This window comes from Acinetobacter sp. AB03 (assembly GCF_058107045.1).
Window position 1 is genome coordinate 1,471,525 of the sequence record NZ_JBUEBA010000002.1, and the last position, 57,671, is coordinate 1,529,195.

Consider the following 57,671-nt stretch of genomic DNA (forward strand, 5'->3'; position numbering starts at 1 on the left):
GCTTAAACTTTTTTGGCTTTAAACTTAAAGATAAGCATAACTGCAAAACCAAAGAGTAGTCCCCAAAAGGCAGAACCAATGCCAAAGAACTGTACCCCAGATGCGCTGAATAAGAACGTCATGAGGGCTGCCTCACGGTCTGATACCGCTTCAAATGCAATCGCGATGTTATGACTAATCGTGCCAAACAAAGCAATACCAGCCAATGCTGTAATAAAAATCGCAGGGAAAGACAGCAAAAGACTGGTCAGGGTGGCTGCGAATAGTCCCATTAAGATGTAGAAGAAACCACAACTCATCCCAGCAATATAGCGTTTTGATGGATCAGGGTGAACTTGTTCATCTAAACTGACAGCTGCACTAATTGCTGCGGTATTGACACTATAACAGCCAAAGGGTGCGAGTAAGGCTTGAGCGGTGCCCGTCCATCCAATCAGTTGATTGACGTGGGGGTTATAGCCATAGCTTTTAATCATGGCAATACCCGGTAAGTACTGCGATGCCATATTGATCACAAATAAAGGCAGCGCTAAACCTAAAATAGCAGACATACTGAACTCAGGTGCCATCCAAACAGGTTGCGCTAGGCTCCATGTGATTTGAGGAGTATGGAAGTCTAAGAACAATGGGCAGAGTAACAAGCCTGCAATCACTGTAATGACAATGCAATAACGTGGGGTAAGTCGCTTAGAAACAATATAAGCCGCCAGCATGGATAAAATAAAACCCCAATGGTCTTGCATACTGGCGAACAATGAAATACCAAACTTCAATAACACACCTGCCAGCATGGCACTGGTTAGGCTTTGCGGGATATACGTCAGTACTTTTTCAAAGATACCGAAAAAGCCCAAAATGGCAGTAACTAAACCACAGACCAAAAATGCGCCAATCGCTTCATGCAAACTATAACCACTACCTGTCGCAATAATTAAGGCCAGTGCTGCCGTAGACCATGAGGTCGATACAGGATATTTAAGTTTCCAAGATAAAAGCAGGCCACTCAAACCAATACCCAGACCTAAAGCCCAGAACCATGAGTTGATTTGCGCGGTATTTGCACCTAAGACTTGGGCGGATTGAATGACCAAGACTGAAGACACACTAATGCCAATGAGGAAGGTGATAAAACCTGCGAATACTGCTGGAACTGAGAAATCTTGAAATAATTTTTGCATGAAGATCAAAACATAATTTGAATGAGTGAAAATTACTATTGTTCATGGATCATACGCTGGTTCTTGAAAAAGAAAACAGCACATGATGGATTTTTTATCGAAAATAATGAGATTATTCACGAAAATTACAGTGTGGAAAGTGCCAGTTTTAAGCCGAAGCCACAAAACAGCAGACCGACGGTCGCCACTGCGACAGCGGCAACTTTGAACTGTCGGTTGAAATAGCTCGCCAGCTTAATACCTGAAAAAATCAGGATACTGAGATAAGCCATACTGATGATTTGTAGAATAATGGAAAGTAAGGCAAAGCTTAGTGCTGGGTAGGCATAATTTGGGTCGACAAACTGCACAAAAAAAGACAGATAAAACAAAATAGCTTTTGGGTTTAAAAGGCTAATGGTCAGCGCTGAGCGAAAAGGATGCAAGGTTTGTAAAGTGCTCTGATCTGTACTTGCTGCAAGCTGTTGTGGGCTAGAGCTCCAGGTTTTGACTCCTGCAATCAAGAGTTTTATACCTAGGTATGACAGATAGAGTGCACCTACAATTTTTAATAAAATAAATAGCCAAGGAAAAGCATGTAAAAGAGATGCTGCACCCAGCACGGTACATAGAATGAGGATCAAATCGCCTGTGAAAACACCTAATGCACCCCAGTAACCCGTTTTAATACCAAATCGTGAGGCAATAGACATCACATAAAGAGAATTTGGGCCTGGCAAAATCACAATTAGAATTGTACCGATGATATAAGTACCGATGTCGATAATACCAAACACAACGTATTCTCAATAAAAAAGCCGATGTTGCATGATAACAAAATCGGCTTTTAAAAGAAGAAAAATCAAGTTAAGCTGAAATTTCTTCATCTAAACCAAAAGACTGACGTAACAGTGTGTTCAGCTGTTGACGAGCTTTAATAAATCCATCAATCCCCCCTTGGAGCAGTTGCGTTGCCATGAGGTCATGTTCAATTTGATCTCTAAACTCAGTTTCACCGAGTGCGTTAAGTGCAGTTGTCGCTGGTGCAATATCACATGCTGACAGTTGTGCTTTGACTTCACGCGTGTCTTGTTCAAGTGCAGCCAATAAATTAGGTGCAACAGTCAGCAGGTCACAGCCAGCTAGTCCCAACACTTGGTCAATACTACGGAAGCTTGCGCCCATAATTTCTGTTTTGACCCCATGTGCTTTATAGAACTGGTAAATTTGCTTCACAGAGAGTACGCCAGGGTCTTTTTCAACGGGATAGCTGTCCACGCCTTCGGCCTTTTTGTACCAATCTAAAATACGCCCAACAAAAGGTGAAATTAAAGTGACATTCGCCTCCGCACAAGCATGTGCTTGATGCACACCAAACAAAAGCGTTAAGTTGGTATGGATACCTTCAGCTTCTAGCACTTTCGCTGCTTGAATGCCTGCCCATGTCGAAGCAATTTTAATTAAAATACGATCTTGATCTACGCCATAGTTTTTATATAACGTCAGCAGCTCTTTGGCTTTTTCAATGGTGGCATTGGTATCATAAGACAGCGCTGCATCTACTTCTGTGGAAACACGACCTTCGATCAACTTGAGAATTTCAACACCAAATTTGACGGTAAGAATGTCGATTGTGCGTTCAATAAGTAAGTCATCTTCGAAGCCTTCCGCTTTGGCTTGGGCGAAAGCATCTTCAATCAACTCTTTATTTTCAGGTTGACTTGCAGCGGCTGTAATTAGAGATGGATTGGTGGTTGCATCGAGCGGACGAAATTGGTTAATCGCCGCTAAATCGCTACTGTCGGCAACAATGGCGGTTAAGTTTTTTAATTGGTTTAATGCTGTTTGTGTCATTGATCGTTAGTTCTTAAAGTTATTACCCGTAAATTATTTATAACACAAACTGCTTTTAACCCAAGTAGATTCGGACGTTTTAACAGCAGTTATTATACTTTTTTACGCTGATTTCGGATGTGTTGGATTAAAAAACGTGCAGCCGCGCCCAATTCACTTTCACGACTCCAGACCAAGTCTACAAAATATTCAAACTTGGGGGTGAAATCTAGCAGATCTAATATTTTGAGCTGAGTTTTGAGCTGAGGGTTTTCATTCAACATTTCTAAGGGCAAAACACCCCAACCAAAGTTTTGCATGATTAAGGCGCAAGCAGAGTGATGGTTGTCTGTCCGCCAATACTGTTTGGAATATAGCAATTCTGGCTTAATGCTTTTATCGCGACTGGCAACCACGATTTGACGGCTATGTTGAATTTGTTCAAAGCTGACTTGTGGAAATTGTGCCAGAGTAAAGTCCTTATTGGCAACGGGAACTAAAGTCTCGAGTTTTAATTCTACAAACTGTTCACTGCTTTCCAGTTGCTCACGTTCGAACATCAGCGCCAGTTGTGCTGTGCCGTTGAGTAACATTTTCTGTGCATCTTCTTGAGGTGCAGAAAAAATATTAATTTGTAGACTGGGAAATTCGGCTTCTAATATTGCGATGTAGTCAATCCATTGCATATGCAGCAATTCAGATACCACTACGATATTCAGCGATGACTCCAAACCATGGCTTAGGGCATAGGCATGCTGTTTCCATTGATTCATTTCGGTCAGCAGTTGCTCGGTTTTTTCATACAAGGTCAGGGCTTGCGCAGTTGCTGTGGGCTCACGTCCTTCGCGTAAGAAGAGCTGTAGGTTTAAGTCTATTTCCAAGTTAGCAATTGACATACTCACGGCCGATGGCACTTTGCCTAACTTGCGTGCAGCAGCTGAAAATGAGCCTGACTCAATCACGGTTTTAAAAATAATCAGTTGTTCTTGATTGATATTCATAATTTTCCATCTTTCAATTTTATTGAAAGAACCTAACTCGATTAATCAATATTATAAAAATAAAATAGCCAACATCCAATCATGAAAGAGTAATTAAAAATGTTGATTTCCAAAAGAAGGATTATTCATGCGCTCAGCTATGAAATCATCCTATTGGTGATCATTGCTGTTGCCTTAAGTTTCATATTCCATATGCCTTTAGAAGTCACAGGTGTTCTTGGTATCGCCATGGCAGTCACTTCGGTCATATGGAATATGGTGTTTAACCATTTTTTTGAAAAGTTTGAAGCGAAAAGAAAGCTAAAAAGAACCATCGGCGTACGTGTCCTTCACGCGATTGGTTTTGAAGGTGGTTTGATGCTTGCAACCATCCCAATGGTCGCATATGCAATGCAAATGAGTATTTGGCAAGCCATCGTACTCGACTTTAGTTTAACCATGTGTATTTTGGTTTATACCTTTATTTTCCAGTGGTGTTATGACATGCTGGAAGCGAAATTGGGTATCCAACCTGAAGCGCAATATTCAAATTAAAAAAAAAGCCACGCAATGTCGTGGCTTTTTTAATGTGCAGTGATTCTTATGTGAATTTTCTAACATTGAAAATATAAGGGATCATCAAGGCAAAAAGAACCGTGAGGGCATAGTGTAAGCTATTCACTACAGCGCTAATATACGGATGAGCAAAGCCTTTTAGATAGACCATGGTTGCGCCTTTCTTTGTAGTGGAATTTGTGTATGGGATTTCATTACTGATCAAAAACTAGCTTAAGCAGAAAAAGAGCAACATAAAAATAAAAAACAATAAGCCTAGCGGGCTAAACATTGAACGTTGTTGTGTATTCAGTTTTGCGTAGTGTTGTTGAATGTGTTGGACTTGTTGTCTATTGAGCTGTACGCGAAAATAATTGATAAAAATAACGACAATACATATGAATGTACATATACTAAAAAAGTCATTGAGAAATTTATGTGGACTGGATAAGTTGGATGCGATGGTACTTGGAAACACGCCTTGAAAGTGAACATCAAAACTGACCATAAGGAGTGCTAGTCCTAAGGGAATGAGGTAAAAATAATAATAGCGAATGGGTGTATTGAGATAAGCCAACAATGGGAATGAATTTCGCATAGTTTTGTATTTGGTTATTTTACTTTTATCTATAGAGCAAATTGATGGTTTTGACCAGTTAAAAAGCACCTCAAAAGAGGTGCTTTTTAATAGCGAAGGCGAAATTATTTTTCAATAATTGCCGTTACACCTTGGCCACCAGCAGCACAAATTGAAACCAGTACGCGACCTGAACCTTTTTGGTTAATCAACTTCGCAGCAGTAGCAATGATACGACCACCCGTAGCAGCAAATGGGTGACCTGCTGCAAGTGAAGAACCTTTGACGTTGAGTTTAGTGCGGTCAATTGAACCGAGTGGAGCATCTAAACCTAAGCGGTCTTTACAGAATTTTGGATCTTCCCAAGCTTTCAAAGTTGAAAGAACTTGCGATGCAAATGCTTCATGAATTTCGTAGTAGTCGAAGTCTTGAAGTTTAATGCCAGCACGCTCAAGCATACGTGGAACTGCATAAGCAGGTGCCATCAATAAGCCTTCTTTTTTCTCAACGAAATCAACTGCAGCTGTTTCTTGGAAGGTTAAGTAAGCAAGTACTTCGTGACCGTTTGCTTTTGCCCACTCTTCAGATGCTAAAAGAACACAAGACGCACCATCCGTAAGTGGTGTTGAGTTACCTGCGGTCATGGTACGCGCATCGCCTTTACCAAAAGCTGGTTTGAGCTTAGCAAGTTTTTCAACCGTAGAGTCAGCACGTAAGTTGTTGTCACGCTCTAAACCTAAGAATGGTGTGATCAGGTCATCGAAGAAACCTTCTTCGTAAGCTGCAGCCATTTTTTGATGTGAAGATGCAGCAAGTTCGTCTTGTGCTTCACGTGCAATACCCCATTCAAGCGCAGTAATAGCTTGGTGATCACCCATAGAAAGACCTGTGCGTGGCTCACCATTTTTTGGCGCATCCATCAAGTCTTTTAGGTTGATTTTAGTTAAAGCTTTTAAACGGTCTTTACCCGTTTTTGCAATGTTGAGTTCAAGCAATGCTTTACGTAAACCATCACCAAACGCAATTGGTGCATCAGAAGTTGTATCTACACCACCAGCAACACCCACTTCAATTTGGCCCAGTGCGATTTTGTTGGCAACTAAGAAGGCAGCTTGTAAGCCAGTACCACATGCTTGCTGAATATCGTAAGCAGGTGTTTCTGGTGCAAGTGCAGTGTTTAGTACACATTCACGGGTCATGTTAAAGTCACGGCTGTGCTTAAGAACAGCACCAGCAACCACTTCACCAAGACGTTGACCTTGAAGGTTAAAACGTTCAACAAGACCGTTTAGCGCTGCTGTGAACATATCTGTATTCGAAGCGGTGAAATATGCGCCATTTGAGCGAGCGAAAGGAATACGGTTACCACCGATAATAGCCACGCGGCGAACAGTGTTTTGACTCATGGTTTGATCCTGTTGAACAGCAGTTTGAGTTTTTGGTTTTAAAGCATTTGTAGAAGAAGCGGGGCTTTTACTACGAGTTGACGCAGCACGGGTGCGAGTCGGCTTAGTCGTGTTATTTACTGATTGGGTTGTTGTGCCAGTACTTTTAGTTCTACGAGATGTACTTTTTGATGTATTTGACACAGTTTCCGTAGCAGAATTTTCCACTGCTGGATTTTCTTGAGTTGTTTTGCTCATAAGGCTTTTCCAAGCATGTTAATCTATTCTTAGGGTGTACATTAGCATATTATAAAAAGGGCTGAATTGACTAGAATGACATTGCAACAGGCTTTCAGGTCAAGACATATCATCTATAACTCAAGTATGATTCTATAGAAACCGATGGAACTATTGAAATATAAGACTCTAGACATCACTTTGAAGTTAAAAGGATATCTTTGAATCCATCAACAATTAATTTGTATGAGAGATAAAAAACATGACTGATCAATACCAAACTTTTGCAAAATCTCCGATTGGTAAATTTGTCATTAAAAATTTGGGTTTACCTGCACCAACTTTTTTAGACCGTTTTGAGTCAGCAACGCCTGTGATTAAAGGTGCTGTTTTACTGGGTGCAGCAACAAACAGTTCATTGTCTGGTGTAATTGCACAAATTTTAGCCAATGTCCATGCCAATAGCTATGCGGGTAACAATGCACAGTTACAACAAGCTGCGGCTAAAGTGGGCTTAAACTTAAGTGCATTTAATGCAGGCGACAAAGAGTCTAAATTCAAAGTTGTTATTTTTGATGCATCAGGCATTGAGTCATCAGAGCAACTCAATGAGTTATATAACTTCTTTAATCCTATCGCACGCCAAGTGGCTGCTTCTGGTCGTGTGATTGTGGTAGGCACTACCCCTGAAACTGCGGGTAGTGTGAAAAAAGCGATTGCACAACGCGCGCTTGAAGGCTTCGTGAAGTCTGTTGGCAAAGAATTTAAAAAGGGTATTGCAGCACATTTGATTTATGTGGATGCAGGTGCAGAAGAAAATCTTGAGTCAACTTTACGTTTTGCAGCATCGCCACGTTCTGCTTATGTTTCTGGTCAAGTGATTCGCGTTTCTAAAGCTGCTGTTGTAGATGTAGATTGGGCTAAACCATTGGCAGGTAAAACTGCTGTAGTGACAGGTGCGAGCCGTGGTATTGGTGAAGCGATTGCACATGTCTTGGCACGTGATGGTGCGCATGTGATTTGTTTAGATGTACCACAGCAACAAGCAGATCTTGACCGTGTTGCAGGTGAGATTGGTGGTTCAACACTGGCGATTGATATCACTGCAAATGATGCTGGTGAGAAAATTAAAGCTGCGGCAGCTGCTCAAGGTGGTTTAGACATTATCGTGCATAACGCAGGCATTACTCGTGACAAAACTTTGGCAAATATGAAGCCTGAGCTTTGGGACTTGGTGATTAATATTAACTTGTCTGCGATTGAACGTGTAAATGATTATTTACTTGCGAACGACGGTTTAAATGCCAATGGTCGTATTGTATGTGTATCATCGATTTCAGGTATTGCAGGTAACTTAGGTCAAACCAACTATGCTGTGTCGAAAGCAGGTGTCATTGGTGTAGTTAAATTTACAGCTCCAACTTTGACGAATGGCATTACCATCAATGCGGTTGCACCAGGTTTCATTGAAACCCAAATGACTGCTGCGATTCCATTTGCAATCCGTGAAGCGGGTCGCCGTATGAACTCGATGAGCCAAGGTGGTTTACCTGTAGATGTTGCTGAAACCATTGCTTTATTTGCAGCGACAGCATCGACTGGTTTAAACGGTAACGTGGTACGCGTTTGTGGTCAAAGCTTGTTGGGTGCTTAATTTAAAAGCTTGAATTTATCTCTCCTTTAGGGAGGGATAAATTCTTTATATTATAAAAGGGAGGGAGTTTTCCCTCATCCCAACCTTCTCCCTGAGGGAGAAGGAGCTTTCAAAAATATTGAAATAAAAACTTCTCAAAGGTTCAGTATGAAGACTCGCCATTTTAGTCAACTTCCAAAACCATATATGGCTTATCCGAAAGTCATTCAAGGTTTGATCTTTAAAAAACCAAAAGGTGAAAAAGTCTTACCGCAGGTTGAGTATGTGGTGGATTCTTTTAACGTCGATCAAAAGCATTTGAAAGCTTATAACCAAGTGTGTGGCTTTAGAAATAATGGTTATATTCCTGCGATTTATCTGGCCGTATTATCGCAAAGCCTACAAATGCACATGATGGGGCAAGAGCCGTTTCCATTTCCTGTGCTAGGTTTGGTACATATTCGCAATCAAGTCAAACAAATGCGTAAAGTTGGTGTCAATGAAACCCTCACTTTATCATGTAAATATGGCGCCCTTGAGCCACATGATAAAGGTGTTCAGTTCGATTTTATTACCACGGTGAAAGTTGGTAATGAAGTGGTGGTTGAAGCATTGACCACGTATTTAGCACGTCAAAAGACCGATGGTAAAACAGCACCAAAATTAGTTGAAGCAACGACTCCAGATTATCAGCCGAATGCAGTCTGGGAAGTCTCTGAAAACACAGGACGTCGTTATGCAATGACCTCGGGCGACTTCAACCTCATCCACATTCATGCGGTGACAGCAAAAGCTTTTGGTTTCAAACAGGCCATTGCGCACGGCATGTGGAGTAAGGCCCGAGCGTTGGCTTCGATTACATTGCCTGATGCTTATGAAGCAGATGTTTGGTTTAAACTGCCGATGTATTTACCGTCAACAGTCGATTTTATGACCGCGACAGAAGGTGTAAATACAGCTTTCTTAATTCGAAATGGTAAGAATCAAAAACCGCATGTGACGGGACAGGTCAAAGCACTATAATTTTAAAAAGCCCAGTTTAGATTACACTGGGCTTTTTTATGTCCGCTTAAAAATACAAGGATGTGTAAATGAAAATTTTAAAACAATATTTACAAGCGAATCCGAACCATTATCAAGGCTATGTTGACCCACGTTTTCAAAGTGTTGCCCATCTCTTTAGCCGCTTACAGGATGCTCGTTCAGCATATGGCGGTGCAGCTTGTGTTTTATATTTTCAAGGTGAAAAAGTTGTCGATATCTATACTGGTTTAGCAGTGGTAGATTCTCCTTGGCAGGCCAATACCATGTCGGTGTGTTATTCGACAGGCAAAGGCGTGCTTGCAACCTTGGCGCATATTTTAGTCAGTCAAGGTGTACTGAGCTACGATCAACCGATTGCGGATTATTGGCCTGAATTTGCCCAAAATGGCAAAGGGAAGATGACGCTAAGACACGTGCTGAGTCATCAAAGCGGATTATTTGATATCCGTAATAACATTGCTGATGCGACAGAAATGTTGGACTGGACGCATATGTTAGACGTATTTGAAAAAGCGCAACCACGTTTTGCAATTGGTCAAGATGCTGCCTATCAACCTTTGTCATTTGGTTGGATTGTCGGTGGTGCTTTGGAAAAAGCAACGGGGAAACGTTTAACTGAACTCTTCCAAACCTATTTAGTTGAGCCACTTGAGCTAGATGGGGCTTACTTTGGTGCACCCAGTGCTGAATTAAAACGTATCGCGAGACCTATTACTCGTCCTGTACCTGTCCAACCAAATCAGAAAAGTCCAACGAAGGTGCGTAAAGTTTCATTGCTGGATAAAGCGATGCAGTGGTCAGGGCAAGATCCACAAGACTTTCAAGATGGCATGATACCCAAAGGCATGAAAAAGGTCAGTTTTTATCATGATGATGCGATTCAGGCGATCATTCCTGCTGCAAATGGTGTATTTACAGCCAATAGTTTAGCCAAAGTGTATGCGATGCTATCTCAAAAAGGGATTTGGGAAGGTCAGCAGCTGATTTGCCCTGATGTGTTTTCTGAATTGAGTCGAGTGCAATATACCTATCGAGATCGCGTGATGCCGATACCTATGCATTGGCGCTTGGGATATCACCGTATATTAACTTTAGGAAAAACCGCAGAGCAGGGTTTTGGTCATATGGGCTTTAATGGTTCAGGGGCTTGGGGCGATAGTGAGCGAGGCTTAAGTTTTGCCTATACACATAACTTTGCTACAGGTTCTTTAACTGGGGATTATCGACTTTGGGCTTTAAGCCAAGAAAGTTTACGCTGCGCAGATGCGGTCTTAACAGGCAAAAAAGGCTGGTTTTGATGGGGCTGAGATTTAGTCAGCGTCTAAAATATGTTATGTTCGTCGCGGTTTAGGTTTTGAATATTTGTGACATGAAGACTGCCATTTTTATCCCGCTGGTTGCTACAGGACTATTGTTAGGCTGTTCCGAGGCAAATCAAACGCAACATGATCAGTCTAAACTTCAAGTGGCAGAACAAAAGCAGATTATTCCTGCGTGGGTTGGGAGTTATCAGGGTACAACGCCGTGTATGGGGTGTTTGTCCCGTTGTGAAGACTGTCCAGGTATGGCAGTAGCACTAGAGCTGCATGAAAACATGACCTACACCCTAAAACGAGAAAGTTTGAGTGGCCATAATGAAATCGAAACTTTGACTGGATCACTTCGTTTTAATGCTCAAGATCAGCACAAGGTAGAGTTAGTGAACGTGACAACGCGAAACTTGCTTTATGTCGATTTAGAAGATCGTGTTTTAGAAATACGTGAAGATGTGACTGGAAAAAAATATCAAATGCAGAGTGATTTTGTTTTATCAATGATAAGTTGATTTTCTAAGCGTTAATTTTTAGTTTACTTAGGGTGTGTTGACACTTTTAGCTTAAAAAATAGCGAAGTAGTAAAATATAAAAATAAGAAGTCTTATATTCGTGGGTTTACAGTCTTTTCAATCTTATTGTTGATGATAATATTTTGTGGGTTATCCAAACTTGGCATCTCTGTTACCAATTCTATTATTTATTGGACATATTTCATTTTAGGTTTAAGTTTAGCTCTTTTAACAAATAAAAGCTTAGATCTAGTAACAAGACGACTTACATTGATTCTTATTGTTATAAGTGTAACTGCATTGAATGCTGAAATAAAAATATCAAGGTTAAAAAATGCACCCGTTGTGTTTGTTAAGGAGAGTAATTCAAAAGTTGTTAGAGCAACTTTAGTTGAAGCTTATCAAGATAAAATTATTGTTGCTAATTCAAAAGATTTAAATGGAGGCTTGAAAATTTTAAAACTTGATCAAGTGGAAAAAATTGTTCCAATTGATTCTATGAACTAATAGACTTTCCATTCACTCTTTGGCAAAAAAACAGTATGCTTAGGCCTATAAAAAGGAGCATACATGTATCAAGTACTTGCACGGAAATATCGTCCTCGCAATTTTAATGAGCTAGTGGGTCAAAACCACGTTTCTCGAGCACTAACCAGTGCTTTAGAGCGCGGGCGTTTGCACCATGCTTATTTATTTACAGGAACGCGTGGGGTCGGAAAAACCACCATTGCCCGTATTTTGGCGAAGTGCTTGAACTGTGAAACAGGTGTGACTTCGACACCATGTGAAGTTTGCCCAACCTGTACCGCCGTGAATGAAGGCCGTTTTATTGACTTGATTGAAATCGATGCGGCATCACGGACTAAAGTTGAAGATACGCGAGAGCTTTTAGACAATGTGCCTTATGCGCCGACGCAAGGTCGTTTTAAGGTCTATTTGATCGATGAAGTACATATGCTGTCTACGCATTCTTTTAATGCTTTACTCAAAACATTGGAAGAACCACCTGAACATGTAAAATTCCTTTTTGCAACGACAGATCCGCAAAAGCTCCCAATTACTGTGATCTCGCGCTGTTTGCAATTTACATTACGCCCTTTGGCTGTAGATGAAATTACTGAGCATCTGGGGAATATTTTAAATAAAGAAAACATCCAAGCCGAACAAGATGCGATTTGGCAAATTGCAGAGTCTGCCCAAGGCTCATTACGTGATGCACTTTCTTTGACAGATCAGGCAATTGCTTACGGTCAGGGCGCTATCCAGCACCAAGATGTCAAAGAAATGTTGGGTTTAATCGACCGTACCATTATTTATGATCTGATCCTGGCGATACATCAAAACCAAAAACAACGGGTGAGTGAGTTGCTGATGCAATTCCGCCAGCAAGCACTGGATGTATCTTTAGTTTTGGATCAACTGATTTCGACTTTACATGAATTGGCATTACTACAATATTTGCCAGAACTAAGTCTCAAATATAGTGCTGAAATTAATAAAAAAATCATGCAATTGTCTCAGCAAATTGCTGCGCAAGACTTGCAACTTTATTACCAAATTGCATGTAAAGGGCGTGCTGAATTACAGCTGGCAGTCACGCAAGAGCAAGGCTTTGAAATGTCGGTGCTGCGCATGTTGGCGTTCCGTCCATTACAACCAAATGAAGTGTTGGTGGCTCAGACGAATAGCGCTGTAGTTGAACCTGTACAACAAGCGGCAATACTGAGTTCTGATCCAGAAACGGCTTTGCAGCAAGATGCTGAAGGTACAGTTGTTGATGTGGCATCTGAAGACGCTGCAATAACTCAGGATGCAGAGCCTGAGTTTAAGCCTGAACTTGATGATGTCGACCTTTCAGAAAGCGTTGAAGATAATAAACCACCAGTGGACTCATCTCAGCAATCTGATCAAATCGTTTTCGATCCTTCCAGTGATGAAGTGCTATTCGATTTAGATGAAGCAGACGAATTTAATGCTCGAAGCAATGACGATGAGCCAAATAGTGATGATTTCTTATTTGATGAAATTGTACCGCTAGACCTAGAAAGTCAAAATGATGCTTCCCTTGAAGATGTCGTAGCAATAGCTGAACCTGCTGTGCAAGCGAAGTCGTTTGATTTAGCAAATGAAGTGCTGTCTGCTGATAGTGTACAGGATAACCAAGTTGTAGAAAATCAAAGCCAGCAAACAGTTGCTACTATTGTAGAGTCTGCTCAACTTGAACAGGTTTCATCTGCATCAGCCGATTTAATGCCACAAGATATTTTACAACTACAACCGCAGCAGTTAGTCGGTGAGTGGACGGTGGAGAAGTGGGAATACTGGTTCAGAAGCAGTGGCTTATCACCCGCGGTACAAGAATTAGCTCAGCAAGGTTTAATGGCTGGGAAAATTAATGCCGAGTCTGTGTTTATGATTCCGCAGCGTTATGAGCAACTCCTCACCCAATTACGTCATGTTTTGGAAGATGCGCTCAAAGCTGAATGGCCTCAGACGCGTTTTGATGTGAAATATGCAGAAGTTGAGACGATTACGCCGTACACCATGCAGGCGCAGCGCAAGCAAAAAGCATTTCAACGTGCGCATGAGTTACTGCAAAATGAAGACACGGTCAAAGGCCTTGTACAAACTTTTGATGGTGAATTACATAATATCCAACTTAAGTAATGTCATGGCTTAAGTAGTGGCGCAAAGCACTCCGCATTTCAGATGGGATCGGGGTGCTTTTTCGTGTTTCACGGTCTACAAAAACATGAATAAAATGTCCTTGAGCTGAAGCAGTTTCTTGACCAAATTTGAAAATGGCAAGTTCGTAAGTGAGTGAAGAGTTCCCTATTTTGGAAATTGTCACACCAACATCAATAATCTCAGGATAAGACAACTCATGTAAGAAACTACATGCTGAGTCGACCACTAAACCAATAATAGGTGATTGGTGGATATCAAAATTTGCTTTTTCAATCAGTAAGGCATTTGCGGCAGTATCAAAATAACTATAGTAGGTGACGTTGTTGACATGGCCATAGAGGTCATTGTCCGACCAACGTGTTTGAATCGGTAGAAAATAATGAAATTGGTCACGTGTCTTTGCAGCTTGTCTCATCGTTATTATCCTTAAAAATCATCTTATAAGTAGCCTAAGTTAATTATATGGCTTAGCTGTAAATGGCTTGATAAATTTCGCGTGCCTGTTGCCACTCTAGTTCTCTTGGGTTGTTTTGTAGTAGGCGTGTTTGCAACATGGCATCGGTTGCAAGCTGGTCTAGACTGTGTTCAGAAATATTCAACGCTTTGAGTTTTAATGTTAAGCCACTGCGGTCTAAATGGTTTTGCATATGATCGACGAAAAGATCAGAAAGACCATCGGTACAGCCTGTACTTTTTGGGTCGAGCCAGCAGATCAGTTCCGCATAATGTTGCTTAGCTTGGGGGAGGTTAAACTTTAAAACCTCTGTCAGCACTAAGGCATTACTGTGTCCATGAGAAATGTGAAAATGCCCACCCAATGGATAAGCAAGCGCATGAACAGCACCGACAGGGGCATTGGCAAAGGCTTGTCCTGCCAACATTGAACCGACCAACATATTTTGTCGAGCTTCTAAATTTCGACCATCTTCTAGCACCAAACTGAGGTTTTGATTCAGCAGTTTTAAAGCCTGTTTCGCCAACATGTCAGCATAGGGGTTTTTCTTGATTTTAGAGGTATAGGCTTCAATCGCATGTACCATCGCGTCAATGCCTGTAGCAGCGCTAATATGACACGGCAGGTTTTCAGTAAATGTCGCATCCAAAATCGCTACATCGGCAAAAAGAACGGGTGCTACGATGCCAGTCTTTGTCGTTTCACCGGTGGTGACAATCGAAATCGGTGTGACTTCAGAGCCTGTCCCTGCAGTGGTAGGGACTAAAATTAAGGGTAGACGAGGTGCTTGGGCATTATTCACCCCATAAAGATCTGATAACTTTTGCTGCTGTGCGGGATGGCTGAGTATGGCAATAATTTTTGCAACATCCATAGAGCTGCCGCCACCAAAACCTAAAATGATATCTACTTTTTGCTGTTTGGCATAATCAACCGCATTTAAAACAATTTGCTCACTTGGATCTGCTTCAACCTCACTGTAAATACTATAAGTGAGCGAGAGATCTTCTAAAATTTCCAAGATGGGAAGGTGAAGCTGATGCTTTAACATGCCTGCATCTGTAACCAATAACAGATGTTGATAAGGGCGTACTGTTAAAATGTCTCTGAGTTGCTGAATGCTGCCTAAGCCTGAAATAATATTCGGCACAGTTTGAAATTGAAATTGGTTCATAACAGCATCCTTTTTTATATCTTATCCAACAATATTGTTTTGTACTTCTATAGGATTCATCCTCTAAATAACTTAACATAAGACACTTGAAAATAAAGCTGTTTCGAGGTGGTTATGTCATTCACAGCGCCCTATAAGGTGTTATGTGTCTGTTTAGGAAATATTTGTCGTTCTCCCACGGCAGAAGTGGTTCTCAGACATTTTTGTGATGCACATCAGCTCAATATCGAAATCGATTCGGCGGGAACCAGTAACTACCATCCCAACAAAGCACCTGACTTACGTAGTCAAGAACATGCTTTAAAACGGGGCTATGATTTATCCAGCTTACGCGCACGACAGTTACAGACCCATGATTTTGTTCATTTCGATTTAATTTTGGCGATGGATCATCTTAATTTTGATGATATTCAAGCCTTGTATCAAACAGCGCAAACTGAATTTGGTACTCAGCCTCTCCGCGCTAAAATTGCACTGATGTCTGAACATGACGCGCAGTATCCGCAGCAAGCATTACCTGATCCTTACTATGGTGGCTCTGATGGTTTTGAACGTGTTCTTGACCAATGTGAGTCGAGCAGCCAAGCGTGGGTCAGTATTTTTAAACAACAATTTGAACAGTAATTAAGGTTCGTGCATGCAAATCGAAACACAAAAACAGCTTAAACCTTTTAATACGTTAAGCTTAAATGCGATAGCCTCTCATTATGTTCAAATTCACAGTCCAGATGAGCTTGTAGAAGCATTGGACTATGCACAGCAACACGCTTTGAATGTCATGATTTTATCTGGTGGAAGTAATATGCTGCTTCCTGCACAAATTGATGCTCTAGTTGTGCATATGAACATTCTAGGCGTAGAAAACCTGTCTGAAGATGTGAATACCAAAACTATACGAGTCGGCGCGGGACAAGTTTGGCATGACTTTGTGCTTTGGACGACAGAACATCATTTATTTGGCTTGCAGAATTTGGCGTTGATTCCGGGCCTCGTGGGCGCATCTCCTGTACAAAATATTGGCGCTTATGGTGTAGAGGCCGGCGAGTTCATTGAAAGTGTACAAGTCTATGACCGACAGTTGAAAACGTTTAGCGATATTCAAGCCAAAGACTGTGCATTTAGTTATCGTCATAGTATTTTTAAAGATGATCCAACTCGCTATGTGATTACACATGTGACTTTCAAGTTGTTGAAAAAAGAAGATTTGAAAATTAGCTATGGTGACTTAAAACAAGCCGTGGGTGATGAGCTCACTGCTTTTAATTTACAACAACAAGTGATTCAGATTCGTCAAAGTAAATTGCCTGATCCGAAAGAATTTCCAAATGTAGGCAGTTTTTTTAAGAATCCAATAATGAGTCAGCAAGCTTATGACCTTTTAGCCCAACAATTTGAAAAATTGCCACATTATCCGCAGTTGAATGGTGATGTTAAAATTGCAGCAGGTTGGTTGATAGATCAATCGGGCTGGAAAGGTAAGCAGCTTGGTGTGGTCGGGATGTTTGCCAAACAAGCCTTGGTTTTAGTGAATTATGCCAATGCAGATTTGAACGATGTACAGAGCACATACCGTGCAGTACAGCAGGATGTGTATAATAAATTTAAAGTTTTGTTGGAACCTGAGCCTGTGCTATTTAATTCCTCGGGTCTCATCCAATCTCATCAGGATCGTTAAAAGTATGAGTAAAACCCATAAAATGGTGCGTTTAATGCAAATCACTTCGGTGCTGTTTGCATTTTTCGGCTGTTTAATGATTTTTATTTATACACCTTTTTATTCTAAGCTGATTGTGGCGACATTGAATGCCTTTGTCCCTGTAGATGTCAATGAAGTTGCAGCACAAAGTCAAAAAATGGCAGCACTCAGTGAGCAAGAAAGCTTAGAACCGGGTTCTGATTTATGGATTGCTCGTCAAGCGTACTTACAGTTGATGGAAGAGCAAATCCAAGAACATAATTCGCAAAACCTAACCACGATTCAGGCACGTTATAAAGCACTGCAACAGTTAATTATTTCTGAACAGCGTGAAGAGCAAGAAAAAGAGCAAAAGCCTCAAATTCCTTTGGTGGTTGAGACAGCAAGTTCTGAGGTTGATCCGACCGAAAATGTCAAAGAACTACTAGAGCTGAATAGCAAAGAAAATAAAGCCTTGATGGAACATTATCTCGACTTTTTAAAAACACATAAAGTTGAGACTGTAGAGGAAGAGCCGATAGATGAACAAATCTATCAGGACATCGCACAAATACATGCACAAAATGAAGAGAGAAAAGCGGCATTAAACATGCCGAATGCCATAGTTGTTTTGGGTGGTGGATTAACTTTAGACAAAAATCGTAAAGATATTGTGGTGAATGAATATACGCGATTACGTCTTGAAACCACATTGCAGGTCGAACAACAGTTCAAGCTCCCCATTGTGCTTAGCGGTGTCGAAGCCCCGTATATGCAAAAATGGTTAAAGGCACGTGGAGTCGATGCGAAATTGCTTGAAGACCGCAGTATGAATACTTGCGAAAACTCACGCTTTAGCTCTTTGCTGTTGCAGAAAAAAGGTGGTGCACCTAGAGTGATTTTGATTACAGATCAATATCATATGCCACGTACACGCCGTTTATTTGCTTTAAATGGTATCGAAACACAGCCGATTGAGGCACCTATGCCGACCCAATTAACCCAATGGCGTCCAAGTGAACAAAATTATGATCATAGTCGCCGTGCCAATTATGAAATGCTCGCAACGATACGCGATGTACTGTTGGGTTCGAGTGACTGTAGGGAGATTCCATAATGCCTGAACTTCCTTTTTTAAATCCTTCCGTACTCAAACAACTTGAACTTCCTGTGCCGAGCCGTGAGACGACACCACAGCTTTTAATGCCTTTGAATCTAAACCAGCCGTATGAAGCATCGGTGGAGATGGTGTCTTATCGTCGTTTATATGGTTTAGATGCGTTGGACTGTGATCACTGGCAAGGTTATGTTCAAATGCCTTTGTTTAAGCTGCATGTCCAAGTTTTTGCACCAAAAATTGAAAAAATCAAAGGTTCAGTCTGTCTGTTGCATGGTTATTTAGAGCATAGCGGAATTTATCAACCCATTATTAAAGAGTTGCTTGAACAAGGCTTTAGTGTACTGACCTATGATCTTCCGGGGCATGGACTCAGTGATGGATCACCTGCGAATATCCAAAATTTTGATCATTATCAAGATGTGTTACATGCTGTGGTGCGCTATGTCAAACATGCAGAACAGTTACCGCAACCGTGGCTAGGCATAGGACAGAGCACGGGTGGTGCAATTTTGATGCATCATTTGCTTGAGTTTGCCGAACGCCGTGAAAACCCTTATGTGCAACGTGTTTTGTTGTTGTCGCCACTCATTCGACCTGCAAAATCCGCTTGGTGGCATAACTCGGTTGGATTAGGCATTATTCGTCGGATTAAACGTCAAGTGCCGCGTCATTTTAGGCGGAATAATCACAACCCAGAGTTCTTACGCTTTGTTCGTTTAAAAGATCCGCTACAACCTCGCATGATGGGTATGGATTGGATTTTGGCTATGTCCAAATGGATGTTGGAAATGGAGCAGCGCCCAGCCTGCCGCATTCCTGTCTGGTTAGCCCAAGGTGCGCTGGATCAGACGGTAGACTGGCGTTATAACATTGAGTTTATTCGTGAAAAGTTCCGCTTACAAACTTTATTGATGTTGGAGGAAGGTTCACATCAATTGATCAATGAACGTTCAGATATTCGTGCGGCATTAACAGGTCTAATTCCAGCCTTTTTACATGCGCAGGGTTCATCGAGTGGTTATTACTAACATTCTGTGATTTCTGTTATCGAAAATAAAAAAAGAGGCTGATAGAGCCTCCTTTTTATTTAGAAATGTTCTAATTTGGACATATTCCACATACGGAAATAGAAGTTCTCTTCATCTTTATTTTCACAAGACAGCAGTTCACCATCTTTTAACCAAAAATGTAGCTGCGCATAGTTTCGAATTTCTCGGTCATTAATACGCTGCGCTAAATGGCGTGCTTTAATTTCTGCTGGATGTTTTAAGCCCGCTGAAGCAATCATTTCTGAAAGTGCCTTTAATGTGTTGTCATGAAAATGCAAAACGCGTTCGGCTTTTGTGGGCACATGTATTGCTTTTTGACGCTCTTTGTCTTGCGTTGCGACACCAACAGGGCATTGGTTGGTATGACAACTTTGTGCTTGAATGCAACCCACCGCAAACATAAACCCTCGTGCAGAGTTCACCCAATCTGCACCAATTGCCATGGTACTGGCAATATCAAAGGCACTCACCAATTTGCCGCTGGCACCAATTTTGATCTGATCACGTAAACCGGCACCGACCAGTGTATTGTGTACAAAAAGTAAGCCTTCACGTAGTGGTACGCCCATATTATCTATCAGCTCGATAGGCGCTGCACCAGTCCCGCCTTCTGAACCATCTACCACAATAAAATCAGGAATAATCTGAGTATGTAGCATGGCTTTGACAATACTCATAAACTGCCAAGGCTGGCCAATACAAAGCTTGAAGCCGACAGGTTTGCCTTCAGATAACTCACGCAGTTTTTGAATAAAATGCATCATCTGAATTGGAGTTTTAAAAGCAGAGTGACTTGAGGGAGAAACACAGTCATGATCGCGACTGACTCCACGTATTTCAGCAATCTCTTCAGAAATTTTATCTTTTGGTAGAATCCCGCCATGACCGGGTTTTGCTCCCTGAGAGAGCTTGATTTCGATCATTTTGACTTGAGGTCGTTTGGCTTGAACGGCAAATTTTTCAGGGTCAAATTGACCATCAAGGGTACGGCAACCAAAATAACCACTGCCTAACTCCCAAACAATATCACCTCCATATTCAAGATGGTACGGACTTAAACTGCCTTCGCCAGTATCATGGTAAAAACCACCCATTTGCGCTCCTTTGTTTAAAGCGCGAATGGCATTGGCACTCAAGCTTCCAAAACTCATGGCTGAAATATTGAAAATAGAAGCACTATAAGGTTGTGAGCATTGCGAATTGCCCACCAAAATACGGAAGGTTTTAGGGTCAGCAGGTGTACATGGGCTCAGTGAATGAGTCATGAAGCGGTAATTGTCTGCATAGACATCGATAATGGAGCCGAAGGGTTTATCTGCATTTTGGTTTTTTGCACGTTGATAGACCAAACTGCGTTGCATACGCGAAAAAGGCAGTGCGTCTTGATCGGCCTCAATAAAATATTGGCGAATTTCAGGGCGGAAATCTTCAAAAATAAAACGAAAGTGCCCCATGATCGGGTAGTTCTTTAAGATCGAATGTTTATTTTGTAAAACATCATGCAAGCCAACAAGACTCAGTAAACCTGTGATTAGCCAAATACTGTTCAGTAAAGTATCCGAAATAAAATAATTAATATAGATGGGGGTATGGCTATAATGAAAAAAAGTAATGCTTAAAAAAATAAAAATACACAATAGCCAAATGGAGTGCCGTGAAAAAAAAGTATTGAGTAATTTATGACGTATGGATTGAGCAGGGCTAGACATATGGCTGGGCATCCTTCCTGATTGTTTAGACCTAATGTGCCAAGTCTCTATTTCATCTACAAGTAATAAATTGTTGTTAAGCCCGTTATTATTTGCAGGAGGAATCCAATATTAAAATTACGGATAAATTTTATACAGATTGATATCTTTCAGAATTTAAAGTATATAAAATGAATATGAACAAGCGCTTATTGTTCAAAAGAAAAAATTATAAATTACTTACTTCTAGGGATAGGTTAGGCCAAGCTTGCATCGGTATAGTGTGGTTGAAGAATGATAAGAAAAAGGGGAAGCTTCAGTGAAAAATAAGGAAACTGTTTTGCCTGCACCTGTTTTAATCGTGGAAGATGAAGCCATGATTCGCTCGCGCCTAGATCTGATCCTGTCGGAGCTGGGCTATAGTCAAGATATGCTGATTTTTGCTAAAAATTTAGCTGAAGCCATGCAAATCATTGCATCACAACCGATTTCTTTAGCTTTAGTTGATTTAGGGTTGCCCGATGGAAATGGTATTACCTTAATTGAAAAACTTAGAGAGATAGACGAAAGCGCCTTAATTTTGGTGATTTCGGCATGGAGTACACAGCAAAGTTTATTTGCCTCGATTAAGGCTGGAGCGAATGGCTATGTATTGAAAGAACGTGATGATGCTGAAGTGCTGATGTCCATACGGAGTATTTTGCGCGGTGGTGCACCGATTGACCCCTTTATTGCTCGCGAAATTTTAAATCAAATCTCAACCTCAAATACCCCCCAAACTGAGCGTGTAGAGCAGTTATATGGTCAGGACTATGACCAACTGACCAATCGAGAAACTGAAATTCTCAACTTGGTGGCGCAAGGCCTGAGTAACCGCGAAATTGCTGAGCAATTATTTGTTTCGCGCTATACCGTTGAAAGCCATATTAAGCATATTTACCGCAAGCTTTCTGTTTCAAAAAGAACCAAAGCAGTCAGCACTGCGCGTTCTTTAGGTATTTTATGAGAAATGGCTGGCTGAGCATTTTTGTCACACTGTGTTTGTGTGTGCTTAGTTTTGCCAGTTCCGCACAAACAAACTTTGCTGTTAGTCCAACCTGTAAAGTGAATGTCGATAAAATTTCTGCGGTGAAAACAAGTTCTATCGATGTTGTTCCGAAGACGGGATGGGTAGAGGTCAAAAACCCTGACGTGTGGACAGAACGCTGGCCACATTACGATGGCGGCGTTTGGTATCATTTTAATTGGCATTGGAGTTGTAACGACAGTAATGAACTGAAGCAGCCTTTAGCATTTTCTGTTGAAGGCATGAGTAGCGCAGGCGCTGTTTTTTTTAATCGAAATTTACTTTGGAAAGATAAGCATTTAGTTGAGCCTCTATCCAAAAGTTGGAATACCCCGCGTTTTTGGATCCTTCCTGTCGAAAGCTTAAAACAAAAAAACAATGACATTTGGGTGTATGTGGTTGGTAATAGTTATGAAAGTCCGGGTTTAGGTAATCTAGAATTTTCTGATATCACAACAGCATATGATAAGCAGCAAAAACGACTTTGGAATAAAAGGGCGCTGTTTCAAGTCAACTTAGTTATTTCCACCACCTTAGGCTTGGTGTGCTTTGTCATTTGGTTTTTTAGACGCAATGAAACGACATTTCTGTGGTTTTCTGTTAGCTGTTTGTTTTGGGTATTGTTTATTTGGAATGTCATCAATCGAGAAGTGTTTCCATATCCAAACTCCTTGTGGGTCATGAAAACTAACCTGACTTTTTTTGTTTTATACAATGTTTGCTTTTGCATTTACTTGCTGCGTTTTGTGAAGACAAAGTTTGCTGAGTTAGAGAAAACCTTATTTTTAGTTGCTGCAGTGTGTATTGTCACTATCTTGTTTATCCCGAGCTTGATGGTCAATATCGTATTTGCTGTGATTTTCCTGTTATGTATTGCATTATTTATCGCATCATTCTGCTTTGTGATTTATCGTGCTTATAAGACCAAGCGCCGTGATTATATCTTGTTGGTGGTTTGTTTAAGTGTGATTCTTATCGTTATGCTTTACGATATTTCACTACTTTTTGATGGGCATATTAATGACCATCAGCCTTTGTCGCCGTATACCTCACCGGTGATCACTTTTTTCATTGTGATTATTCTTGCAACACGTTTAGATAAAAATATTAAAAAAATACAAAGATTTAATAGTGAGCTTGAGCAACGAGTGAGCTTTGTGACCAGTAATCTGTCCTCTAGTTTATATGCTCGACACCAATTAGAGCTTGAAAATGTCCGCTTACAAGAGCGTATTCATTTAGCACATGATTTGCACGATGGTTTGGGTGCATCTTTGGTTCGTTCCATGATTTTGGTGGATCAGAGCTCCAGCACCATGTCGAATCAACAATTTTTATCCATCCTCAAATTGCTTCGAGATGATTTAAGACAAATTATTGATAGTGGTTCTTTAACCAATAACAAAACGCCAGATAATCCTGTGTTATGGATTGCTCCTGTTCGGCATCGGTTTAGTCAGATCATGGATGAGCTAGATATGGAGGCGACTTGGAGCATTCCGGAGGCATGGGAAATACAACCGACGGCACTACAATGTTTGACTTTAATTCGTGTGCTTGAAGAAAGTCTGACCAATATTATGAAGCACAGCCAAGCACGGCATATTGATGTAAAAATGTATTATCCAAGTACAACTCACTTGGTCATGATTATTCAGGATGATGGCGTAGGTTTTAATGTGGAGTGTGTGCTTAACCACGGGATGGGCATTGGTATGCGCAGTATGAAAATGCGTTTAGAAAAAATTGGTGCTGAGCTCAATATCGAATCTGAAAAAGGCTGTACCAAAATTATTGCCAGTTTAAGGTTTGGTGAGGGAGAAAGTGCTGAGTAGATTAGATTCCTCAGCACTTGGTTTGCTTAAGCTTCGTCAGGTGGGAGTAGCATTAAGACGGATTCGTTCATCAGCATTGCAATGTCTTCTAGAATATCGGCATCATATAAGCTTTCATCAAGTAACAGTGCTTCACCATCTGCTAAATTCTTAAGTAATGGTGCAAATTGCTCTGAAATGCATAGCCCTTCACCGTTGGCCCAAAATAAGAATTCATCTTCATCGTGAGTATAAAGTAGGCGAGAAGCGGGTTCTAAGATCAGCTGATAGCCTTGGTCTAAAACACCTTCTAAATCTCCTGTGCCAATTTCTTCAGCTTCAGGAATATTTTCAGGGTACTTTGGCTCTGACATCAAGGTCATAATGGCATCTTCAAGCAAAGTTGAGTTTTGCAGTTGAGCCAAAATTTCTGCCTTTAAATAATCCAATTCGTTTTGTGTTAATTGACCGATCGGACTTTGTTGGTCACGGACAATATCGAGCAAAGGATTACGCAGTAGCGCGTTATCAGACAGTTTGTCGCCTACACGGTCTACCATGTCGGTGACGTTTGGCATACGGAAGCCAAAAGAGAAGGTCAGACAGTCATCTTCAGCTACACCATAATGTGATAAACCCGGTGGTACATAAAGTAGATCACCTGGCGCTAATACTTCGTCAAAATGTACGTCAATTTCAGGCAGTAATTTTAAAGGTTGGCCTGAAACAATCTCAGATTCAGCATCGCACATTTGACCCAACTGCCAACGACGATGACCATAACCTTGAACTAAAAAGACATCGTAAAAGTCAAAATGCTTTCCTACAGAGCCACCCTTAGGTGCATAAGACACCATGATGTCATCACGGCGCCACTGCGGAATAAAAGGAAATTTTTTCCACAGTGCTGCTAAGTCAAAAGAGTAGTGGTCTACGGCTTGAACCAATAAAGTCCAGAGTTTTGGCATCTTTTGGAAATCAGCTTTTAACAGCGGTGAAGATTTGACCGACCACTGATTTGGGTCACGGTCTTTTTGTTTGATGAGACGAGCTGTGACATTTTCATCTAAAGCCAGTTCCATAATATCGCTAGGTTCTAAAATATTGATAATTTCAGGCAGCGCGTTGCGGACCAATAATGGCTTTTTTTGCCAATATTCGGCAAGGAATTGTTCAGCTGTAATACCGCCAAGAACATCAAGAGATTGGGACATGGAAATAGCCTAAGCAAATTTAAAACAATATTGTGACTATTGTCTTATGATCGAAGGTCTATGTGCAAGTATCGTTAGATTTATTTAAATGCGCTTGGTTGATTTAAATAAATTGAGTTTGTCTCAGTCGCTATGATTGTAGGCATCAAAATTTTTACAGCATAATAGGTCTAAAATATAGTGAAGAAAAATAATGTTAAGTAAAGAAGATGCCGAGAAAATGGCGAATGAGATATTGCAAAAAGAAAGAGAGAAAAGTCAGTCCAAATTAGCGAAAAAATCATCCTCAATCGATAGGATATACGAAAAAAAAGATTTGGCTAAGGTGCCGCAATATCAGCTATCTTACTTTTAGACAAGCCAAAAGGCTCGCTGAAGATCATCCGCTATATAATAAAATGTGGTATGGCTATTTGGTATTGGCATTGTTATTTGTCAAATATTTCTTTAGATAGAGGGAAAGTGTGAGTAGCTTTGACCCTAATAATATTGGTCTATTTTCATTTCTTATTCTTTTTATGGTCATTGGGCTATACCGTAGTCTATTCATTCGAATGTACTTTAAACGACTCATTCAAGCTTATCTCTCAGCAAATTCGTCTAAAAGTCTTTGAGCGATTGGCTATATATTTTATTCATGCTGTTGTTACATTTAATGCTCAAAATTGAACAACAACATCTGCTGCTGTTCAATTTATTGGGGAACCAACTAAAAATACTGCTACAGAATTAAGGCACAAGCACTTTTAATTCACGCAGAATATGACACAACTGAATCATAGGCATACCCATCAACGTGGTTTGATCTTGTCCTATCATTTGTTCAAATAAGCTGATACCAAGGCTTTCACACTTGAAGCTTCCTGCACACATCAGTGGCTGTTCAATTTCAACATAACGCTGAATTTCAGGCAGTCCCAATTTACGGAACTTAACTTTATAGTGTTCAACCAGACTACGCTCAAAGCCTGTTGAATGTTGCTGCACGCTGAGTGCGGTACTGAAATAGACAATTTTGTCCGAATTGGCCTGTAGCTGTTTAATGGCTTTTTCAGTACTCAATGGCTTACCAATAAAAATATCGGGTGCACCTTCACGCCATGCCACCTGATCTGAACCAATCACGATCGCTTCAGGGTTTTGAGATGCAATGACATGCGCTTTTTCAAAAGCCAGTCGCTTGGCTAAATCATCGGCATGGCTTTCACCACGAGGTGATTCGTCTATATCAGGGACAACGCAGCGGTAGTCTAGACGTAAACGGTTCATGAGGTCTTTACGAGTTTGACTGCTTGATGCCAAGATAATTTCTGAAGTATTCATTCGACTGCATATTCCATAAGCACATTCAGCGGGACATAGGACAGTACAGCTTGATGGCAAGCTTGAACTTTAACAGGAGGCGCAAAACCGGCTTGATAAGCTTCTACCCAACGGGTCACACAGATACACCAAAAATCGCCAGGCTGTAGACCTGGAAAGTCAACTTCAGGCACAGGGGTAATGAGATCATTACCCACTCGCTGAGAAAAATTTAAAAACTCAGAGGTCATTTCGACACAGATCGTGTGTTGTCCCAAATCGGAAGGTGCTGTATGACAAAAACCATTACGGAAATAACCTGTGATCGGGGAATAACAACAGCTGGCTAAAGGTTCACCCAAAACGTTTAAACGGTTTAGATTTGGATCAGGATGAATAGACATAAATGCTAAATCTAGTGAGACTTTTCACTATGATAGCAAAACTTTGCCTTTCGTTTGCTTTTCTGCAAAAGAAGCTAACCTTTTTCTGCATAATCATTTAAAATCGACGCGATTTATATATATAGAAAGAGAGCTCTACATGAATTTTCAGCGTATGACTGACCTCGATTTAACGGGTAAACGTGTTCTTATTCGCGAAGATTTAAACGTTCCTGTTAAAAATGGTGTGATTACAAGCGATGCACGTTTACGTGCCGCTTTACCAACAATTAAAGCAGCGTTAGCACAAGGCGCAGCCCTAATGGTTTATTCTCACCTTGGTCGTCCAGTTGAAGGTGAGCCAAAACCAGAACAATCATTAGCACCTGTTGCTGCGTATTTGACTGAAGCACTGGGTCAAGACGTTCAATTAGTGACGGATTACCTTGATGGTGTTGAAGTTGCAGCAGGTCAAGTGGTACTCCTTGAAAACTGCCGTTTTAACGCAGGTGAAAAGAAAAACAACCCAGAACTTGCGGCAAAATATGCAGCCCTTTGTGATGTATTTGTGATGGATGCATTCGGTACAGCGCACCGTGCAGAAGCATCAACTGAAGGTGTGGCACGTTTAGCGAAAGTTGCGGCGGCTGGTCCTTTATTGGCGGCTGAGTTAGATGCACTTGGCCGTGCATTACAAACACCTGAAAAACCAATGGTTGCTATTGTTGCGGGTTCTAAAGTATCGACTAAGTTAGATGTGTTGACATCACTTTCTGATATTTGCGATCAATTGATCGTGGGTGGTGGTATTGCCAATACGTTCTTGGCAGCAGCAGGCTTCAATGTCGGTAAATCATTGTGTGAAAATGATTTGATCGATACAGCAAAGGCAATTGCGGCAAAAGTTTCTGTACCGCTTCCAACGGATGTTGTAGTAGCAGATGCTTCTGAAATCGATTTTGCAGACTTCTTAGGTTCATTGGCAGCAGCAAAAGCTGTCGTGAAAAAAGTTGAAGATGTGACTGACAATGACATGATTTTGGATGTAGGTCCAGAAACGGCAAAAGCATTTGCAGACATTCTAAAAACGTCGAAAACGATTCTTTGGAATGGCCCAGTGGGCGTATTTGAAGTTGATCAATTCGGCGAAGGCACAAAAACTTTATCTTTAGCGATTGCTGAATCTGCTGGCTTCTCTATTGCAGGTGGTGGTGACACTTTAGCTGCTATTGATAAGTATGAAGTTGCAGACAAAATTGGTTATATCTCAACCGGTGGTGGTGCTTTCCTTGAGTTTGTCGAAGGTAAAACACTTCCAGCAGTTGCAGCGCTGATTGAGCGTGCACAATAATTATTGTGTGCTCATGTTGTTGTAAAAAGGTTGACTTCGGTCAACCTTTTTTTATGAGCTTAACAAATCTATTCATCATTCAGTCATGAAAATGAAATAATGCTGAAATAAACTACAGGGCATTAAATCATCTGTTCTAGGAAAACATTATGAATTTAAAAATGACCCTTGCTGCACTTTTGTTAGCACCATTGGCACTGACTGCTTGTAAGAAAAATGAAGCACCAGAGCAAACCGCTGCGGCATCTGAAACAGCAGCAGTTGAAGAAGCTGTAACGGCTGAACAACAAGCGGCAATTGATGCGATTGATCAGCCAGAATTGGATGAAAAGAACAAAGACATTCCTGCTGAAGTTGCAAATGCACCTGCAGATGCTGCAACTGCGGATACTGCGGTAGAGGCTTCGGCAGCTACAGCACACTAAATACACGCGAATTTCGTAAAAAGTCCCTGCAATTGCGGGGATTTTTTTTAAATAGTGTTATTTGTTGCTGAATTGAAACCTTTGAGCATGTAGAATATGTCGCATCAACTGGGAGGACATTATGGCTCTTATTTCATTGCGCCAGCTCTTGGATCACGCCGGCGAACATGCTTACGGCGTACCAGCATTCAACGTAAACAACTTAGAACAAATGCGCGCAATCATGCTTGCAGCAGATGCGACAAATTCACCTGTTATCGTACAAGCATCAGCGGGTGCGCGTAAATATGCAGGTGCTCCATTCTTACGTCATCTTATTTTGGCTGCAATTGAAGAATGGCCACACATTCCAGTGGTAATGCATCAAGACCATGGTACAGATCCAGACGTTTGCCAACGTTCAATTCAATTGGGCTTCTCATCTGTGATGATGGATGGTTCATTGGGGGCAGACGGTAAAACACCAACAACGTATGAATACAACGTTGATGTAACACGTCGTACAGTACAAATGGCGCATGCATGCGGTGTTTCAGTTGAAGGGGAAATCGGTTGTTTAGGTAGCCTTGAAACTGGTATGGCGGGTGAAGAAGATGGCGTAGGCGCTGAAGGTGTTCTTGACCATTCTCAACTTTTAACTTCTGTTGAAGAAGCACGTCAGTTCGTTGCAGATACTAATGTAGATGCGCTTGCAATTGCAGTGGGTACTTCTCACGGTGCATACAAGTTCACGCGTCCACCTACAGGCGATATTTTGGCAATTGACCGCATTAAAGAAATTCATGCGGCGCTTCCAAATACCCACCTTGTCATGCATGGTTCAAGCTCTGTTCCTCAAGAATGGTTAGCGATCATTAACCAGTACGGCGGCGACATCAAAGAAACTTATGGTGTTCCTGTTGAGCAATTGGTTGAAGCAATTAAGCACGGTGTTCGTAAAATCAACATCGATACAGACTTGCGTTTAGCATCGACTGGTGCAATGCGTCGTATGATGGCTGAACAACCAAGCGAATTTGACCCACGTAAATTCTTCGCGAAAACTGTAGATGCAATGAAACAAATTTGTGTTGACCGTTATGAAGCATTTGGTACTGCGGGTAATGCCGATAAGATTCGTCCAATTTCTTTAGAGAAAATGGTTGATCGTTATAAATAATTCTTTTTGAATAATTTATATTGGAAAAGCCCACCCTGATGTGGGCTTTTCTATGTGTGTTTATATTCGAGGCGACAATAATAAGAGTGTACTATGGAACTGATATTTGCTGCGGCCTGTTGTAGTGTGGTGGTCTCCATTCTTTTAAAATGGGGCAAAAACAAAGGATTTGATCCGATCCAGATGATTAGCTGGAACTATGCTTCAGCCAGTTTACTGTGTTACTTCTGGTTTAAACCTGATCTAAGCCACGTTTCTATTTCAAATACTCCGTGGTGGCTGATTGTCGCGCTTGGTGTCTTGTTGCCGAGTGTATTCTTATTTTTAGCCAAGTCTTTACAATATGCAGGCATTGTCAAAACAGAAATCGCACAGCGTTTGTCGGTGATTTTATCTTTATTGGCGGCTTATTTTATTTTTCAAGAACAGTTTAGTCAGCTCAAAATTGTCGGGGTAGTCTTGGGGCTTGCCGCCGTGATGTGCATTTTATTTACCAATGCCTCTGGTGGTGGAGAAGGTCAAAAACAGGCTGTGTGGTATTTAGCACTAGTCTGGTTTGGTTATGCGCTGATTGATGTCTTACTCAAATATACAACAGGGCTGGGTGTGCAGTTTTCCGTTGCGTTAAACCTGATGTTTATTTGTGCATTTTTGCTGTCAGTTGGTTATGTTGCCGTGACTACGAAAAATATCGGCTTAACCAAGAACGTCGTGGCAGGTCTATGTCTTGGGGTGTTGAACTTTGCCAATATCGCACTTTATGTCAAAGCTCATCTGCTACTCAAGGACAGCCCAGCAGTGGTCTTTGCGGGCATGAATATTATGGTGGTGCTGTTAGGCGTATTCAGCGGACTACTTTTCTTTAAAGAGAAGCTCAAATTCCCAACAGTCATCGGATTGGTGTTGGGTATTACAAGCGTGGCTTGTTTAGCTTATGCAATGTCTGTTTAAAATAGTTCTGCACAAAGGAAAAAGGGTGCTTGAACAGATCTTCAATCACTGCAATTCCTAATAACAGCCCTGGTTGCTCACAACTGGGGCAATCGGGATATTGAGGGCGCATAATATGTTGATACTGACCTAAATAGATTTTATTACAGTGTGCACATTCAAATTTCATCCGCATATTGGGCTTAACAGACATCAGCAACCTCACTATTTTTGTTTTTGATATTGAAAATGATGAAGCAATTTTCAGGCCCAAAATATAAAAGGGACTGAAGTCCCTTTTATATACAAATAGCATTACAGCTGCGTGAAAATATCTTCTTTGCTTAAACGAGACTTTGGCAATTTTGCATTGAAGTCGGCATCACTCCGATAGCCTAGTGTGAGCAATACAGAAGGGACTAGACCTTGTTCGGTTAAACCTAGCTCTTCACTAATAATGGATTCATCAAAACCACCAATTGGCGTCGCATCAATTTTTTCAATACCTGCAGCCAATAGAATTTGACCTAAAGCAATAAAGGTTTGGTTTTCAGCCCAACGCTGTACATCACCTTTTTCATTGCGGTAATAGTTGACATAACCTGAACGACTGTCTTTTTGGCCTTGTTTAGCTGCCTCATCTTTAAAACGACCATGTAGGTCATCTTGATGCAATAAATTTTCCAAATGTTGCTCAGAAATATCGGCTTTGGTACAAAATAAAATTGTATGTGATGAATCTAGTACTTTGGGAGCATTGTATGCGTATTTACCCACCAGTGCTTTTGCAATTCGTTCTTTGGCGTTTGTGTTTTCTGCAATGAAAAAATGCCAAGGCTGGATGTTGATAGACGATGGCGTTAAGCGGAGAATTTCTAATAATCGAGTAAACTGTTCATGAGGGATCTTTCTATTTGGGTCATAAGCTTTGGTGGTATAACGACTTTTTGAAATATTTAGCAGATCCATAATCGCACTCAATTTATTATTGATGTCTCATTCTAACCGATGAAAGGAGACTTGTGATCACGCTACAACTCTAACAGACTTAGATTTTAGTTGAATATGTGTACTGGCTGAAAACGCATTTAAGCGCCTGTGAATAAAGTATTTATATGAAAAGTTTTTTATTTCAAACAGATAAAATAATAAAAAAGTGATTCTATTAAAAAATGGGCTACTTTTGCTTAAATCTTGACAACCTAGTATAATGCAGACTACGAGTAGGTATTGTTCCTACTTTTCTATGATATAGCTGATTGTGATCTATCTGAGTTCAGGCATTTGGCTTGAATATCATCGTTGTAACTACAGAATTATTATTCAAAACCCGTTTTATTAATCTCTTTGTTCCATCACAAAAAGCTCACTTAGTGAGTTAAAATTTTGACAACTTTAGATACATGGCGTGTTGCTACAGCCGTAAATGGTAGTGAAATCAATGTAAAATTGGTGCCACTTAAACGTCAACAGAATACAAATCACGGTTTAATTTGGGTTGAAGTGGGGCATATGATTCAACTTGAATCTGGAGAAACTCTTCCAATGAACTTAGATGGTTTGAGTTTTTATACCGGTGTTAATCAATTGTACCGTCTAAATGAGTTGAATTAAGGCGGGTAAGTACTTGAGTTAGCATTATGTATAATATTGATTGGTATAGTAAAAAAATGGCATTAATACTGCCATTTTTTTAATGCCAAATTTTGTAGATGACCATTCGCATTAATTTCTAAAATCTGAGCGGAATCTTCTTTCCAGTCACCGAGTACAATTCTCTTTTTCCCATCGATATCATGAATATTGGCACGATGGGTGTGTCCGTGAATCAGTAAATCCGCATTGCTTAATGCTGCTTGAACAGCATCTTGATTCACATCCATGACTTCATAGCTTTTAAACTGTTGTGCTTGACGGCTTTTTTTACGGAACCCATTGGCCAGTTTTTGTCTAAAACCAAGAGGTGTACTTTTTAAAAACTTCAGCAGAAGTGGATTGCGGATAATTTTACGAAAACGCTGATAGGATACGTCATCCGTGCAGAGCAAATCACCATGTTCAATACGAATGGTGTGATCTGAAAGTTTGAGTGTGCATACTTCGGCTAACAGTTGACCATTAAATTGGTCGAGGAACTGCTGTCCTAGGGCAAAATCACGGTTACCTGTTAAGAAATAGATGTGATTGCCTGCATTTGAAAATTGTTTTAAGGCGCGAATGATTTCATCTAGCCAAGGGGCTGTGTAGTCGTCGCCGATCCATGCATTGAACCAGTCGCCTAAAATATACAGTTGGGTATTCTGGTTTTTATAAGCATCTAATAAATCTAAAAACCCCCGAACGAGTCGAGGGTGATCTGGTGACAAGTGTAAATCAGCGATAAACAAATAGGTCACGGAAGTTTCCATTTTAATTTAATCTTCCTAAATCCCTCTTTTAAAAGAGGGATTTCCTCCCTTTATTAAAGGGAGGTTAGGAGGGATTCTTATTCAGAAATGATCTTAGCAGATTCAATCACAACGTTCTCAAGCGGAACGTCAGCGTGGTAGCCACGGTTACCAGTACGAACACCTTTAATTTCGTTTACTACGTCTAGGCCTTCAGTTACTTTACCGAAAACTGCATAACCCCAACCTTGTGCATTTTTGCCAGAGTGGTTAAGGAAAGAGTTATTACCCACGTTAATAAAGAACTGAGCAGATGCAGAGTGAGGTGCTTGTGTACGCGCCATTGCAATTGTACCAAGGTCATTGGTTAAGCCGTTATCAGCTTCGTTTTCAATTGCATCACGTGTTGCTTTTTCTTTGAAGTTTTCATCCATACCACCACCTTGGATCATGAAGCCATCGATCACGCGGTGGAAAATTACGCCGTCATAGAAACCGTCACGTACGTATTCTAAGAAGTTAGCAACAGTGATTGGTGCTTTTTCGTTGTTAAGTTCAAGAACAATACGACCTTTATTGGTGTTTAATTCGACTTGAGGAAAACTCATTGTGTAATCTCCTAATCATGGACATCAAAGCCATGGGTTTTTTGGTTGTGAGAAGCATAAGCAAACTGTAAACTACAAGGCAAGTAAAAACGTTATTTTCTTTGTAAAATAGATCAAATATCGTTTAAGGGGCTGTAAAATATTCATAAATCGACTGATAGATCAGTTAGAATTATGCTCGTATAGCAGGACCCTATTTTTCCTTAATTTTTTTCATCAAAGTGATTTTTAAACTATGAAGCCGAATGATGTTGTTTCAACACTGCCAAATAACCCGACACCAAGTAACAATGCCTCTGTCGCAGCGCAGCAAGAACAACAGCCAGGCTTAGATTTTGTTCGCCAAGTGATTACCGAAGATTTGGCTGAAGGTCGTACGCAAAAAGTAGTCACGCGTTTCCCGCCAGAGCCGAATGGTTATTTACATATTGGCCACGTGAAAGCGATTTGCTTAAACTTTGGTATTGCCAACGAGTTTGATGGTTTTTGTAACCTACGTTTTGATGACACTAACCCAGATGCAGAAGAACAAGAATATGTAGATGGGATCGCCAACGACGTTAAATGGTTAGGATTTGAGTGGAATGGCGAACCGCGCTATGCATCAAGCTATTTCGATCAACTCCATGCATGGGCGATTCAACTGATTAAACAGGGTGATGCTTATGTGGATTTGCAGTCACCTGAAGAAATTCGTTTGAACCGTGGTAACTTTATTGAGCCAGGTAAAAACTCGCCTTACCGCGATACTTCAGTTGAAGAAAACCTTGCGCGTTTTGAAAAAATGAACAATGGCGAGTTTGCAGAAGGTGAAGCTGTTCTGCGTGCCAAGATCGATATGGCATCTCCAAATGTGCATATGCGTGATCCTATTTTGTATCGTGTACTCCATTCAGAGCATCACCAAACAGGTGATAAATGGAAAATGTACCCAATGTACGATTATGCGCATCCATTATCCGATGCAATTGAAGGCATTACTCACTCATTATGTACTTTGGAATTTCAAGATCACCGTCCGTTTTATGACTGGGTGGTTGAAAAAGTTCATTCTGAAGCAGTACCACGTCAGTATGAATCTAGCCGTTTAAATATCGACTACACCATTACCTCTAAGCGTAAATTGCGTAAATTGGTTGAAGGTGGTTATGTCAATGGATGGGATGACCCACGTATGCCAACCGTTGTAGGTATGCGTCGTCGTGGTTTTACCCCTGAAGGCCTACGTGACTTCTGTAAGCGTGTTGGTGTTTCGAAGTCAGATGGTATTGTTGATGTTGCAATGCTTGAATACTGTATTCGTCAGTCTTTGGAAAATGTTGCGGCGCGTGGTATGGCGGTGTTGAACCCACTTAAAGTTACCCTCACCAACTTGCCTAACGATATGGATTTAACTCATTCACGTCATCCAAATGTAGACATGGGTGAGCGTGTGATTCCGTTAACCTCTGAAATTTACATTGACCGTAAAGACTTTGAAGAAGAACCACCAAAAGGCTTCAAGCGTTTAATTCCGGGTGGTGAAGTGCGTTTGCGTCATGCTTATGTCATTAAGTGTGATGAAGTAATTAAAGACGAAAACGGTGAAGTGGTTGAGTTGAAGTGTTCAATCGACCCTGAAACTTTGGGCAAAAATCCAGAAGGTCGTAAAGTTAAAGGGGTAATTCATTGGGTATCTGCGACCAAAGGTATTCCTGCTGAAGTGCGTATTTATGATCGCCTGTTTACAGAGTCGGACCCTGAAGTGGGTGAAGATTTCTTAGCGAACTTGAACCCTGATTCGTTGAAAATTGTACACGCGGTGATTGAGCCTGCATTGGCGCAAGCACAGCCTGAAGACCGTTTCCAATTTGAACGTGAAGGTTATTTTGTTGCAGATCAATACGACCATACAGCAGAAAAACCTGTGTTTAACCGTATTTTAGACTTAAAAGACAGCTTTAAGCCTAAATAAGCGCTGTTTACTTGATGTGGATAGATATAAGGCTCAACTTCGGTTGAGCCTTTTCGTAGCGAAACCAATAGGAATACACTGTGATCGTTCGAGATAAAACCAATAGCTTTGCATTACTTTTTGCTTGGCGCGGCACTATTTTACCGAAAGTGTTTCCGGCACTGATGGTCGGTGTTTTAATTTCCACTCTGTTGGTTTATCTAGCGACTCAACATTACGTGACTGCTCCTGCAGTGCCTGTCATTGGATTTACTGTATTTGGTGTGATTCTTTCGATTTTCTTAAGCTTTCGAAATACGGCGTGTTATTACCGCTGGTGGGAAGGGCGTAAGCTATGGGGCGCAATGATTGCCAACGCACGGCATATAATTCGTGATAGTTATGTCTTAAATGATACAGAGCGTACAGTTTTGATGTATCGCGTCATGTTATTCAGCCATTTGCTTCGAGATCGTTTACGGCAGCAAAGTCATACCTATGACCACTATCAAGCCAAAGTTCAACTGACAGCAGAGCAGTGGCAGGCATTGGCTACGCATATTAATCCACCGCAATATCTATTAGAGCTTACGCAGAAAGATCTGGCGGCGTTGTATAAGCGTGGTGAGATTAGCGATATTATTTACAGTATGTTGACCAAGCATACAGTGGCAATGGGCGATATTCACGCTGGTTGTGACCGTATTTCATCTACACCTCTGCCATTTTCTTATTCGGTTTTATTACACCGTGCCGTGTATTCTTTCTGTCTCATTTTACCTTTTAGTTTAAGTTCCAGTCTCGGTTTTTGGTCACCGGTGATCGTGGCCTTAATTGCCTATCTCTTATTGGGTTTAGATGCACTAAGTGCAGAGTTAGAAGAACCTTTCGGGCTTCAGGAAAATGACTTGCCTTTAGATGCTATTGTGCGGGGCATAGAGCGTGAAATGCTGAGTTCTTTAAATGAATCCTTGCCAGAACCAGTAAGTGCGCATAAAGCCAATTTAAGTTAAAGCCGTGAACAAATCCATAACAGAAAATGAGTGGATTGCCTGAGCCATAACAAATTTTCGATATGATTGGTTTGTTGAGATGTGCTATCACTAAGTTTAAAAGTGATAGGGGATATAACAATGACTACCGTGATCGAAACTCAGATGTTGATTCGGCGTTCTGTCAATATTGTGTTTAACGCTTTTGTTGATCCACTTATAACCACCAAGTTTTGGTTTAGTCAGTCTTCGGGCTATTTAGAAAAAGGCGCAATGGTCGATTGGACCTGGGATAAATACCAAATTACACACTCGACTCATGTCCTACAAGTCGTTGAAAATGAGTTGATCTGCATCGAATGGGGCACGCCTAAAACTAAAGTGGATTTTGTATTTGAAAAAATCGACAGCATGAATACCTATGTGATCATTCGAAATTATGACATTGAGTTACAAGGTAATGAGCTGATTCATTATGTGATGGATGCAACAGGTGGCTTTACTACAGTGCTAGATGGTGCCAAGGCATGGCTTGAATACGATATCCAGCTCAACTTGGTGGAAGATAAATTCCCGCCTTTTCAATTACGTTCACATCAGTGATCTTTTTTAGAGCGTTCTTCTTTAAACTCAAAATAGTTCCCAAGCTGTTGTTTGGCCTTATCACGTAATTTCTTTTTGATATAGAGCACCAAGGCAAAACAGGTCGTGGTCAGCGTTAATATCAGGCTGTTCATGAAACTCATCATAGAGCTGACATAACCAATGGTAGTGAGTCGGTTCATCATTTTGATGACTTGTGGGCTACTTTCAACACCCGTTATGGCCCACGTACACAAGTGTTCACAGTTATTGATAATAAGATGGTAATTGTTTTCATGCATGCGTGAGCGCATACGGCGAACTACTTTACGTCCTTTATATTTGGGGTCTTGGTACTGATTGACTGTAATTTTGCGTCCGTGGCTAAAGTTCTCGATGGAGGTGATTTCAATCGGGTGCTTTTTAAAAAGATGCGCAAAACCTGAATAATGAATCACACGTCCACGCCCCGCATATATGCCGTGATGCGTATAGCCAAAATGTTTGACTATAAGATGAGCCCCCAAGGGGTAGTGGACTTTTTGTTGTTGCATGCCTAATACGTGCTAATTCATTACAGTTGTCTTTTATCCGTATTTTAAAGCTTCTGCTGGGAATAATCGACTGTTTAGTAGGTTTCGGTTATTTGAGTTTACGATGATAGAAATAAAAGAGACCGATTGGAAAGGAGTATCTAGCTTACGTCTTTACATTAAAAAAGGATGCAAGCATCCCTTTTAAAGATAAGGCGATGTTTATTGATCCACTAGACCTAAAAGTGAGTTTTGGGTACTGCACATGCGTGTTGCTTCTTCAGTGTTCATCGCTTTCACATCTTCTTCAAATTTCTTTTTTTGTTCTTTGAGTTGTTCTTCCGGCAAACCCATCTGCTCGGCAAGTTTTTCCATTTTTTCCCAAGACTCCACACAGGCTTTTGGCATTTTGCTACATGCTGTTAAAGATAAAAGGGTAATACATGTGCTGACCATAAGTAATTTTTTCATTGCTTAAACCTCTAATTTTCAAACATTATTGATTTTTATATTGAGCCTGTAAGGTAACAAAAATTTAAGGCTTTGTATAATATTTAAACGTTCAAAGTGTACTGTGTTTCACATGCCGTGGTTTTTTTATAAGCAGAGTGACGTACAGGCATTTAAAAAAGGCACTTAGATCAATCTAAGTGCCTTTTTGATGAATATTCAGTGACTCTACTACTGTAGAGGTCGATGCTGAAGTTCATTTAACTCCTTACGGCCATAGCCACGAGAAGCTAATACTTTTTTAATCCCAACAATCACGTCTTCATCGGTCGCTGTTTTAAGCTTTTCGATGAGCTGTTCATTGGTTTTACAAGAGCAGTCATTTTCAACACAAGCAATTTGATTTTTATGCTCGTTTTGCTGTTCATTTGAAAACAGCTTTTGCCAAAAACTCATATAGACTTCATTTACAACCTAACATAGGGTGAAATATAACCAATCTGTAAAATAATGCAAGTCAGCGTGAGAGATAAAAGCAGCGATCGATGTCGAAAAATTCCGATTATAGCGCAAGGTATTAACGTTATTATGACAGTTGAAATGCTTGCATTTTATATAAGCTTATCTTTTTTCATGAAAATTAAAAAAGAAGCTCATTCAAGCTTCTTTTTTATACCGTTTAAGTTGCAACAAATTGTTTAAATTTTTTCCAGCAAAATTCCAGACTCGACATGGTGGGTATAGGGGAATTGGTCAAACAGAGCAAACTGTGAAATTTTATGGGTTTGGCTGAGTGTTTTTAAGTTGTCATGCAAGGTGTCAGGATTACATGAAATATAGATAATCCGTTCAAAACGCTGAATCAATTTTAAGGTTTCATCGTCAATACCCGCACGCGGTGGGTCAACAAACACCGTATTGAACTCATAGCTGCTCATATCGATATTTGCTTCTTGTAAGCGACGGAATTTGCGCTCGCCGTTATAGGCTTCTGTGAAGTCTTCTGCCGATAAACGCGCGACTTGAATATTATCGATGTGGTTTTGTTCGATATTCCACTGTGCTGCATACACTGAAGACTTAGCCAGTTCAGTGGCTAAAACACGGTTGAAGCGGGTGGAAAGCGGTAGGGTGAAGTTACCATTACCACAGTAAAGTTCTAACAAATCTTTATTTGATTGCTGTGCAGCATTGCAGGCCCATTCGAGCATTTTTTGGCAGACTTGCGCATTGGGCTGCGTAAAGCTGCTTTCAATTTGTTTGTACTGATATTTACGCTCAAAAACTTGAAGTTCTTCCACCACAAATTCATCGGTGAGTACCACTTTTTGACCACGGCTACGACCAATCAACTTAATATTTAATTTTTCTGAAAGTTGTTTGGCTAAAACCTGCCATTGTTCATCGAGTGGGCAGCGATAAATCAGCGAAACTAGCATTTCACCTTTTAAGGTCGCTAAGAAATGCACTTCAAATAAGCGTTTTGAGAGGAGATCATTGCTTTTTAATTCTGCCAATAAAATAGGCATGAGCTGATTAATACTGGCATCAGCGATTGGGAAGTCATCAATACGAATGACTTTTTTTTGATTGTCTTCATCGCGTTCAAACATGGCATAAAACATATCATCTTCGGTATGCCAAATACGGAATTCTGCACGCATGCGAAAGTTTTTTTCAGGAGATTGAAAAACTTCAAGCGAAGGTGGAGTGAATTCAGCAAATTGAGCTGTAATTCGTTCAATTTTGGCGTCAAGTTGTTGTTGATAAGAAGAAGTCATATGCAGTAAAAATCGCAAACATATTGAAAAAAGAGATGGTAACAAAGTTTGCCGAATTAGCCTAAAGATATTCAGCAAAAGCGTGGGGTTTATTCATGCTACAGATGGTTTGATGCTGTGCTACATCGGAAATTTTTGAGTAGATTAAGTCAAACCGAGTCGCATAAAAAATGCCAAGTAAACAGACCAGGAGATGTTGACTTGGCAATAGAGGAAACATAGTAATAAACCTGCAGTCCCGATGAGGACTACAGGTTTAAATTGGGCTTAGTTCAAAGTCATGAGACTTGCATTACCACCAGCAGCTGCAGTGTTAACACTAATAGCGCGCTCAATCACAAAACGTTCTAAAGGAATGGCTGTTTGTGATGGGCTAAGATGAGTAATACCCACAATCGCACCTTGACGCTCAGCAATCTGCTGTTGCAACGCTAAAAGCTGCGCCGTTGTACCATGGTGCAATACCGCATCAAAAACATCAGTTTTGATGTCTTTGATAACATGGAAGGCTTGAGCCAATGCTTTAGGCATACTTGGCATGTGTTTTAACACAAAGCTGTTATCTGCAAGCACTGCTGGACGGCTACCAACTGCAAAAATCGCATTCAACTGTTGTAGTTGATCCGCTTCTTGTTCTGCTAATGACAACACTGCATGACGCGGAATCACCATGTATTGGTTGCTTTCACCTGTCGGACCTTGCAGCTCGTAATGATGGCCTGAACAGAAGTTCTCAATTTTTGCCAATTTTACAGCTGGGAAGGTTTTAGCTGCCCATTCAATGAACAATGTGGAGTTGCTGAACTCAACTTGAGGGTTTAAATCAGCACCTGTTGCAAATGGCTTATTCAACTTTTTCGCAGAACAGTTTTGCATTAGGCGATATAGATAAATTGGACCACCCGCTTTAGGGCCTGTACCTGATAAACCTTCGCCACCAAAAGGTTGTACACCGACTACTGCACCCACGATGTTACGGTTGATGTAGAGGTTACCTACTTCAGCATGGGTCATTACAGTTTGAATGGTTTCATCAATACGGGTATGTAGACCCATCGTCAGGCCATAGCCTTTGCTATTGATGTGCTCAAGTAATTGTTTGAGTGAACCTTGGTTAAAGCGAATCACGTGAAGCACAGGACCAAACACTTCGCGCTCTAAATCATTGAGATTTGGCAACTCAATTAGTGTTGGTGTAATGAACGTGCCTGCATTTATCTCAGTGTCTTGAGCATCATTACGCATCAACTGATGTACGCGATGACCTTTTTGGCGCATCTTGTCGATGTGCTTTTGAATATTTTCTTGCGCTTCAGCATCAATCACAGGACCAATATCTGTTTTAAGTAGATATGGGTTGCCCACTTGAAGTTGCTGCATTGCACCTTTAAGCATTTGAATCACAGCATCGGCATTGTCTTCTTGTACACACAGTACGCGAAGAGCAGAACAACGTTGACCTGCGCTGTCATAAGCTGAGCTGACGACATCAAGTACAACTTGCTCAGTCAGTGCTGATGAGTCAACGATCATGGCATTTTGACCGCCTGTTTCAGCAATCAGTGGAATGCTTTCACCATTTTTGCTTAGACGCTTCGCCACAGTTTTTTGCAAAATCTTGGCAACTTCAGTTGAACCTGTGAACATGATGCCTTGAACTTGCTCGGCTGCACTGAGTTGTGCACCCACAGTTTCACCGCGACCCGGCATCAGCTGTACAGCAGCTTGAGGCACACCCGCTTGCCATAAGATTTGAATTGCTTGCGCTGCGATCAATGGCGTTTGTTCAGCTGGTTTAGCAATCACTGTATTACCCGCAACCAACGCAGCAGCAACCTGACCTGTGAAGATGGCCAATGGGAAGTTCCATGGGCTAATGCATAGCATAGTGCCTAAAGGCTCAACTTCTGCGTTTGCATCTAGATCAATCATTTGCGTTGCGTAGTAGCGTAAGAAATCTACAGCTTCACGAACTTCTGCAATGGCATTGGCATACGTTTTACCACTTTCACGACAAAGTAAAACCATCAGTTCTTCTAAGCGAGCTTCCATTAAGTCAGCAGCGCGAAGTAGGTAACTCGCACGGGTGTCTTTAGCCGTACGTGCCCAAATATCTTGAACAGCCTGCGCATTGTTTAATGCTTGCTCAACTTGTTCGGTTGTTGCTTCTTGTACATAACCCACAACATCTGTGTGACGTGCTGGGTTGATAATGCTTTGCGGAGCAACGGCGTCATTGGTCTGAATGTGCTCACCCATTGGTGCAGCAGACCATTGATGCTTAGCAAACTGTTGAGCTGTTTGGTTCAACTGAGCTAATTCAGAGTCATTTGCAAGATCTAAACCTTTAGAGTTTGCACGCAGTTGGCCATAAAGCTCAGCAGGAAGTGGAATCGAAAGGTGTTTTTGACCCACGATATTTTCACGTTTTGCACTGCTTAAAATGGTTTGAGTTGGATTTTCAATCAAATCATCAATCGCGAGTGACTTGTCTGCAATACGGTTTACAAAAGAGGTGTTTGCACCATTTTCAAGTAAACGACGTACAAGATAAGCCAATAGTGTTTCATGGTTACCGACAGGCGCATAAATACGGCACGGTACACCTAGTTTTTTATCTAGTTTTTCGCCGACTACTTGTTCATACAGTGGCTCGCCCATGCCGTGTAAGCATTGGAACTCATACTGACCCACATAGTATTTCTCTGGGTTAGCCATTTCATAAATAGTTGCCAAGGTTTGCGCATTGTGTGTTGCAAACTGTGGGTAGATTTGTTCTGGTGCAGCCAATAATTTCTTCGCACAAGCGATATACGACAAGTCTGTATGTACTTTACGGGTAAATACAGGGTAGTCAGTCATCCCTTCAATTTGTGCTTTCTTAATTTCGCTGTCCCAGTACGCGCCTTTCACTAAACGGATCATTAAGCGTTTTTCGCTACGTTTAGCCAAGTCTACGATGTAGTCAACCACGTAGAAACAACGTTTTTGATACGCTTGGATAACGAAACCAATGCCTTTCCAGTCTTTGAGTTCTGGTTCAAAGCATAGGCGTTCAAGCATTTCTAAAGAAATCTCTAAACGCTCAGATTCTTCTGCATCGATATTTAAACCGATGTTGTAACCGCGCGCTAATTTAGCAAGCGTAAAGACTTTGCCGTACAACTCTTCATGCATACGTGCAACTTGTGCGCGTTGGTAACGAGGGTGTAGAGCAGATAATTTAATTGAAATACCTGGGCCGTCATAAACATCTTTGTCTTTTGACGCCTGACCAATGGCATGAATGGCATCGGTATAGTCTTTCATATAACGATCAGCATCATGATCGGTCAGTGCTGCTTCACCCAGCATGTCGTATGAATAGCGGAAGCCTTTTTCTTCAAGACGTTCAGCGTGTTGTAATGCTTCAGCAATGGTCTCGCCAGTCACAAACTGTTCGCCCATCATACGCATAGCTACATCAACTGCTTTACGGATGATGCCACGACCACTACGTGCCAATAAGCCTGTTAAAGTGCCTGATAAGCTATTTTGCTTTGGCGTTTCCATCAGTTTGCCAGTCAACATGAGGCCCCATGCAGCCGCATTGACAAACATCAGGTTACTTTGACCAACGTGTTCTTTCCAGTTGCCTTGGTTGATTTTGTCTTTAATCAATAGGTCACGTGTCGCCATGTCTGGAATACGAAGCAATGCTTCAGCTAAACACATCAGCGCAATGCCTTCTTGAGAAGACAGTGCAAATTCTTGTAAGAGACCCTGTACAATGCCTGCTTTACCGCTGCCGCTTTTACGTTCACGTAAAGTATGAGCCAAATCAAACGCAAGTTCATGAATGCGTTGATTCATCTCGTCAGAGATTTTGCTGTGGTCTAATAAGTTTTGAACACAGTCAGTTTCGGCACGTCGCCAAGCGGTATTGATTTCAACTTCAAGCTCACTTTTTTCTTTGAATTCGGTAATATATTCAAATTGAGTTTGAGCGTCGTTGAAATGCGTATTGCTTTCCATCATATTCATGCCTACATCCTGTGCATACAATAATGTGTTGAGAGATCTATAGTAATTAATTTATGATTACAGAAAGAATGCCGAATAACTCACTATAATTTGTATGCTATTTAGAGATTAATTCAGATGACGAGCCCAATTTTTAGCTTGGACCGAACAGATATCAAAATATTAGATATTCTTCAAAGAGATGGAAAAATATCGAATATTAAACTTGCCGAAGAAGTGAACTTATCAGCGACGGCTGCTTTGGCTCGAGTACAGAAATTAACCAAGGAAGGTTTTATTCTGAGTTATGAAGCACGCTTAAATCCAAACATGCTCAATGCCAGTTTTGTGGTTTTTGTGGAGATCCTTTTGGATAAAACCACGCCACATGTCTTGGAAGATTTTCGCCATGCCGTGCTACAGCATGATGAAATTGTGGAATGTCATATGACCAGTGGGGGTTTTGATTTTGTGGTGAAAATTCGCTGTGCCAGTATGGATGAGTTCCGAAAAATCTCAGGTCAAGTCTTGTGGCAACTGCCGGGCGTTAAAGAAACGCGCAGTTATCCCGTGATGGAAGTCATCAAAGAAAGCTCACGTATTCAACTTAAATACAAACCATTGTCGAAATAATTGAGTGCATGAGATACAAAAAAGGGGCTTAAAAGCCCCTTTTTTGTTGGTCTACACGTTCAATTAACGTTGTGTAGATTCTTCTTTCATTTCAGCCATTGCTTGTTTGTACATGCTGTCTGCTTGTTCAAAGCGTTGTACTACTTCAGCTTCAGGGGCTTTACCCATTAAGCTCACAACTACAATGCTGATCCAAGAGAAGATGAAGCCTGGAATAATTTCATATAGACCTAAGTGTCCTAATGCATTTTTCCACACAATCACGGTTACCGCACCAACAATAATACCTGCAATAGCACCATTCAAAGTCATGCGCTTCCAGAACAAAGACAAGATAATCAGTGGACCAAATGCCGCACCAAAACCTGCCCATGCATAAGCTACAAGGCCTAGAACTTTACTGTCAGGGTTGCTTGCTAAACAAATTGCAAGAACAGCAACAGCAATAACCATGAAGCGACCCACCCAAACCAATTCTTTTTGAGAAGCGGTTTTACGGATGAAGGCTTTGTACATGTCTTCTGTCAATGTTGTAGAGCAAACCAATAGCTGACAGCTTAATGTACTCATCACCGCAGCTAAAATTGCAGCTAAAATGATACCCGCAATCCAAGGGTTGAATAAGAGTTTAGTCAGTTCCATGAACACAGTTTCAGGGTTTTGAGAAACCACAGCCGCCAGTTCAGGGTGTTGTTGGAAGTACGCGATGGCAATAAAACCAGCACCTACCGCACCACCTAGACATAAAATCATCCATGTCATACCAATGCGACGCGCAGCAGGAATCGTTTTCACAGAATCCGCAGCCATGAAGCGCACTAAAATGTGTGGCTGACCAAAATAGCCTAAGCCCCATGCCAATGATGACAGGATGGCAACAGTGCTGAGTTCAGAAACAATATGCATCGCTTGTGGGCGAGCCGTTTCAAGTAAGACTGTGAACTGTGCAGCATTACCATCAATCGCAAGGTAAGTCATGATTGGGGTAAGCAGCAGAGCAAAAATCATTAGACCTGCTTGGAAGGTGTCTGTCCAGCTAATTGCAAGGAAGCCGCCGATACACACATAACTGATGGTTGCAATTGCGCTAATCCACAGTGCAGTGGTGTAGTTCCAACCAAAGATACTTTCAAATAGACGTGCGCCTGCGACCATACCTGAAGCACAGTAAATGGCGAAGAATACTAAAATAACGACAGCTGAGATCATACGTAAGATACGTTTGCGATCTGCGAAACGACCTGTGAAATAATCAGGCAGGGTGAGGGCATTGTTTTGGACTTCAGTATGTACACGTAAACGTCCTGCAACCAATAACCAGTTGAGCCATGCACCAATGATCAGGCCTACAGCAATCCACGCTTCAGACAAACCAGACAAATAAATTGCGCCCGGTAAGCCCATCAGTAACCAGCCACTCATGTCTGATGCACCTGCAGAAAGTGCAGTAACCACACTTCCTAAACTACGACCACCTAAGATGTAATCATCAAAGTTGTTTGTGGACTTGTATGCATACAAACCGATGCCAACCATGGCAATGATATAAACTAAAAATGTGACGAGGGTGGGGTTAATTTGACTCATAGGCATTCCTTGGCAAAATCCGACTTGGGAGATTTTTTAATCGCTTTGTTTGAGACGGCGATTCAAGCATAAAAATAAAATTACACTCTGTAACAGTTGTGAGGTGTTTCTGTATATTTTGTGTAATTATTAATTGTTTTTTAAAATTAAACAATAAGTTGTTGAAAATATGCTGTTTATTGATCATTTATTATTCTTTTTTATAGGGTGGATGAAATTCTAAGCTTTTATTTCGTAAAATCAGCAGGCTAGTTATAATTTTTGATTTTTTATTGCTTACGAAAAATTACATTACCTACAAAATAGGCAAATTTACATATAAGGTGTTTCATTTATGAAATGTATTTACAGTCATGAAATAGGTGAAAAAGACGAATATTTCACTATTTAACTAACTTTCTTAGGGCATTCATACTTTGAGTGCATTGGAAAACTTTTAAATTTCTAATTAGAAAATAGGAATTCAATGGCATTTTCTGCATGCTTTGGCGTAAGTAAAAATAGAGTCAGCATAAATTAACTGCACATTTGGCAAAAATCTCTCCTGAAATTGTGCAGGCCATTGCGGTGGCATATGAGTAATTGATCCAACCACCTGAAAGTTGGTTATACGCTTTTCCCTTGCATCTAACCATAGATGCCTATCAAGGTGGAGTGGGCACTTCAATTAAATGGATAGCAACGAAGTGCTGGCCAATCTTGCATTAAAGCATCTATTCCATTCTTAAGGTAAATACGAGGTTATTCATCCAAATGACCTTGTTAATAAATCTCAATCGACCAATGATGTTTATCCAACGCCGCTGCGTTTAGCAATTTATTAATGGTATTGCAGCCTTAAATACCAAATATATTCAAGCCAATGAACAAGTATGCTTGGATGTAGTCATGGCTAGTATTAGTATTGTGACCTTGTTTGATCGAATTTTAGGTCGCGAAATGTGATGAACTGGGTAAACAGTGTATTGCGGAAAATAAAAAAATCAGTAAGCGGTATTGGGGCAAGGGTTACTTACTCGGGAACCGTTAGGTCACATTTTTTTTTATTTGAAAATTTGGTTACTGAGGTGACGCCGACGGTTGTACCTTTAGCCTAAGAGCTAAGACATTTATAACTATATATAGGTATAAAAGTAGTCAATGCGCTGCTTTTATACTTTTAAGCCAATCCGTGCTAACAAAAGGTAGCAGTTAGAACTACAATAAGCTTGAGTGAAGAACCATGATTAGATGTCTATGCTGAGTAAATTAAGCCAATTATTTAAATTAAAGAAAGATGCGCCAGAACAACTTTTTTTGCAGCAGCATCAGATTGAATATGATGATGAAAAAGGCTTTATCATTGAAGGTATTGTGCTAAATGCCATACATGCTGAACGTTTGGTCTATTTTTCAAATCGTAGAATTAGTCAGTTTGATGACCTTAATGCACTTTTTTATAGTGCTATGTTAATCAATGAAAAGATCGACTTGGAAATTGCCAATGAGCGATTTGTTGTACGTTTAGGCAATAATCTAGAAAACTTAACCGAGTTAAAGCGAATGATTAAGCTACTCAATGACTATTATTACCAGTTTATACGTGATAAAAAATAAGTCTTTTAAAAACCATAAATTTGAGTTTTAAAAAGGACTTAGCGCTAGATTGATGTTGTTCTTGTCGTGAAAAATAACATGCAATGAGAGGACATCATGCTAGTATATGACGCATGTTTTTAAACGCTAAAGCCATGTCCATGTTCCAAGAAAAAATCTCCCAACTGAATGTGCAACAACTAAAAGCAGGCGAAAAACGTTGGCTGGGAAATTTGCTCGGCTCTTCAGCTGCATTATTCATTCAAACGTTAAGTACACAAAATAAAAAGCTCTTTGTGGTTGTGGCAAAAAATAATCAACACTTAGCACAACTCGAAAGTGAATTTGAATTTTACGGTATTCGACCGACCATTTTTCCAGACTGGGAAATTCTGCCTTATGATCGTTTATCTCCTCATCAAGATATTGTATCTGAGCGTCTCGCAATTTTATCCAATATGCCGCAAACAGGTGTCTTACTGATTTCGGCTTCGACCTTGGCGCAGCGTGTAGCGCCGACTTCGTGGGTGTTGGGAGAACACTTTGATATTCACGTTGGTCAAAAGTTTGAATTGGAACAGCAAAAGAAGCGTTTGATTCAAGCAGGCTATCATTTGGTCGACACAGTATATGACCATGGTGAATTTGCGGTTCGGGGTAGCATTATGGATATCTATGCCTCAGGTCAAGCCGCACCAATTCGCATAGACTTATTTGATGATGAAATTGAAACCCTTAAATTTTTTGATCCTGAAACACAGCGCACTACGCAAAACTTACAACAATTTTCCGTATTACCGGCTAAAGAGTTTCCGCTGAAAGAGGCACGCAGCATATTTCGTGATCGCTATGCAGAAATGTTTCCGACGGCAAATCCAAAGAAAAATCCAATTTATCAGGATGTGTTAGAAGGGATTGCATCACCAGGGATTGAGTTCTATTTCCCACTATTTTTCAGTGCAGCGCAGATGGAAACCCAAAGTACACTGCTTTCGTATTTACCAAGTCATTCAATTGTCATTACAGATAAGCAGGTTGATGATGGTTTAGATAGTTTTTGGAAAGAAATCGATCGCCGTTATGAAGACCGCCGCCATAATGTTGACCAGCCAATTTTAGCCCCTAACCATCTTTTTATTTCGACCAATCAAGTTTTAGAACAACTCAATACCTTTCCCCGCATTATTGCCTCAGTCGAGGCTTTTGATCTAAAAGCAGGTGTGATCAATTTAAACACTGAACTTCCACCACGTTTAGCGGTCGATCCTAAAAATGAAAAGCCCTTTCATGCGGTTAAACAGTATATTGATGCTGCTAGCCATCCGGTATTACTGGTTGCTGAAAGCGCGGGGCGTCGTGAAACTTTAAAAGATGCATTGCGTGCCACATTGGGGGAGATTCCTAATGTCGAGAATTTTGCTGAATTTCAAAAATCCTTACATGCCATTGCAATTACCAGTGCGCCATTAGAGCGTGGCTTGGTATTAAAAGACAGCATTAGCATCATTTCTGAAAATCAGTTGTATGAGCATCGCGTTGTACAGCGTCGTCGTAAACGTCAGCAAGAGGTTTCCGAAGAGTTTCTGATCCGCAGTTTGACTGAACTGAGTATGGGCGCGCCAGTGGTGCACATCGACTATGGTGTGGGGCGTTATGCGGGCTTAGTTACTTTAAGCATTGACGATCAAGACTACGAGTTCTTGCAGCTCGATTACGCCGATGCAGCCAAAGTTTATGTTCCTGTCACCAATTTACATTTGATCAGCCGTTATAGTGGTGGTGACCCAGACTTGGCACCCTTGCATAAGCTGGGTACTGATGCTTGGAGCAAAGCAAAGCGTAAAGCATTGGAGCAGATCCATGATGTAGCAGCGGAGTTATTGCATATCCAAGCCCGTCGTCAAGCCAAACCAGGTTTTGGTTTTGAGTTAGATCAAGGTCAATATATGCAGTTTGCTAGTGGCTTTGCCTATGAAGAAACACTCGATCAAGCTAATGCGATTGAGGCAACTTTGTATGATATGCAACTGGCTAAACCGATGGATCGCTTGGTCTGTGGAGATGTGGGCTTTGGTAAAACCGAAGTTGCGATGCGCGCAGCATTTTTAGCGGTACAGAACAACAAACAAGTGGCTGTTTTGGTGCCGACGACTTTGCTGGCTCAACAGCATTATGAGTCGTTTAAAGACCGTTTTGCAGACTGGCCTATTCGCATCGAAGTTTTATCACGTTTTGGCAGCAGTAAATCACATACCAAAACGATTGAAGACTTAGCCGAGGGTAAAGTTGATATTGTGATTGGTACGCATAAAATTCTACAAGAAAGTGTTCAGTTTAAAGACTTGGGCCTGATGATTGTGGATGAAGAACACCGCTTCGGTGTACGTGATAAAGAGCGGATTAAAGCGATGCGTGCAGATGTGGACATGTTGACTCTGACTGCAACTCCAATTCCACGGACTTTAAATATGGCCTTTAGTGGCATGCGCGATCTATCCATTATTGCCACACCACCTGCACGACGTTTAGCGGTAAAAACGTTTGTGCAAGAACATACGGGTGATTCAGTTAAAGAAGCCATCTTGCGTGAGTTACTGCGTGGTGGACAAGTTTATTTCCTGCATAATGAAGTAGAAACCATTGAGCGTGCAGCGGAGAGTCTTCGAGAGTTGGTCCCTGAGGCGCGTGTGGCTGTTGCACATGGTCAAATGCGTGAACGCGAGTTAGAACAAGTCATGCAGCAGTTCTACCATAAAGAATATAACGTGCTGGTCTGTTCAACTATTATTGAAACAGGGATTGATGTTCCGAATGCTAATACCATTTTAATTGAACGGGCAGATAAGCTGGGTTTAGCGCAGTTGCATCAACTGCGTGGGCGTGTAGGGCGCTCGCATCACCAAGCCTATGCCTATCTGTTAGTGCCATCCATCAAAGGGTTGAAAGGCGATGCCGAAAAACGTCTGGATGCGATTCAGCGGGCATCGACATTAGGCGCGGGCTTTATGTTAGCGACGGAGGACTTAGAAATTCGAGGAGCGGGTGAGTTACTCGGCGAGCAACAAAGTGGATCCATGCAAGCCATTGGCTATAGCTTGTATATGGAGATGCTTGAAAAGGCGACCAAAGCCATTCAAAAGGGCAAAACCCCAAACTTCGATGCGCCACTCTCACTGACCGCAGAAATCAATTTACATATGCCAGCCTTGATTCCAGATGAATATCTAGGAGATGTCCATCAGCGTTTATTGTTCTATAAGCGCATTAGTAATACGGACAGTCAGGAAAAGCTCGATAACATTCGTATGGAGTTGATTGACCGTTTTGGGATACCGCCACAACCTGTGAAGCAGCTTTTTGCTGTGCATCAGATGCGTTTGAAAGCAGAAACACTGGGCATTACCAAAGTGGATATTGCTGCTAATGGGGGGGTGATTGAATTCTCACCTGATACTCCTGTTCAGGCGATTAGTATTATTCAGATGATGCAAAAACACCCGACCTTTTTTAGGATGGAGGGTGGCCAGCGCTTAAAGGTCATGGTGATGCTAGAGGACTATGAAAAACGAATTCAATTTATCAATGACTTATTGGAAAGTTTATTGAAAGAATTGCATTAAAATTTAGCTCTAATTTGCTGTGATTTCATACAGATATCAGGTCTTTTTTGCGGACTTGCGCTATAAAAAGAAAGACTTGATTTTTTGATGAAATTTATTAAAGTAATAAATGTGATGTGGTTCAAAGTAAAACGTAGTTTATTTGTGTTGAAACACATTGCTTGCAATATTCACCTCTGATTGGATGTGATAGTATTAGCCATTATTCTAATTTGCATCATTTATAAAGATATGTTTAGTTTGCATCCACAACTTGCTCAAGATACGTTTTTTGTAGGCGACTTTCCACTTTCAACATGTCGCTTAATGAATGATATGCAATTTCCGTGGCTAATTTTAATTCCACGCGTGCCAGGCATCACTGAGTTATATGAGCTCAGTCAAGCCGACCAAGAACAGTTTTTACGTGAGTCAAGCTGGTTATCAAGCCAATTGGCTCGTGTATTCCGTGCTGACAAAATGAATGTTGCTGCTTTAGGTAACATGGTTCCGCAGCTCCATTTTCACCATGTTGTACGTTATCAAAACGACGTCGCATGGCCAAAACCAGTTTGGGGTACACCCGCTGTTCCTTATAGCAATGAAGTGCTTGCGCATATGCGTCAAACTTTAATGCTTGCACTACGTGGTCAAGGTGATATGCCATTCGATTGGCGTATGGACTAATACACGTGAGAAATCAAATCAGGGATGATTTGATCGTGAGCATAATGGGGAACGAGCAGTGCCATTAGACGATTGGTTATCTAAAGAGCCCAAACAATTTGAGTATTTCCATCGTGCGATGGGATATGGCATGCTGTCTTTAATAACCATCGTCTATCATTATACGATGGCAGATACTCAATATCAGATTTACGTGCCGCTGCTGTTGCTCATTGTATTATTGATCACCCCCCCATTTTCAAGGTGGTTAGGTTATCGCTTCAATAATAAGATGCGACGCGGTGTAATGTTTGTTATTGATATTGTCATTACTGCGATCATTTTAGCCGCTGTACATCTCAGTATCGTACTCACATTTTTAACCATTTTTGCTATGCTTTACACGGCTATTAGCAATAAAATTTCTTTTTTGATGGTGTCTTTGGCCAGCCTGATTGGGGTGGTTGTCTTTTATATCTCAATTATCTTTGTCTTCGGTTTTGGTGAGTATTTCGAGGCTACCAGTACCGAACTGATCGTATTGGGTTTTTTGTGCCTCACCACTTATTTTGGCGTGGGTAGCTATTATCAGCGCAACCAAATGCAAGACATATACCGCCGCAAAAATCACTATTTTGATCAGATGAACCGTTATATGGAGTTTGCCAATCAACTGAGTCGCTATGCACCAGTTCAGTTGTGGCAATCGATTATGAAGGGTGAGTCTGAAGCGAAAATTGAATACAAGCGTAAGAAACTGACAGTTTTCTTTTCAGATATTCAGGGCTTTACAGAGCTTTCTGAAAGCTTAATTCCGGATGATTTAGCATTCCTACTCAATGATTATTTAAAACACATGACCGAGATTGCGAAGCAATATGAAGGTACTGTTGATAAATTCATGGGGGATGCAATTTTAGTGTTCTTTGGTGACCCTAATTCTGAAGGTGTAGAGCGAGATGCTCAAAACTGTTTGGAAATGGCCATGGCGATGCGTCAGCAAATGAAAATTCTGCGCGAGCGTTGGGTGAAAATGGGTTATCCGCCATTGCATATTCGTATGGGGATTTCTACAGGGTATTGCCACGTAGGGAATTATGGTGCATCGCACCGTATGGCTTATACCATTGTTGGTCGTGATGCAAACCTTGCTGCACGTTTACAAAGTGCAGCACAAGTGGATGAAATCTTAATTTCGGACGATACACATAATTTAGTAAAAAATGATTATCTTTGTGCACCGAAAGCGCCAATTTTCCTTAAGGGGATTAAAGGTGCTGTGAAGACGTGGCAAGTCGTTGAAAAATATACTTCGCAAAAATCAGATTATCAACGCTGGTTTGATTATGAATATAAAGGATTTCATTTACTGCTGAACTTAGATGAAGTACAGAATTTTGAATATCCGCAGCTAATTCAAGTCTTAGAAAAAATGATTCAACGCATTCAAACCCAACAGAAGATGACCAACTCGCAAGGTATCGTCAAACTCAATCTTGAAGATGAAGTAATAGAGCCTGTTCAAAAAAATGAATATCATTAACTTGATGGCGTGAGATACAAAGCGAGAGGCGTAAAAAAGCCACTACAATGAGTGGCTTTTTTTACACTTTGAAAATTAGTGATTTTCAGATGCGTGGTTAATTGTGTATTTAGGAATTTCAACCTCTAAGTCTTCATCCACTAACTTCACTTGGCAAGACAAGCGAGAGTCGGGTTCTAAGCCCCAAGCACGATCCAGTAGATCGGCTTCAACATCATTCATTTCTTCTAAGCTGTCGAAGCCTTTACGTACTACAACGTGACAGGTTGTACATGCAGCGGACATATCGCACGCATGTTCAATCTTGATCCCATTTTTCAGTAAGCTTTCACATAGATTCGCATTCTGTTCAACTTCAAACTCAGCACCTTCTGGGCAGATTTGCGCATGTGGGAGAACTTTAATACGTGGCATAGTCTTTACCTATAAATTAGTTTGAGTTTGACCAGTCGTCGAGTTTTGTGCCTTTCAGCGCTGCATCGATATGCTGATTCATACGTGCTGCTGCAAAAGCATCACTGTGTATTTTAAGCTGTTCAACAGCAGATTCAATTGCTTTGATTTCTGTTGTTTCAAGTGTTGCTTCTAATGACGTTTTGGCCGCATTTAATGCAACTTGTTGTTCATTCGTGAGCAGGTGAGCATCCACTTTCAAGGCTTGCTCTAAAGCTTCGAGTTCACGTTTTGCTTCAACTTTGGTTTCTTGTAAGTGACGAAGATTTTTATCTTCTTCAGCAAACTTATAACCATCAAGCAGTAAGCGTTCCATGTCGCTATCAGCCAAACCATATGATGGTTTGATGTCAATTTGTGCATGTACGCCAGAGGTTGTTTCTTTAGCTGAAACCGTCAGTAGGCCATCGGCATCCACTTGGAAGGTCACTTCAATACGCGCTTGACCCGCAGTCATTGGTGGAATACCGCGAAGGACAAAACGACCTAAGCTACGGCAATGCTCAACCAAATCACGCTCACCTTGAACCACATGAATCAACATCGCTGTTTGGCCATCTTGGTAGGTGGTGAACTCTTGACGACGTGCGACTGGAATTGCGGTATTACGTGAAATAAGACGCTCAACCAAGCCGCCCATGGTTTCTAGACCTAGGGAAAGCGGAGTTACATCAAGCAGTAATGCGCCATCGGCTGTGTTTCCAATCAACTGATTGGCTGTAATTGATGCACCAATAGCAACAACTTCGTCTGGGTTAATGGTACACAATGGCTCTTGAGCAAATACATCGCGTACAGCGTTTTGTACAGCATAAGAGCGAGTTGAACCACCGACCAAAACCACGTTTTGAATGTCGCTGAGTTCAAGCTTCGCATCGCGGAGGACGCGTTTGCACACACTAATCGTTTTATCTAAAGCAACTTTGATAATGCTTTCAAATGTTGCACGATCAAGCGTTAAGCTCTGCTCTAGGACTTGTAAATGAACGCTTTCTGCGTCGGTTAAAGCTTCTTTGGCTTTACGTGCAGCAACTAAAACGTGTGCATATTCAGTGTCATCAAACTGCTCAATGTTGAGTTCTTTTTTTGACCATTTTACGATTAAGCGGTCGAGATCATCGCCACCTAATGCGGTATGGCCACCCGTCGCTAGCACTTCAAACACGCCTTGTGAAAAGCGTAAAATTGAAACGTCAAAGGTACCGCCACCCAAGTCATAAATCACATAGTTGTGATCATGCGCAAGATTGGTTTCTTGGTCGAGACCATATGCAACCGCAGCAGCAGTAGGCTCATTTAAAAGACGCAATACGTTTAAACCCGCAAGTTGTGCGGCATCACGTGTCGCTTGACGCTGAGCCTCATCGAAGTATGCAGGAACAGTAATCACTGCACCATTGACTTCATTTTTTAAGCTCGCTTCAGCACGATCTTTCAGTTGCTTTAAAATTTCAGCGGACACTTCGACAGGGGTTTTACGGCCCTGAGCGGTTTCAAAAGCAGGCATTTGATTATCTTCACCCACCAAAGTGTAGGGGTGTTGAAACTTAATGTCGGCTTTAGAGCGTCCCATAAAACGTTTGACTGAAACGATGGTGTTTTTAGGATCGGCAGTCAAAAATGGTTTTGCTTCGTCGCCATATTGGGTTTGGTTTACACCATAATGCGCGATCGATGGGAGTAAGACACGACCTTGTTCATCATGCAAAACTTTTGCCTTGCCTGAAAGTACGGTTGCAACTAGAGAGTGAGTTGTACCTAAGTCGATACCAATGGCAATACGGTGTTCATGTGGCGCACTTGATTGACCAGGTTCTGCAATTTGCAAGAGAGCCATGTGTTACATCCTTTGAGCGTCAAAAATTAAAAATAAGTTAAAATTCATCATCTAAATCAAAGCTATCGTCATCTTCAAAACGATCTTCAGCTTTATCTATGTCATGCATGACTTTTACAAAGAAGCGAAGTTTGCGGACATCATCACGTGCCTCAGCCCAATCTTCCTCTTCAAAATCAATTTTGAATTCGCGGACTAAACCATCAATCCATTGTTGAACGTCTAATTTGAGTGATTGTAATTCATCTGCTGAACGTGCATCATCAAGTTGTTCACGGATTTCTAAGGCAGACTGGAGAAATTCAAAATCATTGATGGATTGATCAAGATGATAATCTTGTTTTTTTAATCCTAATAAATATCCTGCACGGCTATCAACCTGAGATAAAACTTTAAATGCTTGATTGATCTCACTTGATTTTATGAGGGCTTGATCTTTATCGAGAGCTTTATCTGGGTGATATTGTTGCTGCAACTTTAAAAATTCTGATTTTAAGGTTGCTAAATCAATATCGAGTGCTACTGGGAGGTTAAACAACTCAAAATGATTCATAGGAGAGGGATTCCGCGCTAAATTGGGGGTCATTGCGAAAGCAAAAACACTCTATGTAAATGCAATTAAAACAGTGTGATACACACTGTTTTAATGTTGAAAAGCAAGTTAATGAACTGTTATACGGTGAAAGATTCACCACAGCCACATTCGCCTTTTTTGTTTGGGTTGTTAAACTCAAAGCCTTCGTTTAAACCATTTTTTACGTAGTCCATCTCCATACCATCGAGATAAACCAAGCTTTTTGGGTCTACAAATACTTTCACCCCAAACTGCTCAAAGGTGGTGTCATGTGCATCAATTGAATCGACAAATTCAAGCACATAAGCCAAACCAGAACAGCCTGAAGTTTTCACGCCAACGCGAATACCTTCACCCTTACCGCGATTTTTTAAATAATTGCTGATATGAGTTGCAGCATTTTCAGTTAAGTTGATCATGAAAACTCCCTAATCTTTCTTTAAAATGCGAAGCAATTAAGCTTTAGATTTTTTGCTGCGGTAGTCTTCAACAGCAGCTTTAATAGCATCTTCAGCCAGTACAGAACAGTGTACTTTTACTGGAGGAAGAGCAAGTTCAGTTGCGATATCAATGTTTTTGATCGCTTGAGCTTGATCTAAAGTTTTGCCTTTTAGCCATTCAGTCACTAAAGAGCTTGATGCAATAGCAGAGCCACAACCATAAGTTTTGAAACGTGCTTCTTCAATCACACCGTTGTCATCTACTTGAATCTGTAAACGCATAACGTCGCCACATGCAGGTGCTCCGACCATACCTGTACCTACGTTTTCAGCATTTTTGTCTAATACACCTACATTACGAGGGTTTTCGTAATGGTCAATTACTTTTTCGCTATAAGCCATGATGCGTCTCCAAACCTCGGGGTCAGCGTTAATATTAAATATGGGGTCAAAACTTGATTTTTCAATGAAGCCATCCAGTATGTGAATGACTTCAAAGGGAAAAATTAGTGTTCAGCCCACTCAACTGTAGAAAGGTCGATACCGTCTTTGTACATGTCCCAAAGTGGAGAAAGTTCACGAAGTTTCTCGACCGCAGAACGCGTCACTGTAAGTACATGGTCAATGTCTGCTTCAGTGGTGTATTTACCAAAACTGAAACGAATTGAGCTGTGCGCAAGTTCGTCAGACAAACCTAGTGCACGTAATACATAAGAAGGTTCTAATGTTGCTGAAGTACAAGCTGAACCCGAAGATACAGCGGCGTCTTTCAGCGACA

Annotated in this window: 54 protein-coding genes and 1 pseudogene (1 of these 55 running past the window's edge); 28 read left to right on the plus strand and 27 right to left on the minus strand. The window is 41.0% G+C overall.

Annotation, left to right across the window (positions count from 1 at the left end; all coding sequences use genetic code 11):
* Positions 1-2: 2 nt before the first annotated feature.
* The 4 genes from ACY3FQ_RS07490 to aceR form a co-directional block, all read right to left on the minus strand.
* Complete coding sequence (locus tag ACY3FQ_RS07490) at positions 3-1,178, minus strand: benzoate/H(+) symporter BenE family transporter (protein ID WP_010326831.1); 1,176 nt, start codon at positions 1,176-1,178, stop codon at positions 3-5.
* A 125-nt stretch (positions 1,179-1,303) separates the two neighbouring features.
* The gene (gene leuE / locus ACY3FQ_RS07495; RefSeq protein ID WP_005401179.1) at positions 1,304-1,954 is read right to left on the minus strand and encodes a leucine efflux protein LeuE; all 651 of its coding nucleotides are present in this window, start codon (positions 1,952-1,954) and stop codon (positions 1,304-1,306) included.
* A 70-nt stretch (positions 1,955-2,024) separates the two neighbouring features.
* The gene (gene tal / locus ACY3FQ_RS07500; protein WP_489773781.1) at positions 2,025-3,011 is read right to left on the minus strand and encodes a transaldolase; all 987 of its coding nucleotides are present in this window, start codon (positions 3,009-3,011) and stop codon (positions 2,025-2,027) included.
* A 92-nt stretch (positions 3,012-3,103) separates the two neighbouring features.
* A complete protein-coding gene (aceR, locus tag ACY3FQ_RS07505) occupies positions 3,104-3,991 on the minus strand; it encodes an HTH-type transcriptional regulator AceR (protein ID WP_114837631.1) in 888 nt (295 codons plus the stop codon).
* A 99-nt stretch (positions 3,992-4,090) separates the two neighbouring features.
* Between aceR and aceI the strand changes: the two genes are divergently transcribed.
* A complete protein-coding gene (aceI, locus tag ACY3FQ_RS07510; protein WP_062032662.1) occupies positions 4,091-4,525 on the plus strand; it encodes a chlorhexidine efflux PACE transporter AceI in 435 nt (144 codons plus the stop codon).
* A gap of 702 nt (positions 4,526-5,227) precedes the next feature.
* Here aceI and ACY3FQ_RS07515 read toward each other — a convergent pair.
* A complete protein-coding gene (locus ACY3FQ_RS07515) occupies positions 5,228-6,745 on the minus strand; it encodes an acetyl-CoA C-acetyltransferase (protein ID WP_126036748.1) in 1,518 nt (505 codons plus the stop codon).
* A gap of 241 nt (positions 6,746-6,986) precedes the next feature.
* On the opposite strand from ACY3FQ_RS07515, the gene ACY3FQ_RS07520 reads away from it, so the two are divergent.
* The 6 genes from ACY3FQ_RS07520 (at position 6,987) to dnaX (ending at position 13,893) form a co-directional block, all read left to right on the plus strand.
* A complete protein-coding gene (locus ACY3FQ_RS07520; RefSeq protein ID WP_489773782.1) occupies positions 6,987-8,378 on the plus strand; it encodes a 3-oxoacyl-ACP reductase in 1,392 nt (463 codons plus the stop codon).
* Between the two features lie 147 nt (positions 8,379-8,525).
* Complete coding sequence (locus ACY3FQ_RS07525) at positions 8,526-9,380, plus strand: MaoC family dehydratase (protein WP_489773783.1); 855 nt, start codon at positions 8,526-8,528, stop codon at positions 9,378-9,380.
* Positions 9,381-9,448: 68 nt separating this feature from the next.
* The gene (locus tag ACY3FQ_RS07530) at positions 9,449-10,699 is read left to right on the plus strand and encodes a serine hydrolase domain-containing protein (protein ID WP_489773784.1); all 1,251 of its coding nucleotides are present in this window, start codon (positions 9,449-9,451) and stop codon (positions 10,697-10,699) included.
* 71 nt (positions 10,700-10,770) lie between these two features.
* Positions 10,771-11,226: a copper resistance protein NlpE N-terminal domain-containing protein gene (locus ACY3FQ_RS07535; protein ID WP_489773785.1), complete on the plus strand. Its 456-nt coding sequence runs from the start codon at positions 10,771-10,773 to the stop codon at positions 11,224-11,226.
* Positions 11,227-11,496: 270 nt separating this feature from the next.
* Positions 11,497-11,733 (plus strand): hypothetical protein, encoded by a 237-nt coding sequence (locus tag ACY3FQ_RS07540; RefSeq protein WP_489773786.1) that lies wholly within the window; start codon positions 11,497-11,499, stop codon positions 11,731-11,733.
* 63 nt (positions 11,734-11,796) lie between these two features.
* Positions 11,797-13,893 (plus strand): DNA polymerase III subunit gamma/tau, encoded by a 2,097-nt coding sequence (gene dnaX / locus ACY3FQ_RS07545; RefSeq protein ID WP_489773787.1) that lies wholly within the window; start codon positions 11,797-11,799, stop codon positions 13,891-13,893.
* Here the strand turns inward: dnaX and ACY3FQ_RS07550 are convergent.
* Positions 13,886-14,329 carry an acyl-CoA thioesterase gene (locus tag ACY3FQ_RS07550; protein ID WP_058869707.1) on the minus strand — a complete coding sequence of 148 codons (444 nt, stop codon included), beginning with the start codon at positions 14,327-14,329 and terminating at the stop codon, positions 13,886-13,888. The genes dnaX and ACY3FQ_RS07550 overlap by 8 nt on opposite strands.
* Positions 14,330-14,381: 52 nt before the next feature.
* A complete protein-coding gene (locus ACY3FQ_RS07555) occupies positions 14,382-15,542 on the minus strand; it encodes an iron-containing alcohol dehydrogenase (protein ID WP_489773788.1) in 1,161 nt (386 codons plus the stop codon).
* A 114-nt stretch (positions 15,543-15,656) separates the two neighbouring features.
* Between ACY3FQ_RS07555 and ACY3FQ_RS07560 the strand changes: the two genes are divergently transcribed.
* The 4 genes from ACY3FQ_RS07560 to ACY3FQ_RS07575 are packed head-to-tail and all read left to right on the plus strand — an operon-like array spanning position 15,657 to position 19,365.
* Positions 15,657-16,166 carry a low molecular weight protein-tyrosine-phosphatase gene (locus tag ACY3FQ_RS07560; RefSeq protein WP_279681741.1) on the plus strand — a complete coding sequence of 170 codons (510 nt, stop codon included), beginning with the start codon at positions 15,657-15,659 and terminating at the stop codon, positions 16,164-16,166.
* A gap of 13 nt (positions 16,167-16,179) precedes the next feature.
* Positions 16,180-17,217, plus strand: a complete 1,038-nt coding sequence (gene murB, locus ACY3FQ_RS07565) for a UDP-N-acetylmuramate dehydrogenase (RefSeq protein ID WP_489773789.1) — start codon at positions 16,180-16,182, stop codon at positions 17,215-17,217.
* A gap of 4 nt (positions 17,218-17,221) precedes the next feature.
* Entirely contained in the window at positions 17,222-18,334 is a 1,113-nt protein-coding gene (locus tag ACY3FQ_RS07570; RefSeq protein ID WP_259233872.1) for a YdcF family protein, read from the plus strand.
* Positions 18,334-19,365, plus strand: coding sequence for an alpha/beta hydrolase (locus tag ACY3FQ_RS07575; RefSeq protein ID WP_004696940.1), 1,032 nt, complete (start codon positions 18,334-18,336; stop codon positions 19,363-19,365). Before ACY3FQ_RS07570 ends, ACY3FQ_RS07575 begins: the two co-directional genes overlap by 1 nt.
* A 59-nt stretch (positions 19,366-19,424) precedes the next feature.
* On the opposite strand, the gene ACY3FQ_RS07580 is transcribed toward ACY3FQ_RS07575, so the two are convergent.
* Positions 19,425-21,095 (minus strand): FMN-binding glutamate synthase family protein, encoded by a 1,671-nt coding sequence (locus ACY3FQ_RS07580; RefSeq protein ID WP_489773790.1) that lies wholly within the window; start codon positions 21,093-21,095, stop codon positions 19,425-19,427.
* Positions 21,096-21,393: 298 nt separating this feature from the next.
* On the opposite strand from ACY3FQ_RS07580, the gene ACY3FQ_RS07585 reads away from it, so the two are divergent.
* Both ACY3FQ_RS07585 and ACY3FQ_RS07590 read left to right on the plus strand, forming a co-directional pair.
* Complete coding sequence (locus ACY3FQ_RS07585) at positions 21,394-22,080, plus strand: LuxR C-terminal-related transcriptional regulator (protein ID WP_489773791.1); 687 nt, start codon at positions 21,394-21,396, stop codon at positions 22,078-22,080.
* Positions 22,077-23,975: a sensor histidine kinase gene (locus ACY3FQ_RS07590; RefSeq protein WP_489773792.1), complete on the plus strand. Its 1,899-nt coding sequence runs from the start codon at positions 22,077-22,079 to the stop codon at positions 23,973-23,975. Before ACY3FQ_RS07585 ends, ACY3FQ_RS07590 begins: the two co-directional genes overlap by 4 nt.
* Before the next feature lie 26 nt (positions 23,976-24,001).
* Here the strand turns inward: ACY3FQ_RS07590 and ACY3FQ_RS07595 are convergent, their stop codons facing one another.
* The gene (locus tag ACY3FQ_RS07595; protein ID WP_489773793.1) at positions 24,002-25,168 is read right to left on the minus strand and encodes a ribosomal protein uL16 3-hydroxylase; all 1,167 of its coding nucleotides are present in this window, start codon (positions 25,166-25,168) and stop codon (positions 24,002-24,004) included.
* Between the two features lie 193 nt (positions 25,169-25,361).
* Here ACY3FQ_RS07595 and ACY3FQ_RS07600 point away from each other — a divergent pair, with 193 nt between their 5' ends.
* Positions 25,362-25,523 (plus strand): hypothetical protein, encoded by a 162-nt coding sequence (locus ACY3FQ_RS07600; protein ID WP_279043775.1) that lies wholly within the window; start codon positions 25,362-25,364, stop codon positions 25,521-25,523.
* Positions 25,524-25,897: 374 nt separating this feature from the next.
* Here ACY3FQ_RS07600 and ACY3FQ_RS07605 read toward each other — a convergent pair whose 3' ends face one another.
* Positions 25,898-26,491, minus strand: coding sequence for a Maf family protein (locus ACY3FQ_RS07605; protein ID WP_126036723.1), 594 nt, complete (start codon positions 26,489-26,491; stop codon positions 25,898-25,900).
* Positions 26,488-26,874: a DUF2237 family protein gene (locus ACY3FQ_RS07610; RefSeq protein ID WP_004984725.1), complete on the minus strand. Its 387-nt coding sequence runs from the start codon at positions 26,872-26,874 to the stop codon at positions 26,488-26,490. The genes ACY3FQ_RS07605 and ACY3FQ_RS07610 overlap by 4 nt, the downstream gene beginning before the upstream one ends.
* A 139-nt stretch (positions 26,875-27,013) precedes the next feature.
* Here ACY3FQ_RS07610 and ACY3FQ_RS07615 point away from each other — a divergent pair, with 139 nt between their 5' ends.
* From ACY3FQ_RS07615 to ACY3FQ_RS07630, 4 genes are all read left to right on the plus strand, one after another.
* On the plus strand, positions 27,014-28,204 hold the full coding sequence (locus tag ACY3FQ_RS07615) for a phosphoglycerate kinase (protein WP_058869696.1): 1,191 nt from the start codon (positions 27,014-27,016) through the stop codon (positions 28,202-28,204).
* Positions 28,205-28,353: 149 nt separating this feature from the next.
* Positions 28,354-28,629: a hypothetical protein gene (locus ACY3FQ_RS07620; RefSeq protein ID WP_126036722.1), complete on the plus strand. Its 276-nt coding sequence runs from the start codon at positions 28,354-28,356 to the stop codon at positions 28,627-28,629.
* A gap of 121 nt (positions 28,630-28,750) precedes the next feature.
* On the plus strand, positions 28,751-29,788 hold the full coding sequence (gene fba / locus ACY3FQ_RS07625) for a class II fructose-bisphosphate aldolase (RefSeq protein WP_004984718.1): 1,038 nt from the start codon (positions 28,751-28,753) through the stop codon (positions 29,786-29,788).
* Positions 29,789-29,881: 93 nt separating this feature from the next.
* Positions 29,882-30,739: an EamA family transporter gene (locus tag ACY3FQ_RS07630; protein ID WP_489773794.1), complete on the plus strand. Its 858-nt coding sequence runs from the start codon at positions 29,882-29,884 to the stop codon at positions 30,737-30,739.
* Here the strand turns inward: ACY3FQ_RS07630 and ACY3FQ_RS07635 are convergent.
* Together ACY3FQ_RS07635 and nfsB are read right to left on the minus strand one after the other, a co-directional pair.
* A complete protein-coding gene (locus ACY3FQ_RS07635; RefSeq protein WP_279741024.1) occupies positions 30,699-30,932 on the minus strand; it encodes a hypothetical protein in 234 nt (77 codons plus the stop codon). The two genes, ACY3FQ_RS07630 and ACY3FQ_RS07635, sit on opposite strands and share 41 nt — an antisense overlap.
* A gap of 101 nt (positions 30,933-31,033) precedes the next feature.
* Positions 31,034-31,687: an oxygen-insensitive NAD(P)H nitroreductase gene (gene nfsB / locus ACY3FQ_RS07640; protein ID WP_126036716.1), complete on the minus strand. Its 654-nt coding sequence runs from the start codon at positions 31,685-31,687 to the stop codon at positions 31,034-31,036.
* Between the two features lie 417 nt (positions 31,688-32,104).
* Here nfsB and ACY3FQ_RS07645 point away from each other — a divergent pair, with 417 nt between their 5' ends.
* Positions 32,105-32,332 carry a transposase gene (locus tag ACY3FQ_RS07645; RefSeq protein WP_176537599.1) on the plus strand — a complete coding sequence of 76 codons (228 nt, stop codon included), beginning with the start codon at positions 32,105-32,107 and terminating at the stop codon, positions 32,330-32,332.
* A 62-nt stretch (positions 32,333-32,394) separates the two neighbouring features.
* Here ACY3FQ_RS07645 and ACY3FQ_RS07650 read toward each other — a convergent pair whose 3' ends face one another.
* Positions 32,395-33,114, minus strand: a complete 720-nt coding sequence (locus tag ACY3FQ_RS07650; protein WP_489773795.1) for a UDP-2,3-diacylglucosamine diphosphatase — start codon at positions 33,112-33,114, stop codon at positions 32,395-32,397.
* Between the two features lie 89 nt (positions 33,115-33,203).
* Entirely contained in the window at positions 33,204-33,713 is a 510-nt protein-coding gene (locus tag ACY3FQ_RS07655; protein ID WP_004696971.1) for a peptidylprolyl isomerase, read from the minus strand.
* 235 nt (positions 33,714-33,948) lie between these two features.
* On the opposite strand from ACY3FQ_RS07655, the gene ACY3FQ_RS07660 reads away from it, so the two are divergent.
* From ACY3FQ_RS07660 to ACY3FQ_RS07670, 3 genes are all read left to right on the plus strand, one after another.
* On the plus strand, positions 33,949-35,667 hold the full coding sequence (locus ACY3FQ_RS07660) for a glutamine--tRNA ligase/YqeY domain fusion protein (RefSeq protein WP_489773796.1): 1,719 nt from the start codon (positions 33,949-33,951) through the stop codon (positions 35,665-35,667).
* Positions 35,668-35,747: 80 nt separating this feature from the next.
* Positions 35,748-36,659 (plus strand): bestrophin family protein, encoded by a 912-nt coding sequence (locus ACY3FQ_RS07665; protein WP_489773797.1) that lies wholly within the window; start codon positions 35,748-35,750, stop codon positions 36,657-36,659.
* A gap of 120 nt (positions 36,660-36,779) precedes the next feature.
* On the plus strand, positions 36,780-37,241 hold the full coding sequence (locus ACY3FQ_RS07670; protein ID WP_004696977.1) for an SRPBCC domain-containing protein: 462 nt from the start codon (positions 36,780-36,782) through the stop codon (positions 37,239-37,241).
* Here ACY3FQ_RS07670 and ACY3FQ_RS07675 read toward each other — a convergent pair.
* The 5 genes from ACY3FQ_RS07675 to putA form a co-directional block, all read right to left on the minus strand.
* The gene (locus ACY3FQ_RS07675) at positions 37,235-37,774 is read right to left on the minus strand and encodes a lecithin retinol acyltransferase family protein (protein WP_234956185.1); all 540 of its coding nucleotides are present in this window, start codon (positions 37,772-37,774) and stop codon (positions 37,235-37,237) included. The genes ACY3FQ_RS07670 and ACY3FQ_RS07675 overlap by 7 nt on opposite strands.
* 201 nt (positions 37,775-37,975) lie before the next feature.
* The gene (locus ACY3FQ_RS07680; RefSeq protein WP_078426558.1) at positions 37,976-38,224 is read right to left on the minus strand and encodes a hypothetical protein; all 249 of its coding nucleotides are present in this window, start codon (positions 38,222-38,224) and stop codon (positions 37,976-37,978) included.
* A 210-nt stretch (positions 38,225-38,434) separates the two neighbouring features.
* Positions 38,435-38,659 (minus strand): hypothetical protein, encoded by a 225-nt coding sequence (locus ACY3FQ_RS07685; RefSeq protein ID WP_004984703.1) that lies wholly within the window; start codon positions 38,657-38,659, stop codon positions 38,435-38,437.
* Between the two features lie 242 nt (positions 38,660-38,901).
* Positions 38,902-39,984, minus strand: coding sequence for a tRNA (uridine(54)-C5)-methyltransferase TrmA (trmA, locus tag ACY3FQ_RS07690; protein WP_279043766.1), 1,083 nt, complete (start codon positions 39,982-39,984; stop codon positions 38,902-38,904).
* A 267-nt stretch (positions 39,985-40,251) separates the two neighbouring features.
* A complete protein-coding gene (putA, locus tag ACY3FQ_RS07695) occupies positions 40,252-44,007 on the minus strand; it encodes a trifunctional transcriptional regulator/proline dehydrogenase/L-glutamate gamma-semialdehyde dehydrogenase (protein ID WP_279043765.1) in 3,756 nt (1,251 codons plus the stop codon).
* Between the two features lie 117 nt (positions 44,008-44,124).
* Between putA and ACY3FQ_RS07700 the strand changes: the two genes are divergently transcribed.
* Complete coding sequence (locus ACY3FQ_RS07700; RefSeq protein ID WP_004696989.1) at positions 44,125-44,619, plus strand: Lrp/AsnC ligand binding domain-containing protein; 495 nt, start codon at positions 44,125-44,127, stop codon at positions 44,617-44,619.
* Between the two features lie 63 nt (positions 44,620-44,682).
* Here the strand turns inward: ACY3FQ_RS07700 and putP are convergent, their stop codons facing one another.
* Entirely contained in the window at positions 44,683-46,206 is a 1,524-nt protein-coding gene (putP, locus tag ACY3FQ_RS07705) for a sodium/proline symporter PutP (RefSeq protein WP_078388843.1), read from the minus strand.
* A 582-nt stretch (positions 46,207-46,788) separates the two neighbouring features.
* On the opposite strand from putP, the pseudogene ACY3FQ_RS07710 reads away from it, so the two are divergent.
* The 5 genes and pseudogenes from ACY3FQ_RS07710 to ACY3FQ_RS07730 all read left to right on the plus strand — a co-directional run.
* Positions 46,789-47,027: pseudogene (locus ACY3FQ_RS07710) on the plus strand (lyase family protein); the annotation flags it as partial.
* Positions 47,028-47,436: 409 nt separating this feature from the next.
* On the plus strand, positions 47,437-47,802 hold the full coding sequence (locus ACY3FQ_RS07715) for a hypothetical protein (RefSeq protein WP_080543921.1): 366 nt from the start codon (positions 47,437-47,439) through the stop codon (positions 47,800-47,802).
* Positions 47,803-47,942: 140 nt separating this feature from the next.
* Positions 47,943-51,401 carry a transcription-repair coupling factor gene (mfd, locus tag ACY3FQ_RS07720; protein ID WP_489774399.1) on the plus strand — a complete coding sequence of 1,153 codons (3,459 nt, stop codon included), beginning with the start codon at positions 47,943-47,945 and terminating at the stop codon, positions 51,399-51,401.
* A gap of 231 nt (positions 51,402-51,632) precedes the next feature.
* On the plus strand, positions 51,633-52,067 hold the full coding sequence (locus tag ACY3FQ_RS07725) for an HIT domain-containing protein (protein ID WP_004696995.1): 435 nt from the start codon (positions 51,633-51,635) through the stop codon (positions 52,065-52,067).
* Positions 52,068-52,125: 58 nt separating this feature from the next.
* On the plus strand, positions 52,126-53,589 hold the full coding sequence (locus ACY3FQ_RS07730; protein ID WP_004696998.1) for an adenylate/guanylate cyclase domain-containing protein: 1,464 nt from the start codon (positions 52,126-52,128) through the stop codon (positions 53,587-53,589).
* Between the two features lie 75 nt (positions 53,590-53,664).
* Here the strand turns inward: ACY3FQ_RS07730 and fdx are convergent, their stop codons facing one another.
* The 6 genes from fdx to ACY3FQ_RS07760 form a co-directional block, all read right to left on the minus strand.
* Positions 53,665-54,003 carry an ISC system 2Fe-2S type ferredoxin gene (gene fdx / locus ACY3FQ_RS07735; RefSeq protein WP_004697000.1) on the minus strand — a complete coding sequence of 113 codons (339 nt, stop codon included), beginning with the start codon at positions 54,001-54,003 and terminating at the stop codon, positions 53,665-53,667.
* A 16-nt stretch (positions 54,004-54,019) separates the two neighbouring features.
* Entirely contained in the window at positions 54,020-55,879 is a 1,860-nt protein-coding gene (gene hscA, locus ACY3FQ_RS07740; RefSeq protein WP_489773798.1) for a Fe-S protein assembly chaperone HscA, read from the minus strand.
* A 37-nt stretch (positions 55,880-55,916) separates the two neighbouring features.
* A complete protein-coding gene (gene hscB, locus ACY3FQ_RS07745; protein WP_005401215.1) occupies positions 55,917-56,432 on the minus strand; it encodes a Fe-S protein assembly co-chaperone HscB in 516 nt (171 codons plus the stop codon).
* A 119-nt stretch (positions 56,433-56,551) separates the two neighbouring features.
* Positions 56,552-56,872: an iron-sulfur cluster assembly protein IscA gene (gene iscA, locus ACY3FQ_RS07750; protein ID WP_004697006.1), complete on the minus strand. Its 321-nt coding sequence runs from the start codon at positions 56,870-56,872 to the stop codon at positions 56,552-56,554.
* A gap of 36 nt (positions 56,873-56,908) precedes the next feature.
* Complete coding sequence (gene iscU, locus ACY3FQ_RS07755) at positions 56,909-57,295, minus strand: Fe-S cluster assembly scaffold IscU (RefSeq protein ID WP_004697007.1); 387 nt, start codon at positions 57,293-57,295, stop codon at positions 56,909-56,911.
* A 104-nt stretch (positions 57,296-57,399) separates the two neighbouring features.
* A protein-coding gene (locus ACY3FQ_RS07760) for an IscS subfamily cysteine desulfurase (protein ID WP_148826000.1) crosses the window boundary here: on the minus strand, positions 57,400-57,671 show its end. 946 nt of this gene lie beyond the right edge of the window; 272 of the gene's 1,218 nt are visible here — the last part of the coding sequence; its start codon lies beyond the right edge, outside the window; the stop codon is at positions 57,400-57,402.

What these genes read in the sequence shown, in the direction of transcription:
- trmA (WP_279043766.1), bottom strand. Translation starts at nt 39,984, where the DNA reads ATGACTTCTTCTTATCAACAACAACTTGACGCCAAAATTGAACGAATT.
- putP (WP_078388843.1), bottom strand. Translation starts at nt 46,206, where the DNA reads ATGAGTCAAATTAACCCCACCCTCGTCACATTTTTAGTTTATATCATT.
- ACY3FQ_RS07595 (WP_489773793.1), bottom strand. Translation starts at nt 25,168, where the DNA reads ATGTCCCAATCTCTTGATGTTCTTGGCGGTATTACAGCTGAACAATTC.
- ACY3FQ_RS07660 (WP_489773796.1), top strand. Translation starts at nt 33,949, where the DNA reads ATGAAGCCGAATGATGTTGTTTCAACACTGCCAAATAACCCGACACCA.
- iscU (WP_004697007.1), bottom strand. Translation starts at nt 57,295, where the DNA reads ATGGCTTATAGCGAAAAAGTAATTGACCATTACGAAAACCCTCGTAAT.
- ACY3FQ_RS07530 (WP_489773784.1), top strand. Translation starts at nt 9,449, where the DNA reads ATGAAAATTTTAAAACAATATTTACAAGCGAATCCGAACCATTATCAA.
- hscB (WP_005401215.1), bottom strand. Translation starts at nt 56,432, where the DNA reads ATGAATCATTTTGAGTTGTTTAACCTCCCAGTAGCACTCGATATTGAT.
- fdx (WP_004697000.1), bottom strand. Translation starts at nt 54,003, where the DNA reads ATGCCACGTATTAAAGTTCTCCCACATGCGCAAATCTGCCCAGAAGGT.
- nfsB (WP_126036716.1), bottom strand. Translation starts at nt 31,687, where the DNA reads ATGGATCTGCTAAATATTTCAAAAAGTCGTTATACCACCAAAGCTTAT.
- fba (WP_004984718.1), top strand. Translation starts at nt 28,751, where the DNA reads ATGGCTCTTATTTCATTGCGCCAGCTCTTGGATCACGCCGGCGAACAT.
- aceI (WP_062032662.1), top strand. Translation starts at nt 4,091, where the DNA reads ATGTTGATTTCCAAAAGAAGGATTATTCATGCGCTCAGCTATGAAATC.
- iscA (WP_004697006.1), bottom strand. Translation starts at nt 56,872, where the DNA reads ATGATCAACTTAACTGAAAATGCTGCAACTCATATCAGCAATTATTTA.
- ACY3FQ_RS07620 (WP_126036722.1), top strand. Translation starts at nt 28,354, where the DNA reads ATGAATTTAAAAATGACCCTTGCTGCACTTTTGTTAGCACCATTGGCA.
- ACY3FQ_RS07700 (WP_004696989.1), top strand. Translation starts at nt 44,125, where the DNA reads ATGACGAGCCCAATTTTTAGCTTGGACCGAACAGATATCAAAATATTA.
- ACY3FQ_RS07490 (WP_010326831.1), bottom strand. Translation starts at nt 1,178, where the DNA reads ATGCAAAAATTATTTCAAGATTTCTCAGTTCCAGCAGTATTCGCAGGT.
- murB (WP_489773789.1), top strand. Translation starts at nt 16,180, where the DNA reads ATGCAAATCGAAACACAAAAACAGCTTAAACCTTTTAATACGTTAAGC.
- ACY3FQ_RS07520 (WP_489773782.1), top strand. Translation starts at nt 6,987, where the DNA reads ATGACTGATCAATACCAAACTTTTGCAAAATCTCCGATTGGTAAATTT.
- ACY3FQ_RS07655 (WP_004696971.1), bottom strand. Translation starts at nt 33,713, where the DNA reads ATGAGTTTTCCTCAAGTCGAATTAAACACCAATAAAGGTCGTATTGTT.
- mfd (WP_489774399.1), top strand. Translation starts at nt 47,943, where the DNA reads ATGTTCCAAGAAAAAATCTCCCAACTGAATGTGCAACAACTAAAAGCA.
- ACY3FQ_RS07600 (WP_279043775.1), top strand. Translation starts at nt 25,362, where the DNA reads ATGTTAAGTAAAGAAGATGCCGAGAAAATGGCGAATGAGATATTGCAA.
- ACY3FQ_RS07670 (WP_004696977.1), top strand. Translation starts at nt 36,780, where the DNA reads ATGACTACCGTGATCGAAACTCAGATGTTGATTCGGCGTTCTGTCAAT.
- tal (WP_489773781.1), bottom strand. Translation starts at nt 3,011, where the DNA reads ATGACACAAACAGCATTAAACCAATTAAAAAACTTAACCGCCATTGTT.
- ACY3FQ_RS07525 (WP_489773783.1), top strand. Translation starts at nt 8,526, where the DNA reads ATGAAGACTCGCCATTTTAGTCAACTTCCAAAACCATATATGGCTTAT.
- ACY3FQ_RS07675 (WP_234956185.1), bottom strand. Translation starts at nt 37,774, where the DNA reads ATGCAACAACAAAAAGTCCACTACCCCTTGGGGGCTCATCTTATAGTC.
- ACY3FQ_RS07680 (WP_078426558.1), bottom strand. Translation starts at nt 38,224, where the DNA reads ATGAAAAAATTACTTATGGTCAGCACATGTATTACCCTTTTATCTTTA.
- ACY3FQ_RS07550 (WP_058869707.1), bottom strand. Translation starts at nt 14,329, where the DNA reads ATGAGACAAGCTGCAAAGACACGTGACCAATTTCATTATTTTCTACCG.
- ACY3FQ_RS07615 (WP_058869696.1), top strand. Translation starts at nt 27,014, where the DNA reads ATGAATTTTCAGCGTATGACTGACCTCGATTTAACGGGTAAACGTGTT.
- ACY3FQ_RS07575 (WP_004696940.1), top strand. Translation starts at nt 18,334, where the DNA reads ATGCCTGAACTTCCTTTTTTAAATCCTTCCGTACTCAAACAACTTGAA.
- aceR (WP_114837631.1), bottom strand. Translation starts at nt 3,991, where the DNA reads ATGAATATCAATCAAGAACAACTGATTATTTTTAAAACCGTGATTGAG.
- ACY3FQ_RS07555 (WP_489773788.1), bottom strand. Translation starts at nt 15,542, where the DNA reads ATGAACCAATTTCAATTTCAAACTGTGCCGAATATTATTTCAGGCTTA.
- ACY3FQ_RS07515 (WP_126036748.1), bottom strand. Translation starts at nt 6,745, where the DNA reads ATGAGCAAAACAACTCAAGAAAATCCAGCAGTGGAAAATTCTGCTACG.
- dnaX (WP_489773787.1), top strand. Translation starts at nt 11,797, where the DNA reads ATGTATCAAGTACTTGCACGGAAATATCGTCCTCGCAATTTTAATGAG.
- ACY3FQ_RS07605 (WP_126036723.1), bottom strand. Translation starts at nt 26,491, where the DNA reads ATGAATACTTCAGAAATTATCTTGGCATCAAGCAGTCAAACTCGTAAA.
- ACY3FQ_RS07630 (WP_489773794.1), top strand. Translation starts at nt 29,882, where the DNA reads ATGGAACTGATATTTGCTGCGGCCTGTTGTAGTGTGGTGGTCTCCATT.
- putA (WP_279043765.1), bottom strand. Translation starts at nt 44,007, where the DNA reads ATGAATATGATGGAAAGCAATACGCATTTCAACGACGCTCAAACTCAA.
- ACY3FQ_RS07590 (WP_489773792.1), top strand. Translation starts at nt 22,077, where the DNA reads ATGAGAAATGGCTGGCTGAGCATTTTTGTCACACTGTGTTTGTGTGTG.
- ACY3FQ_RS07535 (WP_489773785.1), top strand. Translation starts at nt 10,771, where the DNA reads ATGAAGACTGCCATTTTTATCCCGCTGGTTGCTACAGGACTATTGTTA.
- ACY3FQ_RS07560 (WP_279681741.1), top strand. Translation starts at nt 15,657, where the DNA reads ATGTCATTCACAGCGCCCTATAAGGTGTTATGTGTCTGTTTAGGAAAT.
- ACY3FQ_RS07685 (WP_004984703.1), bottom strand. Translation starts at nt 38,659, where the DNA reads ATGAGTTTTTGGCAAAAGCTGTTTTCAAATGAACAGCAAAACGAGCAT.
- ACY3FQ_RS07580 (WP_489773790.1), bottom strand. Translation starts at nt 21,095, where the DNA reads ATGTCTAGCCCTGCTCAATCCATACGTCATAAATTACTCAATACTTTT.
- ACY3FQ_RS07715 (WP_080543921.1), top strand. Translation starts at nt 47,437, where the DNA reads ATGTCTATGCTGAGTAAATTAAGCCAATTATTTAAATTAAAGAAAGAT.
- ACY3FQ_RS07725 (WP_004696995.1), top strand. Translation starts at nt 51,633, where the DNA reads ATGTTTAGTTTGCATCCACAACTTGCTCAAGATACGTTTTTTGTAGGC.
- hscA (WP_489773798.1), bottom strand. Translation starts at nt 55,879, where the DNA reads ATGGCTCTCTTGCAAATTGCAGAACCTGGTCAATCAAGTGCGCCACAT.
- ACY3FQ_RS07635 (WP_279741024.1), bottom strand. Translation starts at nt 30,932, where the DNA reads ATGTCTGTTAAGCCCAATATGCGGATGAAATTTGAATGTGCACACTGT.
- ACY3FQ_RS07610 (WP_004984725.1), bottom strand. Translation starts at nt 26,874, where the DNA reads ATGTCTATTCATCCTGATCCAAATCTAAACCGTTTAAACGTTTTGGGT.
- ACY3FQ_RS07570 (WP_259233872.1), top strand. Translation starts at nt 17,222, where the DNA reads ATGAGTAAAACCCATAAAATGGTGCGTTTAATGCAAATCACTTCGGTG.